55 protein-coding genes and 2 tRNA genes (2 of these 57 running past the window's edge) are annotated in these 57011 nt (G+C 58.9%); 33 read left to right on the plus strand and 24 right to left on the minus strand.

Translation table 11 applies throughout. The annotated features are described in order from the left end of the window. Positions 1–1319, minus strand: partial view of an ATP-binding cassette domain-containing protein gene (locus EAY64_RS12480; protein ID WP_103525081.1) — the 5' portion only. 598 nt of this gene lie to the left of the window's left edge; 1319 of the gene's 1917 nt are visible here — the first part of the coding sequence; it begins with the start codon at positions 1317–1319; its stop codon lies beyond the left edge, outside the window. A gap of 46 nt (positions 1320–1365) precedes the next feature. Further along, on the minus strand, positions 1366–2391 hold the full coding sequence (gene tsaD / locus EAY64_RS12485; RefSeq protein ID WP_103525129.1) for a tRNA (adenosine(37)-N6)-threonylcarbamoyltransferase complex transferase subunit TsaD: 1026 nt from the start codon (positions 2389–2391) through the stop codon (positions 1366–1368). Positions 2392–2513: 122 nt separating this feature from the next. On the opposite strand from tsaD, the gene EAY64_RS12490 reads away from it, so the two are divergent. The 12 genes from EAY64_RS12490 to flgL all read left to right on the plus strand — a co-directional run bounded on the left by EAY64_RS12490 (position 2514) and on the right by flgL (position 13332). Continuing rightward, positions 2514–2930, plus strand: coding sequence for an OsmC family protein (locus tag EAY64_RS12490; protein WP_103525082.1), 417 nt, complete (start codon positions 2514–2516; stop codon positions 2928–2930). 249 nt (positions 2931–3179) lie between these two features. After that, positions 3180–3590, plus strand: coding sequence for a flagellar basal body rod protein FlgB (gene flgB / locus EAY64_RS12495; protein ID WP_103525083.1), 411 nt, complete (start codon positions 3180–3182; stop codon positions 3588–3590). A gap of 2 nt (positions 3591–3592) precedes the next feature. Next, entirely contained in the window at positions 3593–4003 is a 411-nt protein-coding gene (gene flgC / locus EAY64_RS12500) for a flagellar basal body rod protein FlgC (protein ID WP_103525084.1), read from the plus strand. Between the two features lie 15 nt (positions 4004–4018). Beyond that, positions 4019–4723 (plus strand): flagellar hook assembly protein FlgD, encoded by a 705-nt coding sequence (locus EAY64_RS12505; protein WP_103525085.1) that lies wholly within the window; start codon positions 4019–4021, stop codon positions 4721–4723. 39 nt (positions 4724–4762) lie between these two features. Further along, positions 4763–6001, plus strand: coding sequence for a flagellar hook protein FlgE (gene flgE / locus EAY64_RS12510; protein ID WP_103525086.1), 1239 nt, complete (start codon positions 4763–4765; stop codon positions 5999–6001). A 39-nt stretch (positions 6002–6040) separates the two neighbouring features. Next, the gene (locus tag EAY64_RS12515; RefSeq protein WP_103525087.1) at positions 6041–6781 is read left to right on the plus strand and encodes a flagellar basal body rod protein FlgF; all 741 of its coding nucleotides are present in this window, start codon (positions 6041–6043) and stop codon (positions 6779–6781) included. A 54-nt stretch (positions 6782–6835) separates the two neighbouring features. Continuing rightward, on the plus strand, positions 6836–7618 hold the full coding sequence (gene flgG / locus EAY64_RS12520) for a flagellar basal-body rod protein FlgG (protein WP_103525088.1): 783 nt from the start codon (positions 6836–6838) through the stop codon (positions 7616–7618). Between the two features lie 80 nt (positions 7619–7698). After that, the gene (locus EAY64_RS12525) at positions 7699–8382 is read left to right on the plus strand and encodes a flagellar basal body L-ring protein FlgH (protein WP_103525089.1); all 684 of its coding nucleotides are present in this window, start codon (positions 7699–7701) and stop codon (positions 8380–8382) included. A 26-nt stretch (positions 8383–8408) separates the two neighbouring features. Beyond that, positions 8409–9506 (plus strand): flagellar basal body P-ring protein FlgI, encoded by a 1098-nt coding sequence (locus EAY64_RS12530; RefSeq protein WP_103525130.1) that lies wholly within the window; start codon positions 8409–8411, stop codon positions 9504–9506. Between the two features lie 90 nt (positions 9507–9596). Next, positions 9597–10556, plus strand: a complete 960-nt coding sequence (gene flgJ, locus EAY64_RS12535; protein ID WP_103525090.1) for a flagellar assembly peptidoglycan hydrolase FlgJ — start codon at positions 9597–9599, stop codon at positions 10554–10556. 46 nt (positions 10557–10602) lie between these two features. Further along, on the plus strand, positions 10603–12402 hold the full coding sequence (flgK, locus tag EAY64_RS12540; RefSeq protein ID WP_103525091.1) for a flagellar hook-associated protein FlgK: 1800 nt from the start codon (positions 10603–10605) through the stop codon (positions 12400–12402). A gap of 15 nt (positions 12403–12417) precedes the next feature. Next, complete coding sequence (gene flgL, locus EAY64_RS12545) at positions 12418–13332, plus strand: flagellar hook-associated protein FlgL (protein ID WP_103525092.1); 915 nt, start codon at positions 12418–12420, stop codon at positions 13330–13332. Between the two features lie 74 nt (positions 13333–13406). Here flgL and astE read toward each other — a convergent pair whose 3' ends face one another. The 3 genes from astE to EAY64_RS12560 all read right to left on the minus strand — a co-directional run bounded on the left by astE (position 13407) and on the right by EAY64_RS12560 (position 16141). After that, on the minus strand, positions 13407–14420 hold the full coding sequence (gene astE / locus EAY64_RS12550; protein WP_103525093.1) for a succinylglutamate desuccinylase: 1014 nt from the start codon (positions 14418–14420) through the stop codon (positions 13407–13409). A gap of 100 nt (positions 14421–14520) precedes the next feature. After that, a complete protein-coding gene (locus EAY64_RS12555) occupies positions 14521–15306 on the minus strand; it encodes an enoyl-CoA hydratase-related protein (protein ID WP_103525131.1) in 786 nt (261 codons plus the stop codon). A gap of 46 nt (positions 15307–15352) precedes the next feature. After that, complete coding sequence (locus EAY64_RS12560) at positions 15353–16141, minus strand: alpha/beta fold hydrolase (RefSeq protein ID WP_103525094.1); 789 nt, start codon at positions 16139–16141, stop codon at positions 15353–15355. A 198-nt stretch (positions 16142–16339) separates the two neighbouring features. Between EAY64_RS12560 and EAY64_RS12565 the strand changes: the two genes are divergently transcribed. From EAY64_RS12565 to speA, 6 genes are all read left to right on the plus strand, one after another. Continuing rightward, entirely contained in the window at positions 16340–18136 is a 1797-nt protein-coding gene (locus EAY64_RS12565; protein WP_103525132.1) for a GGDEF domain-containing protein, read from the plus strand. Between the two features lie 326 nt (positions 18137–18462). Then, positions 18463–18636 (plus strand): hypothetical protein, encoded by a 174-nt coding sequence (locus EAY64_RS20405; protein ID WP_158604691.1) that lies wholly within the window; start codon positions 18463–18465, stop codon positions 18634–18636. Positions 18637–18748: 112 nt separating this feature from the next. Next, positions 18749–19930 (plus strand): ABC transporter ATP-binding protein, encoded by a 1182-nt coding sequence (locus EAY64_RS12575; RefSeq protein WP_103525096.1) that lies wholly within the window; start codon positions 18749–18751, stop codon positions 19928–19930. A gap of 186 nt (positions 19931–20116) precedes the next feature. Then, positions 20117–21406, plus strand: coding sequence for an NAD(P)/FAD-dependent oxidoreductase (locus tag EAY64_RS12580; RefSeq protein ID WP_103525133.1), 1290 nt, complete (start codon positions 20117–20119; stop codon positions 21404–21406). Positions 21407–21488: 82 nt separating this feature from the next. After that, positions 21489–21881 carry a hypothetical protein gene (locus EAY64_RS20280; protein ID WP_147456221.1) on the plus strand — a complete coding sequence of 131 codons (393 nt, stop codon included), beginning with the start codon at positions 21489–21491 and terminating at the stop codon, positions 21879–21881. Positions 21882–21892: 11 nt separating this feature from the next. Continuing rightward, positions 21893–23773, plus strand: a complete 1881-nt coding sequence (speA, locus tag EAY64_RS12585; protein ID WP_103525097.1) for an arginine decarboxylase — start codon at positions 21893–21895, stop codon at positions 23771–23773. A 71-nt stretch (positions 23774–23844) separates the two neighbouring features. Here speA and EAY64_RS12590 read toward each other — a convergent pair whose 3' ends face one another. Continuing rightward, positions 23845–25179, minus strand: a complete 1335-nt coding sequence (locus EAY64_RS12590; protein WP_103525098.1) for an APC family permease — start codon at positions 25177–25179, stop codon at positions 23845–23847. Positions 25180–25309: 130 nt separating this feature from the next. Then, the gene (locus tag EAY64_RS12595) at positions 25310–26125 is read right to left on the minus strand and encodes a carbon-nitrogen hydrolase family protein (protein ID WP_103525099.1); all 816 of its coding nucleotides are present in this window, start codon (positions 26123–26125) and stop codon (positions 25310–25312) included. Positions 26126–26281: 156 nt separating this feature from the next. Here EAY64_RS12595 and EAY64_RS12600 point away from each other — a divergent pair, with 156 nt between their 5' ends. Further along, positions 26282–27082: a helix-turn-helix transcriptional regulator gene (locus EAY64_RS12600; RefSeq protein ID WP_226034162.1), complete on the plus strand. Its 801-nt coding sequence runs from the start codon at positions 26282–26284 to the stop codon at positions 27080–27082. 121 nt (positions 27083–27203) lie between these two features. Here EAY64_RS12600 and EAY64_RS12605 read toward each other — a convergent pair whose 3' ends face one another. The 4 genes from EAY64_RS12605 to EAY64_RS12620 form a co-directional block, all read right to left on the minus strand. Continuing rightward, positions 27204–27668, minus strand: coding sequence for a hypothetical protein (locus EAY64_RS12605; protein ID WP_103525101.1), 465 nt, complete (start codon positions 27666–27668; stop codon positions 27204–27206). A 153-nt stretch (positions 27669–27821) separates the two neighbouring features. Next, positions 27822–28898, minus strand: a complete 1077-nt coding sequence (gene mnmA / locus EAY64_RS12610) for a tRNA 2-thiouridine(34) synthase MnmA (protein WP_059286801.1) — start codon at positions 28896–28898, stop codon at positions 27822–27824. Continuing rightward, entirely contained in the window at positions 28895–29449 is a 555-nt protein-coding gene (locus tag EAY64_RS12615; RefSeq protein WP_103525102.1) for a hypothetical protein, read from the minus strand. Before EAY64_RS12615 ends, mnmA begins: the two co-directional genes overlap by 4 nt. A gap of 23 nt (positions 29450–29472) precedes the next feature. After that, a complete protein-coding gene (locus tag EAY64_RS12620) occupies positions 29473–29919 on the minus strand; it encodes an NUDIX hydrolase (protein ID WP_103525103.1) in 447 nt (148 codons plus the stop codon). Positions 29920–30000: 81 nt separating this feature from the next. Here EAY64_RS12620 and EAY64_RS12625 point away from each other — a divergent pair, with 81 nt between their 5' ends. After that, entirely contained in the window at positions 30001–30201 is a 201-nt protein-coding gene (locus EAY64_RS12625) for a bacterioferritin-associated ferredoxin (protein ID WP_103525104.1), read from the plus strand. Positions 30202–30292: 91 nt separating this feature from the next. On the opposite strand, the gene EAY64_RS12630 is transcribed toward EAY64_RS12625, so the two are convergent. Further along, positions 30293–31891 (minus strand): YdgA family protein, encoded by a 1599-nt coding sequence (locus tag EAY64_RS12630; RefSeq protein WP_103525105.1) that lies wholly within the window; start codon positions 31889–31891, stop codon positions 30293–30295. A gap of 161 nt (positions 31892–32052) precedes the next feature. Here EAY64_RS12630 and EAY64_RS12635 point away from each other — a divergent pair, with 161 nt between their 5' ends. Next, positions 32053–33210 carry a DesA family fatty acid desaturase gene (locus tag EAY64_RS12635; RefSeq protein ID WP_233566488.1) on the plus strand — a complete coding sequence of 386 codons (1158 nt, stop codon included), beginning with the start codon at positions 32053–32055 and terminating at the stop codon, positions 33208–33210. Positions 33211–33274: 64 nt separating this feature from the next. Here EAY64_RS12635 and EAY64_RS12640 read toward each other — a convergent pair whose 3' ends face one another. From EAY64_RS12640 to EAY64_RS20410, 3 genes are all read right to left on the minus strand, one after another. Continuing rightward, positions 33275–33979: an MgtC/SapB family protein gene (locus EAY64_RS12640; RefSeq protein WP_103525107.1), complete on the minus strand. Its 705-nt coding sequence runs from the start codon at positions 33977–33979 to the stop codon at positions 33275–33277. 118 nt (positions 33980–34097) lie between these two features. Then, entirely contained in the window at positions 34098–35738 is a 1641-nt protein-coding gene (locus EAY64_RS12645; RefSeq protein WP_103525108.1) for an NRAMP family divalent metal transporter, read from the minus strand. 326 nt (positions 35739–36064) lie between these two features. Next, positions 36065–36205, minus strand: coding sequence for a hypothetical protein (locus EAY64_RS20410; RefSeq protein WP_158604693.1), 141 nt, complete (start codon positions 36203–36205; stop codon positions 36065–36067). Positions 36206–36933: 728 nt separating this feature from the next. On the opposite strand from EAY64_RS20410, the gene EAY64_RS12650 reads away from it, so the two are divergent. Further along, the gene (locus EAY64_RS12650) at positions 36934–37281 is read left to right on the plus strand and encodes a RidA family protein (RefSeq protein WP_103525109.1); all 348 of its coding nucleotides are present in this window, start codon (positions 36934–36936) and stop codon (positions 37279–37281) included. 62 nt (positions 37282–37343) lie between these two features. Here EAY64_RS12650 and miaA read toward each other — a convergent pair whose 3' ends face one another. The 9 genes from miaA to tgt form a co-directional block, all read right to left on the minus strand. Continuing rightward, a complete protein-coding gene (gene miaA / locus EAY64_RS12655; RefSeq protein ID WP_103525110.1) occupies positions 37344–38321 on the minus strand; it encodes a tRNA (adenosine(37)-N6)-dimethylallyltransferase MiaA in 978 nt (325 codons plus the stop codon). A gap of 72 nt (positions 38322–38393) precedes the next feature. After that, positions 38394–39821, minus strand: a complete 1428-nt coding sequence (gene sbcB, locus EAY64_RS12660) for an exodeoxyribonuclease I (RefSeq protein ID WP_103525111.1) — start codon at positions 39819–39821, stop codon at positions 38394–38396. A gap of 81 nt (positions 39822–39902) precedes the next feature. Beyond that, the gene (locus EAY64_RS12665; protein WP_103525112.1) at positions 39903–40460 is read right to left on the minus strand and encodes a thymidine kinase; all 558 of its coding nucleotides are present in this window, start codon (positions 40458–40460) and stop codon (positions 39903–39905) included. 24 nt (positions 40461–40484) lie between these two features. Then, positions 40485–42410 (minus strand): DNA mismatch repair endonuclease MutL, encoded by a 1926-nt coding sequence (gene mutL / locus EAY64_RS12670; RefSeq protein ID WP_103525113.1) that lies wholly within the window; start codon positions 42408–42410, stop codon positions 40485–40487. 83 nt (positions 42411–42493) lie between these two features. After that, complete coding sequence (locus tag EAY64_RS12675) at positions 42494–43138, minus strand: DedA family protein (protein WP_103525114.1); 645 nt, start codon at positions 43136–43138, stop codon at positions 42494–42496. A gap of 86 nt (positions 43139–43224) precedes the next feature. After that, entirely contained in the window at positions 43225–44160 is a 936-nt protein-coding gene (secF, locus tag EAY64_RS12680) for a protein translocase subunit SecF (RefSeq protein ID WP_103525115.1), read from the minus strand. A gap of 14 nt (positions 44161–44174) precedes the next feature. After that, positions 44175–46016, minus strand: a complete 1842-nt coding sequence (gene secD / locus EAY64_RS12685) for a protein translocase subunit SecD (protein WP_103525116.1) — start codon at positions 46014–46016, stop codon at positions 44175–44177. A 67-nt stretch (positions 46017–46083) separates the two neighbouring features. Then, entirely contained in the window at positions 46084–46407 is a 324-nt protein-coding gene (gene yajC / locus EAY64_RS12690; RefSeq protein WP_103525117.1) for a preprotein translocase subunit YajC, read from the minus strand. A gap of 130 nt (positions 46408–46537) precedes the next feature. Next, entirely contained in the window at positions 46538–47653 is a 1116-nt protein-coding gene (tgt, locus tag EAY64_RS12695) for a tRNA guanosine(34) transglycosylase Tgt (RefSeq protein ID WP_103525118.1), read from the minus strand. 122 nt (positions 47654–47775) lie between these two features. Here tgt and EAY64_RS12700 point away from each other — a divergent pair. The 11 genes from EAY64_RS12700 to EAY64_RS12750 form a co-directional block, all read left to right on the plus strand. Beyond that, positions 47776–47852 (plus strand) — tRNA-Val (locus EAY64_RS12700). A 166-nt stretch (positions 47853–48018) separates the two neighbouring features. Next, positions 48019–49920 carry a threonine--tRNA ligase gene (gene thrS / locus EAY64_RS12705; RefSeq protein WP_103525119.1) on the plus strand — a complete coding sequence of 634 codons (1902 nt, stop codon included), beginning with the start codon at positions 48019–48021 and terminating at the stop codon, positions 49918–49920. A gap of 38 nt (positions 49921–49958) precedes the next feature. After that, positions 49959–50483: a translation initiation factor IF-3 gene (infC, locus tag EAY64_RS12710; protein ID WP_103525120.1), complete on the plus strand. Its 525-nt coding sequence runs from the start codon at positions 49959–49961 to the stop codon at positions 50481–50483. A 156-nt stretch (positions 50484–50639) separates the two neighbouring features. Beyond that, complete coding sequence (gene rpmI, locus EAY64_RS12715) at positions 50640–50837, plus strand: 50S ribosomal protein L35 (RefSeq protein ID WP_045845173.1); 198 nt, start codon at positions 50640–50642, stop codon at positions 50835–50837. A 12-nt stretch (positions 50838–50849) separates the two neighbouring features. Next, entirely contained in the window at positions 50850–51206 is a 357-nt protein-coding gene (gene rplT / locus EAY64_RS12720) for a 50S ribosomal protein L20 (protein WP_103525121.1), read from the plus strand. 210 nt (positions 51207–51416) lie between these two features. Further along, a complete protein-coding gene (gene pheS / locus EAY64_RS12725) occupies positions 51417–52400 on the plus strand; it encodes a phenylalanine--tRNA ligase subunit alpha (RefSeq protein WP_103525122.1) in 984 nt (327 codons plus the stop codon). A 20-nt stretch (positions 52401–52420) separates the two neighbouring features. Further along, entirely contained in the window at positions 52421–54793 is a 2373-nt protein-coding gene (pheT, locus tag EAY64_RS12730; protein WP_103525123.1) for a phenylalanine--tRNA ligase subunit beta, read from the plus strand. Between the two features lie 71 nt (positions 54794–54864). Continuing rightward, a complete protein-coding gene (locus EAY64_RS12735; RefSeq protein WP_045845169.1) occupies positions 54865–55167 on the plus strand; it encodes an integration host factor subunit alpha in 303 nt (100 codons plus the stop codon). Then, positions 55148–55501, plus strand: a complete 354-nt coding sequence (locus tag EAY64_RS12740; protein WP_103525124.1) for a MerR family transcriptional regulator — start codon at positions 55148–55150, stop codon at positions 55499–55501. Before EAY64_RS12735 ends, EAY64_RS12740 begins: the two co-directional genes overlap by 20 nt. A gap of 31 nt (positions 55502–55532) precedes the next feature. Further along, a tRNA-Pro gene (locus EAY64_RS12745) sits at positions 55533–55609 on the plus strand. Positions 55610–56082: 473 nt separating this feature from the next. Then, positions 56083–57011 carry part of the coding region annotated (locus EAY64_RS12750; RefSeq protein ID WP_103525125.1) for a methyl-accepting chemotaxis protein on the plus strand (this coding region is incomplete at its 3' end). 243 nt of the annotated region lie beyond the right edge of the window, so 929 of the 1172 annotated nt are shown.

Below are 57011 nucleotides of genomic sequence, written 5' to 3' on the forward strand. Positions count from 1 at the left end.
GCCAGCCTGGCCTTTTCGCCGCCGGACATCGGGCCGACCAGGTCGGTCGCGTTGTCACCACGGAAATTGAAGCCGCCCAGAAAGCTGCGCAGTTCCAGCTCGCGTGCGGTGGGGGCCAGTCGTTGCATATGCTGCAGCGGCGACTCGTCCACGCGCAGGGTTTCCAGCTGGTGCTGGGCAAAATAGCCAATCTTCAGCGTTTGCGCCTTGATAAGCTCGCCCGCCTGTTGCGGCAGGTCGCCCGCCAGCAGCTTCACCAGCGTGGATTTACCGGCACCATTCACCCCCAGCAGGCCAATGCGGCTGCCGGCTTCCACTGACAGCGACAAGCCTTGCAAGATGGTGGTGGCGCCGTAGCCGATATTCACCTTGTCCAGCCGCAATAGCGGGTTGGGCAGATTGTCCGGGCTGTCGAAGTGAAAATCGAAGGGCGATGCCACGTGAGCCGGAGCGATACGCTCCAGTTTTTCCAGTGCCTTGACCCGGCTTTGTGCCTGCTTGGCCTTGGTGGCCTTGGCCTTGAAGCGGGTGATGAAGGATTCCAGATGGGCAATCTGGCGTTGTTGCTTGTCGAATTCGCCCTGCTGGCGCGCCAGCTTTTCCGCACGCATGGTTTCAAACTGGCTGTAATTGCCGGTGTACAGCGTCAGGGTCTGGTTGGCTACTTCGGCAATATGGCTGCAGATACTGTCGAGGAAATCGCGATCATGCGAGATGATCAGCAAGGTGCCCGGATAGCTTTGCAGCCAGTCTTCCAGCCACAGCACGGTTTCCAGATCCAGGTGGTTGGTCGGTTCATCCAGCAGCAGCAGGTCGGAGCGGCACATCAGCGCCTGCGCCAGGTTCAGCCGCATGCGCCAGCCGCCGGAGAAGCTTTTGACTGCGCGCTGGTGGGCTTCGGTGGCGAAGCCCAGGCCGGTCAGCAGCTTGGCGGCGCGGGCCGGGGCGGAGTAGGCCTCGATGCGCGCCAGTTCACCGTGCAGATGACCAATGGCGCTGCCATCGTCGCGCGCTTCGGCAGCGGCGAGTTCAGCCTCCAGCTGGCGTAGCTCGTGGTCGCCATCCAGCACGTAATCGATGGCCGCGGTATCCAGTGCTGGCGTTTCCTGTGCGACATGGGCCATCACCCATTGCTTGGGGATGTCAGCATCACCGCCATCGGCATGTAATTCGCCCTTGAGCAGGGCAAACAGGCTGGATTTGCCTACGCCATTGGCCCCGACCAGGCCGGTTTTGTAACCGGGGTTCAGGGTCAGGCTGGCGTTGACCAGTAATTCTTTCAGGCCGCGACGCAGGCTGAGGTTTTTCAGTTGGATCATGATCGGGTTGTCAGGCCGACGCAGCAGGCTGCGCCGGCGGGGTGATTTAGGCAGCGGGCAGGCCGGACAAGTCCCAGCGTGGTTTGATTGAATAGCTGCCGGGTGCAATGGCGTATTTCAGTCGCATGGCGCCGGCAAAGGCAATCATGGCGCCGTTGTCGGTGCACAGGGCCAGAGGCGGGTAGAACACCTCCAGCTTGCGCCGGGCAGCAGCCTGATCCAGTGCGGCGCGCAGCTGCTTGTTGGCACCCACGCCACCGGCCACCACCAGCTTTTTCATGCCGGTCTGTTTCAGGGCTTTCAGCGATTTGCTCACCAGCACTTCGACGATGGCATCCTGAAAGGCGCGGCAGATATCTTTGCGCGTCTGTTCGTCGATCTGGCCATGCTCGGCTTCCACCTGCTTGCTCAATGTCAGCACGGCAGTCTTGAGGCCGGAGAAACTCATGTCCAGGTTGTCGCTGTGCAGCATGGGGCGTGGCAGATTGAAGCGGGTCGGATCTCCCTCTTCGGCGAGACGCGACAGCAGCGGGCCGCCGGGATAGGGCAGCCCCAGCAGTTTTGCCGTCTTGTCGAAGGCTTCGCCGGCTGCATCGTCCAGCGTTTCGCCCAGCACCTCGTACTGGCCGATGCCGCGTACGGCCATCAGCTGGGTGTGGCCGCCGGAAACCAAGAGGGCGATGAAGGGAAAGTCCGGTCGCGGCTCTGCCAGTAATGGCGATAGCAAGTGGCCTTCCAGATGATGGACGCCGATCACCGGAATGTTCAGGCCAAAGGCCAGCGCATTGGCCACGCTGGCCCCTACCAGCAGGGCACCGCCCAGGCCAGGGCCCTGGGTGTAGGCAATGGCATCCACATCGGCCAGGGTCTTGCCAACTTCAGCCAGGCAGGCTTCGGTGAGCGGGATGACCCGGCGGATGTGGTCGCGGCTGGCCAGTTCAGGCACCACGCCACCGTATTCGGCGTGCATGGCCATTTGCGTATGTAGTTGGTGGGCAATGAGGCCCGCCTTCAGGTCGTACAGTGCAACGCCGGTTTCGTCGCACGATGATTCGATTCCAAGTACCAGCATGATGGCTTTATAACAGGTCAATCTTTCCATTTTACCGGTGAATCTTTGTCTGCCCAAATCGGGAATGATAGTCTGTGGCGATTAAGCGGATTTGCGCTGAACCAAAGCGGAAGGATGGAGCAGTGAAAGCAAGACTCAAATGGGTGGATGGCGTGTGCTTCATGGGCGAGAGCGGTAGCGGCCATGCGGTGGTGATGGATGGTGCGCCGGAAGGCGGTGGGCGCAATCTGGGGCCGCGTCCGATGGAGTTGCTGCTGCTGGGTACCGCCGGCTGTACCAGTTATGACGTGATTTCCATCCTGAAAAAATCCCGCCAGCAGGTGACTGATTGCTGGGTGGAGATGGAAGCCGAGCGCGCCGAGACCGAGCCCAAGGTATTCACCAAGATCCATTTTCATTTTGTCGTGACCGGACGGGATCTCAAGCCCGAGGTGGTGGAGCGGGCCATCAAACTGTCGGCCGAAAAATACTGCTCGGCCTCCATCATGCTGGGCAAGACGGCTGACATCAGCCACGATTTCGAGCTGCGCGCAGACTAGCAGCTGTTTGCCGGCTGTTTTTCAAGGCCGAATCAAAACCGCCGACGCCCTGGGCCGTCGGCGGTTTTGTTTTGGCGGCAGCGGCAGCGGGGTGCAGATGGCGGCAAAACTTGCCGCTTCTGCCGGTCCGGGCAGGCCGCCCGATGCCTGATGGGGGCGCTGAGCCCAATAAAATCAATGGTCTGAATGGATTGTTTTGCCTGGCACGGTTCCTGCTAATGATGGGGACGTATTCAAGGAGGTAAGGTCATGTTGGACAAGATTGGCAAGGAATTCGATTTTCAGCAGCGAGCGCTCAATCTGCGCGCCTATCGCCAGGAAGTCATTGCCAGCAATGTGGCCAACGCCGATACCCCCAATTACAAAGCAGTCGATTTTGATTTCAAGCAGGCTTTGCAATCGGCACAGGATGGACAGGGCAAGCTGGCGATGAATGTGACCGATACACGCCATCTGGCTGGTACGGGTGCTGGCAGTGCTGGCAAACCCGCTGTGCAGTATCGCAATGCAGTACAGCAAAGCCTGGACGGTAACACGGTGGATATGGATGTGGAGCGTGCTGCTTTTGCCGATAACGCCTTGCAATACCAGACCACGCTCACCTTCCTCAGCAAGCGTATTTCCAGTCTGAATACCGCCATTACCGGTGGAGGCCAGTAACCATGTCGCTCGCTAATATTTTCGCCATTTCCGGTTCGGCGCTGACGGCCCAGTCCATGCGTCTGAACGTGGTGGCCAGCAATATCGCCAACGCGGAAAGTGCCACCAGCTCTACCGGTCAGCCTTACAAGGGCCGCCACGTGGTGTTTACCGCCTTGCCGGTATCCGCTGATCAACCGCAAGTGGCTGGTGTGCGGGTGACTTCCATCGTGGAAGACCAGACCCCGCCGCGGCTGAAGTACGACCCCAGCAACCCTCTGGCGGACGAAAAGGGCTATGTCAACATGCCCAATGTCAATCCGGTCGAGGAAATGTCCGACATGATTTCCGCCTCGCGCTCGTATCAGACCAATGTGGAAATGATGAATACCGCCAAAACCCTGCTGCAGAAGACCCTGCAGCTTGGACAGTGATGAAAGGCAGCAGCCATGACCAGCTCGGTTAATTCCTCGGCCAATCCGTATGCGATGCTGAACGGCAGTTCCAGCACATCTGGCAGCAGTACCAGCTCGACCAATGCCAATACCGATACCAGTGCACAGGGTATCCAGGATCGCTTTCTCAAGCTCTTGGTGACGCAGTTGCAGGCGCAGGACCCGATGAACCCGATGGATAACAGCCAGATCACCAGCCAGATGGCACAGATCAGCCAGGTATCCGGCATGCAGACGCTCAATACTGCCATGCAGAGCCTGGTGCAGTCGCAGGCTGCCAATCAGTCGCTGATGGCTGCCACCATGATCGGCAAGCAAGCACTTGTGCCGGGCAATGCGCTGAGCCTGACCAGCGGTTCCAATGTGCAAGGTGCAGTCAATCTGAGTGGCGCTGCCACCGACTACACCGTCAGCATTGCCGACGCCAATGGCAATGTGGTGGATACCCTGACGGTGAAGAGCCCCAGCAGCGGTCTGAATTCCTTTAACTGGGATGGCAAGGATGCCAATGGTAAGCAGTTGCCCAGCGGCAATTACACCTTCAGTGCCAAGGCCACCAGCGCCAGCACTACTGCGGTAACGGCCACGCCGTATGCCAACCAGGCGGTAACTGCCGTCAGCTGGGCTAGCGGCTCGCCGCAACTGATCATGAAAGACGGGACCAGCGTGGGTCTGGCTAACGTTGCACAGCTGTCTTAATCAAGTCATTAGCGCAAACAGGTTTCGGGGAGTAATAACATGGGTTTTCAACAAGGTTTGAGCGGTCTGAATTCGGCGTCCTCGCAGCTGGATACCATTGGCAACAACGTATCCAATGCCAGCACCGTCGGCTTCAAGAGTTCGCGCACCGAGTTTGGCGATCTGTTCTCCACCAGCTTTTATGGCGTGGCCAATACCAGTGCCGGCATCGGCTCGCAGGTGAGTGCGGTCACCCAGTCTTTCAGTGCTGGTAACATCACCCCGACCGGCCGCAGCCTCGACCTTGCCATCAACAACAACGGCTTTTTCATTGTGCGGCAGAATCCGACTTCTACCACCGGTTCGCTGGCCTATACCCGCAATGGACAATTCCAGGTGGACAAGGATGGTTACATCGTCAATGGCAACGACCGCCTGCAAGGCTGGATGGCCAATAATGGCGTGGTGACCCAGGGCCCGGTAACCGACCTGAAACTGCAAACCAATCTGATTTCGCCGGCTGTGACGACCAAGGTCACCATGGGGGTGAACGTGGATTCGCGCTTGTCGCCGCCGACAGTCACGCCGTTGGATCCGACCAATACCAATAGCTTCAACTGGTCGAATGCCGCACAGGTGTATGACAGTCTGGGTAATCAGCACAACCTGACCCTGTATTACGTCAAGGGCACGGCTACCACCACCGGTACGCCGTGGACGGTAACTGCCTATGTCGATGGCAGCCCGGCTAGCGGTACCAATACCTACACCATGAATTACGACACCAAGGGTAATCTGACCAATACCACGCCGTTCAGTGTCACTTTCTCTCCGACCCCGGTAAATGGCTCTTCGGCGCCTGTTACCTTTACCGTCGATTACACCGGCTCCACCCAGGTGGCACAGGCATCTGGTACACCTACGGAAACGGTAGATGGTTATGCCCCGGGTACGCTGAGCAGCATGAATATCGATACCCATGGCAATATCATGGCCAGTTTCTCCAATGGTCAGAACAAAGTCATCGGTCAGGTGGCCCTGGCGACTTTTACCAACTCGCAAGGTCTGCAAAACGAAGGCGGCAACCGCTGGCAGCAAACGCTGGCTTCCGGTGTGCCAGCCTACAATGCGCCGGGCTCGGGCAATGCCGGCACCGTGCAGTCGCAAGCACTGGAGGACTCCAATGTGGACCTGACCTCCGAGCTGGTGAACATGATTACCGCGCAGCGCTTTTACCAGGCTAATGCCCAGACCATCAAGACCGAAGACACCTTGATGCAGACCATCATCAATCTGTGATTGATGTCAGCCAGATCAGCCTAAGGAAGCGGGGAAACAATGGATAAGATGCTGTACCTGGCCATGACCGGTGCCAAACACATCGATTTGCAGCAAGCCACCACGGCCAACAATCTGTCCAATGCCAATACCAATGCCTTCAAGGCCGATCTGGCCTCCTTCCGTGCGCTGCCGGTGGTTGGTCCTGGCGCACCGACCCGTACTTATGTGGTGGACAACACCATTGGCCATGACATGAGCCAGGGCAGCCTGATGCATACCGGGAGCCCCAGTGATTTCGCCCTGGGTTCACCCGGTTTCTTTGCGGTGCAGGCTGCGGATGGTAGCGAAGCCTATACCCGCGATGGCGGCTATGTGCTGGACGCCAACGGCATGATGCGCACCCGCAGTGGCCTGCCCATCACCGGTGATGGTGGCCCGATTACCGTACCTACCGGCTATCAGGTGCAGCTGGGACAGGATGGCTCGGTGGTGGGCGTGCCGCAGAATGGCAAAGACCGCACCCCGCAACTGCTGGGGCAGATCAAGTTGGTGAATCCCGCGGTGAAGGATGTGTACAAAGGCCCTGATGGTTTGTTCCGCATGAATAGTGGCGATACCGCCACTGCCGATACCTCGGTCAAGCTGGTGCCGGAAACGCTGGAAGCCAGCAATGTCAATGCGGTGGAAAGCCTGGTGCAGATGATCTCGCATGGTCGCCAGTACGACATGAATATCAAGCTGATGACCAATGCTGATCAGAATGATCAGAAAGCCACTCAGCTGCTGGCCATCAGCTAAGACCTGGCCACCCCCATACTGATAACAAATCAAGAATTCTGAGGAAATACCGCCATGATGCGTGCGCTTTATGTTGCCAAGACCGGGATGGACTCCAGCCAGTTCAATCTGGATGTCATTTCCAACAACCTGGCCAACGTCAACACCGTAGGTTTCAAGCGCGGGCGCGCTATTTTCGAAGATCTTTACTATCAGACCCTGCGTCAGCCAGGCGCGCAGCTGGCAGATGGCAGCACCACCCCCACCGGTTTGCAAGTAGGTACCGGTGCCACGGCAGTGGCCACCGCCAAGAACTTCACCCAGGGCAATATGACGCAGAGCAGTCAGCCGCTGGACTGGGCGATTACCGGTGACGGATTTTTCCGCATCCTGCGCCCGGATGGCACCACTGCTTACACCCGTGATGGGGAATTCAAGCGCAACTCCAGTGGCGACATCGTTACTTCTGATGGCTATCAGCTGAACCCCAATATCAATATCCCCAGCACGGCTTCGCAAATTACCGTTTCTACCGCTGGTGTAGTGCAGTACTTCCTGCCCAATAATCCGGCACCGCAAACCGCTGGCACCATCCAGCTGACGACTTTCATCAATCCGCAAGGTCTGGAAAGCGTTGGTAATAATCTGTACTTGCAGAGTGCTTCTTCGGGCGATCCGCAGGATGGTGATCCGGGTACGGATAGTCGTGGATTGGTCATGCAGGGTTTCCTGGAAGGTTCCAACGTCAATGTGACGGAAGAGCTGGTCAACATGATTACCGCGCAGCGTTCGTTTGAAATGAACTCCAAGGCAATCACCACGGCTGACCAAATGCTGCAAAAGCTGACACAGATGTAAGCTGCCGGTTCTGCTGGTGGTATTTAAACGCTAAAATCAGGTTTTGCTTGATGGCCGGCAGGCGGTGCGAGGAGGGCGGGATGAAAATGCTGAAATGGATGATACCGGGTGTGCTGGCCTTGCTGCTTGCCGGCTGTGCAGCGCAGGAACCGCCGCTGGTGACGCTGCCGATGACTGCCCGGCCGCAACCGCAAGCCAGTACAATGCCGGCTAATGGTTCCATCTTCCAGACAGGCAGTTACCGCGCCATGTTCGAAGACAAGATGCCGGCGCTGGTGGGCGATACCTTGACCATCTCGATTCAGGAAAAGTCCTCGACCTCGCAGTCGGAACAAACCACAGCCACCCGCTCTTCCGCGCTTAATGAAAGCCTGACCAGTGGCATCCAGCTGCCCTTTGTGCCCAGCGGCCTGGGCAAGGGCATGGGCGCTTCCATTACTGGCAGTGGCTCGGCCAACAATACCGGCAAGGGCACCAACCAGGTAGCCACCACCTTTGTCAGCTCCATTACCGTTACCGTGATCGAAGTGCTGGCCAATGGCAACTTGGTGGTCAGCGGTGAAAAAGTGGTCCGCATCAATGGCGATACCGAATCCATCCGCCTGTCCGGTGTGGTCAATCCGCGTGATATCGCGGCCGACCGCTCGGTGTCCTCGCTCAAGGTGGCCGATGCCCGCATCGAGCAGGAAACCAAGGGTAATAACCGTCTATACAATGAACCGGGCTGGCTGGCCAAATTTTTCCTGAGCATCATCCCCATCTAATGATGCGGCTCGGGCTGGATGACATCATGAACAAACTGTTGCTGGCAGCGCTGCTGCTGATGCTGGGGGGGCAGGCGCTGGCGGCCGACCGGCTCAAGGACATTACCAATATCGCCGGCGTGCGTTCCAACCAATTGCTGGGTTATGGTCTGGTGGTGGGGCTGGATGGCAGCGGCGACAAGGTGACTTCATCGCCGTTTACCGGTCAGTCGCTATCGAACATGCTGACCCAGTTGGGCGTGCAGATTCCGCCGGGTACCAAGGTCGATCCCAAGAACGTGGCGGCGGTCAGCCTGACCGCCACCTTGCCGGCTTTTGCGCGCAAAGGCCAGGCGCTGGATGTCACCGTCTCCTCGATTGGCGATGCCAAGAGTCTGCGCGGCGGTACCCTGCTGCTGTCACCACTCAAGGGTGCTGATGGACAGATTTACGGCATGGCCCAGGGCAATGTGCTGGTGGGTGGCGCGGGAGCGGCTGCCGGAGGTAGTAAAGCCCAGGTCAACCAGCTTAGCGTGGGGCGGATTGCCGGTGGTGCCACGGTGGAGCGTGAAGTGCCCACGGCGCTGGGTAGTGGCGAATTCATCAATCTGGAATTGCAGGAAGCCAATTTCACCACGGCCAACCGTGTAGTACAGGCCATCAACAAGGCATTTGGCAGTGGCACTGCCCGCGCGGTGGATGGCGGCATGGTGGAAGTACGCGCACCTTTCGATTCCAACCAGCGGGTACAGTTTCTGTCGCGGATGGAAAATCTTGCCGTCGACCCGGCAGAAGTTTCCCCTCTGGTCATCATCAATGCCCGTACCGGTTCTATCGTGATGAATCAGGCAGTACAGCTGGAGCCATGCGCTGTGGCACACGGTAACCTGACGGTGACCATCAGCAATACACCGCAGGTGAGTCAGCCACCGGCCTTGTCCGGTGGGCAGACGGTGGCCACCAATCAGGCCAATGTCAGCGTGACCAGCGATGGCGGCAAGGTGCTGAAAGTGGCCAAGAGCGCCAATCTCAACCAGGTTGTCTCGGCACTGAATGCACTGGGTGCCACGCCGCAAGACCTGATTTCCATCCTGCAGGCAATGAAGGCCGCCGGATCGCTCAAGGCGGATTTGCAGATCATCTGACGCTTGTTTTGCTTGCTGTCAAAGGCCCCGGTTACGGGGCCTTTTTCTATTGGCCCGCTTCTTGCTTTTAGCCGGGTGGAGGAGTGAAGAATGACGACGCAGTTTTCCAGTACCTATACAGCAAACGATGCCCTGAACCAGCAGCTGGCGGTGGATCCCACCCAGATGTCCAGCCTGCGTTCGCGCATGGCCAAGGACCCCAAGGGAGCGGCCAAGGAAGCGGCGTCGCAGTTTGAAGCCCTGCTGATGGGAACCATGCTGAAAACCATGCGCGAAACCAAGTTTGACGACGAGGGCGACTCGGCCATGGACACTTACCGTGGCATGCTCGACCAGCAGATGGTGCAGTCGCTGAGTCGTGCCGGCGGCATGGGCATTGCCGATCTGGTGTACAAGCAGATCGCCAAGCAATCCGGCTTTGATGCGGGTAGCGATGCCAGCAAATTGCGTTCGTCGGCCACCAGCCCGGTACTGCCCACCCGCTTTACGCAGTCGAGTGGGGTGAAGGCCTATCAGGCAGCGCAGAGCGAGGCAGCCAGCGCTGGTCTGGCCACGGCGCAGGTAGACAGCACCGGAAGCAGCGATGGCAAGAGCTTTATCCAGGGCATGCTGCCACATGCACGCAATGCAGCTGCTCAGCTTGGTGTGGCGCCAGAGTTTGTGGTGGCGCACGCTGCGCTGGAAAGCGGCTGGGGTAAGCGGTCCATTCGCAATGCGGATGGCAGCAACTCGCACAATCTGTTCGGCATCAAGGCCACGGGTGACTGGCAAGGCAAGTCCACCAGCATTACCACCACCGAATATGTGAACGGTAGTGCGCAAAAGAAAGTGGAGAAATTCCGTTCTTATGATTCGTATGCCGATGCGTTTAGTGATTACGCCAGCATGTTGAAGAATGCTCCGCGCTATCAGGCTGCATTGAATCAGGGGCGCAATGTGCAGGGTTTCGCCCAAGGCTTGCAAAACGGCGGCTATGCCACCGATCCGCGCTATGCGCGCAAACTGGTGGATGTGGCCGCTTCGCTGGCACAGCAAGCGGTGCGCTCTTGATTAAAGTTTCAGCAGTTGCGGTCGATAAAACAGCAGAGAGGCGATAATGGGCTCAAACATTTTTTCCATTGGCGTTAGCGGCCTGAATGCAGCACAAACTGCGCTTTCTGTTGTCGGCCAGAACATTTCCAATGCCAATACCCCAGGCTATAACCGCCAGGTGATGAGCCAGGCAGCGCGTATGCCGCAACAGGAAGGCTTCGGCTATCTGGGGCAGGGGGTGGACATTACCGGTGTCAGCCGCACCTATGACAAGTATCTGGACTCGCAGGTATTGAGTGCCCAGGCCGGCAGTAACTACTACTCCAGCCAGCTGTCGCAGCTGAACCAGATCAATAATCTGCTGGCTGATCCGACCGTGGGGCTGAACAATTCTTTCCAGAGTTTTTACAGCAGCCTGCAGACCTTGTCGCAAGATCCGTCGTCTATTCCCAGCCGGCAAACCGTGGTCAATATGTCGCAGGCGCTGGTGTCCAACTTCACCGCCATCGGCAACAATCTGTCCCAGATGCAAGCGGGTGCCAATTCGCAGATTACCAGTACCGTCAACAGCATCAATGCACTGGCTCAGAATATTGCAGACCTGAACAACCAGATCGCTGCTGCCGCCGCCAGCAATAGCCAGCAACAGCCCAACGACCTGATGGATCAACGCGATCAGGCCATGGAGCAGTTGAACAAGCTGGTGAGTGCCAAGTCGGTGGCACAGTCGGATGGTACTTACAGCGTGTTCATCGGCAATGGTCAGGCGCTGGTCATGGGCAATCAGGTCAACAAGCTGGGTACGCAGGCTGATCCTGCCAACCCGCAGAATGTGCAAGTGACCTATCCCAATCCCAACGGCACCGCCACGGTGATTCCCAGCTCGGCACTGTCGGGTGGGCAATTGGCCGGTTATATGTCTTTCCGCGACGGCACCCTGCTGACTACCCAGCAAAAGCTCGGCACCCTGGCCATCGACTTCACCACAGCGATGAATTATCAGAATCAGCTGGGGCGTGACCTGTCAGGCAACCAGGGCGGGCAGATCTTTGCCGACATGAGCAGCTATGCCACCCACCCACAGGATGCCGTGGCCAATATGCAGTTGCTGCTGGCGGACCCGTCCAAGCTCGCGGCTTCTTCGTCCTTGCAGCTGGGCGCTGGTGGCATTACTCCTGCCGGCACCGGTGTGACTTTGTCCGGCGTCTGGGCCAGCATGCCCGGTACTTATGGCTGGAGCAGTACCACAACGCCGCCTTCAACGACGACGCACCCGGTTACCGGCCTGACCGGCATGACCATCAATGCCACTTCCGCCACCAGCATCAGCGCTACGCTGACCGGTGGCCCGGATAATGGCCAAACCTTCAACGTGGTGCCGGACCCTACGGTTTCCAATGGCTACAAACTGGTGGACAGTGCTACGCCGGCCAATGATCTGGGTATCAAGTTCCAGCTATCTGGCCAGATGCAGGCGGGTATGACCATCAATGTTTCACCGGTGCCGGTCGGTACAGCTGTCATTGGTAATGGTAATAATCTGGGCGAGATGATGGGGTTGCAAACCCGCAAGATTGTTGATGAAAACAAGAACGGCACCAATAGCGGTTTGCAATCTTTCCAGACTTATTACTCCACCACGGTGAGTTATGTTGGTAATGCAACTAATACGGTGAGCCTGGCCTCATCATCGCAGACCACCTTGCTGCAACAGGCCACGACCTCGCGTTCGAATGTCAGTGGCGTGAACATGGATCAGGAAGCAGCTGACCTGATCAAGTATCAACAGGCTTATCAGGCATCTGGCAAGGTGCTGCAGATAGCGCAGACGCTATTCCAGCAAATCCTGCAAATGGGCGGCTGAGGCGAGGGTTGAATCATGAGAATCAGTACTGCAACATCCTATATGACCGGCACCTACGACATGCAATCGCTGCAGTCGCAGTTGCAATCGTTACAGATGCAACTGGATACCCAGAAGCGGGTGGTGACACCTGCTGATGATCCGGTTGCGGCGGCGCGCATTCTGCAGCTGAACCAGTCCGATGGCATGAATAGCCAGTATGTCACCAATACCAAGGCAGTCGAATCTACCTTGTCGCTGGCCGAATCCCAGTTGACCAATGCCACCAACCTGCTGACCAGCATCAAGGCGGTTGCCATCCAGGCGGGTAATACCGTGCTGTCCTCCGATCAGTTACTGATGATTCAGAAACAGGTACAGGAAGGTATTGCCGAGATGACCGGTTATGCCAATGCTACCGATGGCAAGGGCAATTATCTGTTTAGCGGCAACAAGGTGGATACTCCGCCCTATGTGCTGGATGCCACTTACACCGCCACATATCAAGGCGATACAGGCCAGCGCAATGTGCCTATCAGTGCCTCACGCAGCATGCAGATTTCCGATGCCGGCAGTAATGTGTTTGGTAATGCCAGCAGTGCGACTGCGGTGTTTGATGCACTCAAATCCTTGAATGATCTGTTGGCGCAGAATCCCAAGCCGGCCAATTACAGCACTTCAATGGGTGCCATCGTAACGTCGCTGGATACCGCACAGAAAAACCTGTCCACCAATATCGCTTCTATTGGTGCGCGCCGGCAGGAAAACCAGAGCGTGCAGGACATGGGCACCCAGCTCGGGCTGCAGTACAAGTCCGGCATCAGTGATTTGCAGGACCTGGACATGCCCAGTGCCATTACCAGTTTCACCCAGACTCAGACCTCATTGAAGTACAGCCAGCTGGTGTACAACAAGGTCACCAGCCTGTCGCTGTTCAACTATATGTCCTGAGTCTTCTCGCATTGCTTACCAAGAAAATGGCCGCCCTTTGGGCGGCTATTTTCATTGCGGGAGCGAGAACACCATCAGGCGTTGAGCATGGCCGGCTCGACCACAATGCCAGCACGCAATCCCGGTTTTACCGTGGGGTTGGGAAATAGGATGCGTTCCTCGCCACCGTTGGCGACGTAGCGCTGCGTGCCATCCTCGGCAATCAGCATGCCGTCTGGCAGGGCTGTAAAATTCTCCACGCTGGCGGCCAGATGCAGGCGGAAAGCTTCGCTGTGCTTGATCAGATCGTACTTGGCGCGAAATAAGGGGTAGTCGCCATCGCGATAGTCGGGCAGGGCGGGTGTGCTGTCGTCCAGCAGTTGGCGCAGGGCGTGATCGATGCCAGCAAAGCGGCTAAGGTCGTTCTCGCCAAAGGGCCTTGCCTTGCCCAGCTCCAGGGTGAAGGCATCAGCCTGATGCTGCTGGCTGGTGTAATAGCTGAAGGTGTTGGCCGGCTTGCTGTGCAGCAGCACGGCTTCGATGCCGCAATGCTTCAGCCAGGCCAGTTGGCTGCGTCGGTGCGTGCGCTCATGCAAGAAGGGGTAGATGGCAAATTTTTCGTAGACCGAACCGCGAATGGCGGTGTGCAGGTCGTAATGCAATTTGGGGTTGTTTGGGCCTGCCTGAGCAAAAAAGCGGCTGGCGTGTTGTTCCAGCAGCGCGGCGCGTTCGGCTTCACATAGCCCGGCATGTTGCTGATGGGCGCCATTGAATAGGCGGTTGAGATCGTAATCCAGATAGCGTTCACCGCAACGCATGGCTTGCGGATTGCCGAACAGCACCAGCAAGGGGTGGTGCAAGCGCAGCTGGCCGCTGGCGATATCGGTCAGGATGCCATCCACTACTTCGACGGGCGCGGTTTCGTTACCGTGAATGCCGCAGGACAGCAGGATGTAGCTGCAGGTGGCAGCCGGCGTGGCCGGGCGCAGTTCGACGGCGCTGTCATCATGCCAGTGGGCGGTGACGCCGTGTGCCAGTGTCCAGCGGGTTTCCGCCAGCGCTGCCGGCTGCAACACATGCTGCAGAAAACGAGAATGCGAGGTGGTCATGGGCTATCCGTGCAAAGGGAAGGGCTGATTGTAACCATTCCCTCATGGCTTGCAGCCGGCATGCCGCGCATTTGAACGCGGATGCCGTATATGGGCAAACTCAGTCTATCCAGCCGGGTTTGCGCATTTCCAGAAAAGCCTTGACCCCTTCCTGGCCTTCTTCGCTGCGCCGCAGGGCGACGATGCGATCCACTGTCAGCGCGATGACTTCCGGGCCGATATCGCGGTGTTCGATGTCACGGATCAGCTGTTTGGCGGCAATCATGGCATGCGGGCCGTTCAGTAGCAGTTGGCGGCACATGTGATCGACGGCATCGTCCAGTTCGTCGTTTTCCACGGTCTGGTGGATGAGCCCCAGCCGGCGGGCCTTGCCAGCATTGATGCGCTCGGCGCTAACAAAATAGCGGCGCGCGGCGCGCGGGCCGATGGCGCGCACGATATAGGGTGCGGCCAGGGCTGGAATGATGCCCAGCTTGACGTCAGAAAAGCAGAACAGGGCCTCGGCGACGCTGATGGACACATCGCAGCAAGCGATGAGCGCCGCGCCAATGCCGAAGGCCGAGCCTTGCACCCGGGCGATGGTGGGTTTGGGCAGGTGGTCCAGTGTCTCCAGCAGGGTGGACAGGCGCTGGGCATCACGCCGCAGCTGCGCTTCGTCGTAGTCGGTCAGGCGGCGCATCCAGGCGCTGTCGTGGCCGGCGGAAAAACTGATGCCTTCGCCGGTCAGGATCACGGCGCGGATGCTGTCGTCTTCAGCCAGGGTTTGCAGGGTGGCGGTCAGCAATTCCACCATCTTGTCATCCAGTGCATTGTGCAATTCGCCACGATTCAGGGTAACGGTCGCAATGCCCTGCGGGCTGACCTTGAGCAGTACGGCTTCTTCCATCAGGTTCTCCTCGGTATTCATCTTGTTGTTGTGGCGCAGGGCCGGTCTAGGGCTGGCAAAAACGGAAAATGCTGCGCACAAAGGCTTCGGCCGCTTCGATATGCAGCACGTGGGCAGCGTGCGGCAGCAGCTCCAGCGTGGCACCACTGATGCGTTCTTGCAGCAGCCGCGCCTGGTAAAGCGGCGTCAGGCGGTCTTCTTCGCCCAGCAGGATGTGGCAGGGCAGCTTGATCTGTTGCAGCCAGTTGCGCGCATCGTGCTCCTTGACGCCATTGATCAGCCGGATGACGGCATCCCAGTCCACCATGCCGGCCATTTCCTTCATGTCGTCCAGCATGCTGGCATTGGCTGCCAGAAAACGACTGGAAAACAGCCAGGGCACGCTGGCGCTGTAACGCAAATCCAGGCCGCCGATGGCATTGGATTCGATCCAGCTCTGGCTGATGCGGTTGTTGACCTCGTCCGACCAGGCCAGGGTGGAGGCCAGCAGCAACTTGTGCAGGCGCTGGCCATGGCGGTGGGCGAAATGCTGCGCCACCATGCCGCCATAGGACAGGCCCACCAGATAGACTTTTTCCAGCTGCAGAGCGTCCAGCAAGGCGGCGGCCAGGTCGGCCTGCTCGGTCAGTGCGTACTTTTCTGCCTCCGGCTTGTCGCTCTGGCCCTGGCCGAGAAAATCCAGCCGCAACAGCCGATACTGGCTTTCCAGTGCTGGTGTCATCAAGGTCCAGCCCGGGGTCGACATGGTGATGCCATTGAACAGCAACAGGGTGTGCTGGCCTTGTCCGGTCAGTTCGTAGAACAGCGAATGTCCATTGAGCGTGATGTGTGGCATGGGCGGCTCCCGCTGGCGTGAGTGCGGCCGGATGGCGGCAACTCTGCTTTATTCTAGGCTGCATTACGTCTGGCAGGCCAGTTAGCGGGGTTATTTTGCCCCGGGGCCGGCAGTCTGGGTAACCAGACTGTCATTTCCAACGTTTAAAGTGCAGGCTGGCCTAATGGCGGGATAGCTTGATAATCGGGTATGAACTGTATGTCTCAGACGGAAGTGGCGGAGCTGGAGCAATTTGCCTCCCGCTGTCAGGAACTGGAGCTGATCATCAATGAACGGCGTTTGCAGCCGGTGTTTCAGCCCATTGTTGATCTGGAAAGCGGCATCATCCTCGGTTACGAGGGCTTGATCCGTGGCCCTTCCAACAGCCCGCTGCATGCCCCCGTCAGCCTGTTTGACCAGGCCGAGCGCTGCAATATGACCGTGATGCTGGACCGCACCTGCCGCCAGGTCACCATGGAGCGCTTTGTCGAGCTGGCGCTGTCCGGTTTGCTGTTCCTGAATATCTGCCCGGCCACGCTGCTGGCTCCCGAGCATCGCCATGGCGAAACGCTGGCCTTTCTGGAAAAAATCGGGCTGGCGGCCGAGCGCATCATCATCGAAGTTACCGAAACCACCCCCAGTGGCTGCTATACCGCCCTGCGCTGTGCTACCGAGCATTATCGCGATCATGGCTTCCGTATCGCGCTGGATGACCTGGGCGAGGGCTTTTCCAATCTGCGGCTGTGGTCGGAACTGCGGCCGGATTTCGTCAAGCTGGACAAGCACTTTGTGCAGCAGCTGCATCTGGACCCGCTCAAGGAGCAGTTTGTCCGCTCCATGGTGGATATTGCCCGCCAGTCTGGCGCCCTGCTGGTGGCCGAGGGCATAGAAACCGTGGCCGAGCTGCGCACCCTGCAGCGGCTGGGCGTACGTTACGGCCAAGGCTATCTGCTGGCCCGTCCCAGCGCTGCACCGGCTTTGGATCTGCAAGTTCATGTCAAGGGCGTGGCGTGGTCGGGCAGCCGGCCACGGCTGCCGTGGCAAGTACCTGCCGTGGCGCGAGACCTGCTGCAAGAGGTGCCCTATCTGGAACCCAAGCTGCCCAATGAGGCGGCTTACCGGATTTTTGCCAGCGACCCGGCCCGCTTTGCCATTCCGGTGGTGGAGAATGGCGTGCCCATCGGCCTGCTGCGCCGCCATCATCTGCTGGAAAGTTTTGCCAAGCCTTTCAATCGTGAGCTGTACGGTAAAAAGCCCTGCACCATGATGATGGACAAGCAGCCGCTGATTGTCAGTGCCGACATCAATGTGCATGAGCTGTCGGCGCTGGTGGTGGCTTCCGAGCAGCGCTATCTGGTGGATGGCTTCATCATTACCGAAAACGGGCGTTATCTGGGCATGGGCACCGGTTTTGCCCTGATGCGCAAAATGACCGAGCTGCAGATTTCCGCCGCCCGCTATGCCAACCCCCTGACCGGCCTGCCCGGCAATGTGCCGCTATCCGAGGCCATCGACCGCCTGCTGGAAGCCCGCTTGCCTTTCGTGGTGGCGTACGCTGATCTGGACAATTTCAAGCCTTTCAATGACCTGTACGGTTATGCGGCTGGTGATGAAATGATTCAGCTGGTGGGGCGTTTGCTGGTGGAGTGTGCCGACCCGGACCGCGATTTTGTCGGCCATGTTGGTGGCGATGATTTTGCCCTGTTATTCCAGTCGGCAGACTGGCAAGACAAATTGCAGGGCATGCTGCGGGAGTTCGATCGCAGTGTGCGCAGTTTTTTTGATCCGTCGCACCTGGCCGCCGGGGGCTTTGAAATGAGCGGTCGCAACGGCGAGCCGATGCGTTTTCCGCTCACCAGCCTGTCGGTGGGGGTGGTGCGGGTGAGCCCCGGCCAGTACCCCACGCACTATGAAGTGGGTTCGGCCACTGCCGAGGCCAAGAAACAGGCCAAAAAGCAGGCGGGCAGCTCCTTGTTCGTCGAGCGGCGCCACCTGCTGCCTGCCCGGAACGGCTAGGGGCAACAGGGGCGTTTGATGAATTAAACAAGCAGCAGAATTTCGCCTGTTTTGTATCAAATATTTTTCGTGGCGATGGGTTTTTTATCAAAACAAAGGCGCTGTGAGGCTGGGAAGCCACATTGCAGAGCCACTTTTGATCAAGTTTCGTTTTGAGGCTTGTCAAATTTATTAAACGTAAGCTAGGCTTCTCTCCAGCAAAAGAGCAGCGATAAAGACTGCTCTGGGTGGTGGTGCAGGCATTCCTGCAAGGCGCATGCGATTAGCCCCTTGTCTGGAGGCGCTGTCAGCACCACCACGTACGGGAGAGTAGGGGAGGAGCCAGCATGAAATACGCGACACCAGATATTGCCGTCCATGACGACAGCACAGGCCACGCCTGTTTCTGCCAGCCTCCTCGAAATGTTATCGTTTCCGATTTGATCGTTTTTCCCGCTTTTTTCCTTGCTGGCCACTGCCCATTCGGGTTGGGTGCTGGTATTGTTTTGAAAGCGGATTAGGTGCGAGTGGAAGGGGCCGCCTGGCTGCCCTTTCTGGAAGCTGACCCGATAATCAGGTCGCGAACACGCGAAATCAGCCGCCAAGGCTGGAATAGTTGGAGGGAGCAAAATCATGACGGATGCTGTAGCGGCCAATAAGCCGGTTCAATCAGTTGCGGGCGCACAGGCTGCCAAGCAGGTTCAGAGCGTGCAAGCCAATGACAAACCCTATCTGCGTATCAGCGGAGTGGTGAAGAAGTTTGGCGACAACGTTGCCGTTGACCATGTCGATCTGGATATTCGACAGCACGAAATTTTCGCCCTGCTGGGTAGCTCCGGCTGCGGCAAGTCCACCCTGCTGCGCATGCTGGCGGGTATGGACTCCCCGACCTCGGGCAAGATCGTTCTGGATGGCGAAGACATCATCGGTCTGGAGCCGTACGAGCGCCCGGTCAACATGATGTTCCAGAGCTATGCGCTGTTCCCGCACATGACCGTGGCCGAGAACGTGGCTTTCGGCCTGAAGCAGGACAAGCTGCCCAAGGGTGAGATCAGTGCCCGTGTCGATGAAATGCTCGATCTGGTACAGATGCGCAAGTATGCCAACCGCAAGCCGCACCAGCTCTCCGGTGGTCAGCAGCAGCGTGTGGCACTGGCGCGCAGTCTGGCCAAGCGTCCGAAACTGTTGCTGCTGGATGAACCGCTGGGCGCACTGGACAAGAAGCTGCGTCAGCAAACCCAGCTGGAACTGGCCAACACCATCGAAAAAGTGGGCGTGACCTGCATCATGGTGACCCATGACCAGGAAGAAGCCATGACCATGGCCGACCGTATCGGCATCATGAGCGAAGGCAAGCTGCTGCAAGTGGGCACCCCGACCGAAATCTACGACTACCCGAACTGTCGTTTCACTGCCGAATTCATCGGTGAAACCAATATGTTCGAAGGCGCAGTGACGGTGGATGAGGCCGACCGCGTGGAGATCACCTCGCAGGAACTGGGTGGCGTGGTGCGTATCGACCACGGCATTACCGGCCCCAAGGGCATGCATGTCTGGGCCAGTGTGCGTCCGGAAGATGTACGGCTGGACCGCAAACCGGTAGCCGCCGGCCCTAATATGGCCGCCGGTGTGGTGGAAAACATTGCCTACATGGGCAGTTATTCCATCTTCCACATCAAGCTGACCAGCGGCAAGATCGTCAAGACCGTGGTGCCGTCGTCACGCTGGTACGATGCCGACGAAACCGCCCCGACCTGGGGTGATCCGGTGTTTGTCAGCTGGCGTGCTGATGTGCCGGTGGTACTGACCCAGTAAATATCCACAACAAAACCGGGTAGCTGCACCGCGGCTACCGGGGTGTTGTGAGTGGGGCGCAGTCTGTCCCGCACAGACCAGGAGCGGATAACTCGCAAGAGTGTCCGCTCTTTTTTCGTCCGCATGGGCGGCCATCAGGCCGATGGCCGCCAGATTCATCCTGCTTACATTGCTCGCGAGGTTTTTATGCTCCGCTTTGCCCGACAGCCGCACGCACCTTCCTACTATTGCGCCAGCGCCCATGCCTGGCAGGCCTGTCCCGAGCTGCAAGGCTCGGCCAGCGTTGATGTCTGTGTGGTGGGTGGCGGGCTGGCCGGCTTGTCGGCCGCGCTCAATCTGGCCGAGCGCGGCTTGTCGGTAGCGCTGCTGGAGGGCTCGGCCGTGGGCTTTGGGGCTTCTGGCCGCAATGGCGGCCAGGTGATTGCCGGCTATGCCTGTGGCATCGATACCCTGCGCGAACAGCTGGGGGCGGAACTGGCGCGGGTGATGTGGGATATGTCGGTGGAGGCGGTCGATATCATCGATGAGCGTGTCAAACGGCATGCCATCGCCTGTGACTGGACGCGCGGCTTTTGCAATGCCGCGCTCAAGCCGCGTCACATGCAGGAGCTGGCAGAGTGGCAGCAGGAAGCCGAGGAAGAATACGGTTATGGCGGCATGGAGCTGTGGGACAAGGCAAGGCTGGCGCAGCAACTGGGCAGCGAGCGTTATCTGGGTGGCTTGTATGATCCGCGTTCCGGCCATTTGCACCCGCTGAATTATGCCTTGGGCTTGGCCGGTGCGGCGCTGGCGGCCGGTGTCCGGATTTACGAGCAGACACCGGTCGTGCGGCTGGAGCAGGGTAGCCGCCCCAAGGTGCATGCCGAGCACGGTACCATCAGCTGCGACCACGTGGTGCTGGCCTGCAATGCCTACATCGGGCAGCTGGTGCCGCAGCTGGAACGCAAGATCATGCCGGCCGGAACCTATGTCATTGCCACCGAACCGCTGGGGCGCGAGCGTGCGGCTAGTCTGATCGCCAACAATATGGCGGTGTGTGATACCAATTTCGTGCTCGATTACTATCGCCTGTCGGCCGATCACCGTTTGTTGTTCGGTGGCAAGGTCAGTTATTCCGGCAAGCAGCCGCACAATCTGGCCGCTGCCATGCGTCAGGACATGCTGCGCGTGTTTCCGCAGCTGGCCGATGTGAAGGTGGATTATGCCTGGGGCGGCTTCTGCGACATCACCGTCAACCGCGCACCGGACCTGGGCCGGCTGGATGGCAATATCTACTATATGCAGGGTTTTTCCGGCCACGGTATCAATGTCACCGGCATCGCTGGCAAGGTAGTGGCCGAGGCCATTGCCGGCACGGCCGGGCGGCTCGACCTGTTTGCCCGACTGCAGCACCGGGATTTCCCGGGCGGCAAGCTGCTGCGTACCCCGGCGCTGGTGTTGGGCATGGCCTATTACCGCATGCTGGATGCGCTGTAAGAAGCTGTTCACACCCTTGCGCCTGGTCTGGCCCCTGGTTCGCGCTAGCGTGAACACATCCTGACAAGCGGTGCAAGGCGGCTTGCTTGTCAGTCTGCTGACGCATATTGCCCTGTCTGGCAAGGCTGCGCGGCAGGGGGTGGATGTTGAAAATCTTGCACAGTGCCGCTGCGGGCCGCCTGCTGCGGCAGAATGGAAGATATGCCATCGCCGCAGCCTGTCAGCAGCACATCTGCCATTTATTGACGGCCAGAAAAGGCGGTCATGCCATGTGCCTTGTCCAAAAAAATGGACGTCAGGCCGCGTCATCAAACTTTTACTTGTCAAGCTGCGTGATGTTGTTAAAATCCGCGCTCGTTTTGCAATGCAAAACACCGACAATATATTGTTTCGCTCCGACATCCCAGGCCCACATAAAAGCTTTGTAGCCCGAAAGCCGCGCACTAAGGAGCGGGGTTATCCATCGAATCATTGAGGGAAAATCTCATGGCTTGGACTGTGGCTGATAGCCGGAGCCTGTATGGCATCCGGCATTGGGGGGCGGGTTATTTTGACGTGGGCGACAATGGCTGCATTCAGGTGCAACCCAATGTGCGCCACGACACGCGTATCGATTTGCACGAATTAAGCCGCCAGCTGGGCGCCAAGGGACTGGACCTGCCGCTGTTGGTGCGCTTCCCCGACATCCTGCAGGACCGCGTGACACGCCTGTGCCGCGCTTTCGACACCGCGATTGCCGCGCAGAATTATGGCAACCGCTACACCGCCATCTATCCGATCAAGGTCAACCAGCAAGAAGCGGTGGTGAAAAGCATCATCGCCACGCGCGAGGTGTCCATCGGTCTGGAAGCCGGCTCCAAGCCGGAACTGATGGCCGTACTGGCGCTGGCGCCCAAGGGTGGCACCATCATCTGCAATGGCTACAAGGACCGCGAATTCGTGCGGCTGGCGCTGATTGGCCAGAAGCTGGGCCATCAGGTGTTCATCGTCATCGAAAAAGAATCCGAAGTTGACCTAGCGATTGAAGAAAGCAAGAAGCTGGGCGTGCGCCCGATGCTGGGCATGCGCGTGCGCCTGTCCTCGCTGGCCAGCAGCAAGTGGGCAGATACCGGCGGTGACAAGGGCAAGTTTGGCCTGTCCGCTGCCCAGCTGATTTCTGCTGCCGACAAGCTGGCTGCTGCCGGCATGTCCGACTGCGTGCGGCTGATGCACTTCCACATGGGTTCGCAAATCGCCAATATCGGCGACTACCGTGCCGGTTTCCGCGAAGCGGTGCGTTATTTTGCCGAGCTGCGTGCGCTGGGCCTGCCCATCGATCACGTCGATGTCGGCGGTGGCCTGGGTGTGGACTACGACGGCACCCATTCGCGCAATGCCAGCTCCATCAACTACGACATGGACGAATACGCCCAGGTCATCGTGTCGATGCTGGCCGAGTTCTGCGACGAAAACGGCATTCCGCATCCGCGCATCCTGTCCGAATCCGGCCGCGCCATGACTGCTCACCACGCTGTGCTGATCATGAACGTGACCGATGTGGAACGCCTGCCGGAAAGCGTGCCGGAAGTGGCCGATCTGTCGGTACTGGCCAAGCCGGTGCGCAAGCTGTTCGAGCTGATGGAGCTGACCGACGAAGAGATGGTGACGGAAATCTACTACCGCGCCAGCCATTACGCCTCTGACGTGTCCGACCTCTACTCCGCCGGCCGCATTTCGCTCAAGGAAAAGGCCATGGCCGAAGACGTGCACGCCACGCTGTGCCGTCGTCTGCATCGCCAGCTGCAAGCCAGCCAGCGTTCGCAGCGCCAGGTTTACGACGAACTGACCGACAAGCTGGCCGACAAGTATTTCTGCAATTTCTCGGTGTTCCAGAGCCTGCCGGATACCTGGGCCATCGACCAGATCCTGCCCATCATGCCGGTACACCGGCTGGACGAGCAGCCCACCCGCCGCGCCGTGCTGCAGGATTTGACCTGCGATTCGGACGGCAAGGTGAAGCAGTATGTCGACCAGCAAAGTATCGAATCCAGCATGTCGGTTCATGATGTTGAACCCGGCAAGGAATACCTGATCGCCGTGTTCATGGTAGGTGCCTACCAGGAAATTCTGGGCGACATGCACAATCTGTTCGGCGATACCGACTCGGTCAACGTCTATGTGCGCGACAACGGCCAGCTGGAATTTGCCGGTGTCGAGGAGCATGACACCATCGAAGACATGCTGCGCTATGTGCACCTGTCGCCAGAGGAAATCCTCAACCGCTACGAGGAAAAAGCCCGTGCGGCCGACCTGTCCAGCGACGAGCGCAATGTATTCTTTGCCGAGTTCTGCCGTGGTCTGAAGCAGTCGTCCTATCTGTCGGTGTAAGCCGGGTAGGTCTGGTGCAAAAGAAAAAGCCCTGAGAAATCAGGGCTTTTTTGCGTGTGTTGCTCAGAGAATCAACCTTCGGCTTCGACAAAATCCAGTTCCGGCGGCTCGCGGCGGAAGAAGCCGGTGAGCTTGGCCAGATAGGCAATCCCCAGCGCCAGCCAGACCAGGCCCAGCATGATGGCGCGGCTATCCAGGCTGACCAGCAGCCACAGGTCGGCCAGCATGCCGATCAGCGGAAACAGCAGGAACAGGAAGAAGTCACGCGGCGCACGGCGGCGCTGGCGTACGTAGTAGTGGGCAATCACCGACAAGTTAACGAAGCTGAACGCCAGGAAAGCACCAAAGTTGATGAAGGAGGTGGAGGTGGTGACATCCAGCTTCAGCGCCAGCAAGGCCACCATGCCGCAGATCAGCAGATTGTTGACCGGGGTGCGAAAGCGCGCATGCAGCTTGCCGAAGATGGACGGCGGCAGCACCGCGTCGCGGCCCATGGCGTACAGCAGGCGCGAGGCGCTGGCCTGCGCCGACAGGCCGGAAGCAAACTGGCCGACGATCAGGCCAATCAGGAAGATGCTGGCAAACAGGTCGCCGCCGATATTCTTGGCAATCTCGAACGCCGCATCATCCACGCTCTTGAACTGGCTGGACGGGTGGGCCAGCTGCACAAAGTACGATGTCACCACGAAAATCAGCCCGCCGATGATGGTAATCCACATGATGGCGCGCGGAATGGTGCGGCGGGCATCGCGGGTTTCTTCGGTGAGGGTGCTGACCGCGTCAAAACCCAGAAAGGAATAGCAGGCCACGGCGGCACCGGCCATGATCATCGGCAGCTTCATGTCACCACGGAAGAAGGGCGCCAGATTCCACAAGGGCTTGCTGGCATCGCCCGCCACATAGTGGATGCACAGCGCGACAAAGGCCAGCAGCACCAGGAACTGCAGCAGCATCATCAGGTAATTGACGGTATTGGCCATCTTCAGCCCGACGATGTTGATCAGCGTGGTGAATACGATGAAGGCAATCACCCACACTGCCATGGGGATGCCGGGAAAGGCCGAAGCCAGATAGGCCGCGCCGATCAGCCAGATGGCCATCGGCAAAAACAGATAATCCAGCAGTACTGCCCAGCCCACCAGAAAGCCCAGTTTGGCGTGAATGGATTTGCGGGTGTAGGTATAGGCCGAGCCGGCGACCGGAAAGGCCGCTGCCATGCGGCCATAGCTGTAGGCGGTAAACAGCATGGCTACCAGCGCCACCAGATAGGAGGCCGGCACCATGCCATCGGTCATTTGCGCCAGGATGCCAAAAGTACCCAGCACGATGATGGGCGTCATGTAGGCCAGGCCAAACAGCACCACGGAGCCCAGCGTCAGCGAGCGCTCCAGTTGTTTCGTTTCCATTGTTTCTCCTTGCTTGCTCATGTTTGTGTTTGTTGTCATGAGCCGGTCTCTTTTGTATGCACTTCACCTTACGACGGGCTGCAGCTCCGGGCGGACGTGGCGCGTCCGGCTGCCGGAGGCGACCCTCTGCCTAATGTTTGATATGGAAACTGCGCTGGCCGTGTTCTCCTGTGCTGATGTCGCCGGCCAGAGCAATGCGCCGGTCGTGCAGATAGCGGTAGTCGCGGCGGCTGGCTGCCAGCTGGCCAAGGTCCAGCGCCACGCGCAGTTGTTGCGGGTCGCGGCCGCAGCTGGCCACCACTTGGCCAAAGGGGTTGATCACCGCGCTTTCACCGGCAAATTGCAGGCCGTCGCCGCTGCCGCAGCGGTTGGTCATCACCGCAAACAGCTGGTTTTCCATGGCGCGGGCGGTAATCGCGGTGCGATGTACCGGGCCGTAAGGGTCCATATTGCCGTTGGTGACGATCAGTAGGTCCACCTCTTGCTGGGCCAGGGCGCGGGCGGTTTCCGGGAATTCGATGTCGTAACAGATGAGGATGCCCACGCGCAGGCCCTCCCACTCGCAGCTCACCAGTGCATCGCCGGGGGTGAAGATGCCGTGGTCGGAAGCCCACAAATGGGTTTTGCGGTAAGCCAGTGCCACACCCTGCGGAGTAAGCAGGGCGGTGGTGTTGTAAAAGCGGCCCGCATGTACTTCGGCGAAGCCGATGGCCACGCTGATGTTCTTTTCGCGTGCGGCCTGCTGGATGGTGCTGATGGCCGGGCCGGCTATGGGCTGGGCCAGCGCAGCGATATTGTCAGCGGTGGGAAAGCCGCTGAGAGTGGTTTCCGGGAATACCAGCAGCCGGGTATCCGGCCCGCAGCGGGCGATGGCGTCCAGGGCGCTGGCAGTGTTGGCCGGGATGTCGCCATCCACGCCAGGCAGTTGGGCCAGTTCTACAATCATGCTGTCTCCTTGTTTGCTTGTTGTCAGACTACATCGCCGGCACAGCCCTGTTGTTGGCAGGGAGGCTGTTGGAGAGTCTGGAAGCGTGCTAGCTTGAGAGGCTGTCAGCGCAGGGCTCAGTATCGGCTGCTGTTAAGCGTATGAAAATTACATCAAGTGGGTAACCAGATTGGGGTAGTCGTGGCATTGCAATTACAGGATATTGCCTGGCACCGCACGGTGGGGCGCTTGATCGATCAGCTGGACAAGCCGGTATTCTGGCCGGCACTGCTCGGTGTGCTGGCGGATTATGTGGCGTTTGACAGCTGGGTGGTACTGCTGTTTTTTCCCGAGCGGCCACCACTGGTGCTGGCCGAGCAGGCCATGGCGGATGGCGGGGTGGATACGCTGTTTCAGGATTATCTGCAGGGCCTGTACCGGCTGGACCCGTTTTATGTGGCCAGCCTGGAGCACCGCCACGCCGGGCTGTTACGGCTGGACGAGGTGGCGCCGGACCGCTTTCCCTTTACCGATTACTACCAGCGCTATTTCAGCCTGAACATTGTCGCGGATGAAGTGCAGTTCAATCTGCCGCGCGAAGATGGCAGCACGCTGTGCCTGTCGCTGGGGGCTGGCCAGCGCTTTGCACCGCAACAGATGGCCACCTTGAGCCTGCTGCAACCTTGGGTGGTGGCACTGATGCGCCAGCGCCTGCATTTCGAGCAATTGGCAGCCAGCAAGCCTGCGGTGGTCGCCCCGCAGTTAGCCCCGGTCGGGCTGGAAGGGCAGGGCCTGACCCTGCGCGAGAACGAAGTAGCCCAGCTGATGCTGGGCGGCCATTCCAGCAAGGCGATTGCCCAGCGCCTGCAGATATCGGTGGAAACCGTGCGCGTGCACAAGAAACATCTGTACAGCAAGCTGGGCATCAATTCGCAATCCGAGCTGTTTTCGGTGTTTCTGCGTGCCAGCCGGGCATGAAAAAGCCTGCGCGTGGCAGGCTTGGTGTGACGCCGGGCTTGCTTACTGGATGATGCCGCCACCCAGGCAGATATCGCACTGGCTTATTAAGGTCTTGTATTGATCATTTTGCCGGTGTCTATTACTGTTTCCATTCCCTGACATAGTCGGCAAATTTCAAAGGGAGCCCGCCACTATTATCGGTGCCTTCGGCAAATTCTCTGAGTAAGGAACGGGTGCAGAAATAGTCATCCTTGAAATGGTAGTTTTGTGGGAAATGAATCGGTGCGATTTGTTTGCTGGCTGCATATTTGAAAGCGGCAATGGCCTGTTCTGTTTGTTCCGGACCAACTTCAAGAAGCAGATTTTTGCGGATGATCTGCTGCAATTCCTGTTGATATACACCATGTTTCGCTTGCCATTGTGCATAAGCGTCTTGCAAGGGGGCTACGCTGGCCGGGGAGATGTCGGCGCAGGATTGCAGCGTATTCGGGAGTAAACCTTGTACATCCAGGAAGGCAGTCGCGAAGATTTGCGTCTTACTGGCATTGGCAGCGAAAACTGGAGTAGACAGGGTTGCAAACAGTACTACGGCTATTCTAAGCATACCGCCTCCATTGTGATGATCGGGCCATGTCACTATGAATTGTGATGGCCAATTGAATCAGCGATTTTCAGCAATGATTGAAGCGATATGCAATGACCTAAATAGCGATTGCACATTTCCGCGATGACTAGTACCGATGAAGCGGCAGGCGATTTACTGGATGATGCCGCCACCCAGGCAGATATCACCGTCGTACAGCACGGCCGACTGGCCGGGGGTGACCGCCCACTGTTTTTCGCGGAAGGTGAGGGTGGCCTGGCCATCCACCACCGGCGACAGCGAACAGGCGGCATCGGCCATGCGGTAGCGATTCTTGGCGGCGTATTCGCCGGCAGCCGGCGCGCCATTCAGCGTCCACGACAGGTCGCTCATCGCCAGCGTGGGCTTGAGCAGCAGCGGGTGGTCGTGTCCTTGCACCACAATCAGCTTGTTGCCCGGAATATCCTTGCCGGCGACAAACCACGGCTCGCCACTGCCATCCTTGCTGCCGCCGATGGTCAGGCCCTTGCGCTGGCCCAGCGTGTAATACATCAGGCCCATGTGCTCGCCCACCACCTTGCCATCCGGCAAGATCATCTGGCCGGGCTGGGTGGGCAGATAGCGCTGCAGGAACTCGCGGAAGGGGCGTTCGCCGATAAAGCAGATGCCGGTGGAGTCCTTCTTGGCGGCGGTAGGCAGCCCGGCTTCCTCGGCCAGCTTGCGCACTTCGGTTTTGCGGATGTCGCCCAGCGGGAACATTGCCTTGGCCAGCTGGTGTTGCTGCAGGCGATACAGGAAGTAGCTCTGGTCCTTGGTGTGGTCCACTGCCTTCATCAGGTAGTGCAGGCCGTCCTTTTCCATCTTGCGTGCATAGTGGCCGGTGGCGATGCAGTCGGCTCCCAGTTCCAGCGCGTAGTCCAGAAAGGCCTTGAACTTGATTTCGGCATTGCACAGCACGTCCGGATTGGGCGTGCGGCCGGCCGAGTATTCCTTGAGGAAGTACGAGAACACGCGGTCCTTGTATTCCTTGGCGAAATTGACGATTTCCATGTCGATGCCGACGATGTCGGCCACGCTCATGGCATCCAGCGCATCCTGCTTGATGGAGCAGTATTCGTCGTCGTTGTCGTCTTCCCAGTTCTGCATGAATACGCCGATGACTTCATGGCCTTGTTGCTTCAGCAGCCAGGCGGTTACCGATGAATCCACACCGCCGGACATGCCGACGACAATACGTTTCTTACCCGTCACGGGGAAAATCCTTCTTTCCAGAGAGCCAAGGGCACCACGACCGGTGGTTCCCCGAATGAATTGAACCAGCTGTCCACCACCCATTCCTGGCCGGTGTCCTGCTCGGTGATATGGCTGGCAAAATGTTGTGCCACCAGATAGCGGGTGCGGCGCACGATGTCGTCGACCCGGTGATAATGCAGCCAGCCCTGAGCAGCCAGATAGTGCAGAAAGGCCGAGTCGTTATGGCTGTGGTCGATGCAGTCCATGCGGCCATCCGCATCGTTGTCGAAACGGTCGGCCCCCTTGTCGTGCCAGAGCGGGCTGTCCTGGGCTGCCAGCAGATACAGTGCCTGTACCGCGTGCTGGATCTGGCTGCGTTCGATGGTGGCGTCATGCAGGTCGTCAAACAGTCCGGCCAGCCAGTCGCGGGCCTCGCTGGAGATTTCCATTTCCAGCTGTTTGGCGCAGCCGTAATCATAACAGAGCTGCAAAGGCTCCGCATGCGCGGCCCCGGCGGTCGTTACCGACAGCATCAGCACGAACAGGAAGCGACAAAGCAGATGGCGCAAGGGTTTCTCCCTTGCCGCCCGTTTCAGGGTTGATGGTGGATGACATCCAGAGCAAAACGTTTACCCAGCCGGTAGTCATCCAGGCAGTGCATGACTACCGGGCTGCGGTGTTGCAATGCACAGGCGGCGATCTCATCGTAAGTAAGCCAGTGCGCGCTGACAATGCCTGTATCGAGTTTTTCTGCCGGATGATGGCGCAGCGCACGCGCGGCAAAGGCAAAGCGCAGCCAGGTAATGTCGCTGTCCGGCTTGTCCACCATGTAGATGCCGACCAGGTGTTGTAATTCCACCTCCCAGCCGGTTTCTTCGCGGGCTTCGCGGATGGCTGCGGCAAACAGGCTTTCGCCATGTTCCAGATGGCCGGCCGGCTGGTTGAAGCGCAGGCCGTATTCGGTTTCTTCTTCCACCATCAGATAGCGGCCCTCATGTTCGATCAGGGTGGCTACCGTGGTATTGGGCTTCCATTGCATGGGATGTCCTTTAATGTAATTGACAATCGTTATTGTTTAAAAATAAGATATCGATAATTATTCTCATTTCAGGTTGCTGCCATGTATGTCTGCTTGTGCAATGCCGTCACCGACAGCCAGATCCGCCGCGCGGTGGAAGAGGGCGCTACCCGCATGTGCGATCTGCGCGCCGAGCTGGGCGTGGCAGCCGATTGCGGCAAATGTGCCTGCTGTGCCAACCAGTTGCGCAAGGAAACCCTGCAGCAGCTGGGGGCTGGCCATCCGGCCCGCGAAGCGGCCTGATGAGGCTTGTTGAAGTACTGGCAGCGCCGGCGCGGCGTTAGCAGCAATGAAAAAGGGGGCCGCAGCCCCCTTTTTCACGTCTGCCGTCCACCTATTTGGCGGCACTGGCTGCCTTGGCCGCAGGGGCTGAGGCGGTCGGTGCCGGGTCTTCCTGCTCTTCCCACGGCAGGTTGACCTTCTTGCTGTTGATGGCCAGGTTGCCACCCTTGTAGTTGAGCTGGGTGGAAATCTGCCCCTTGTCTTCGTTGATAAACTTTTCGTCCTTCCACTGCGCCAGCTGGCTGTCCAGCAGGCTGCGGGCCAGGTCTTCCACTTCACTCATGTTCGGCTGCACTTCGGCACTCTGATCCACCATGAACAGGGTACGCGCCTGGGCTACCACCAGGTTTTCCAGCGTCTTGCGCGGCAGGCTGAGCTTGGCTTCCACTTCAAAGCGCTTGAGGAAGGCGGTGGAGTTGTTCAGGTCTGCTTCTTGCAGGCCATTCAGCCCCAGGCTGCCTTGCAGCGTGGTTTCGCCACTGGGCATCTTCAGGTAGAAGTCGTTGATCACCAGCTTGGGGTTGTTGGTGAGCAGCGGAATGCCGGTGTGTTTGATGGTGTCGATGTACTGCTTGCGCAATACCGCCGGGTCCACGCCTTCGAACGGAATCTGGCTGATTGCCTGATCCAGCTTCAGCAAGGTGGGGCCGTGCAGGTGATTGGCCGACACATCCAGCCGCATCGGACCATAGCGCTGGTCGTTGTAGTTGAATTCGGCAAAATCCAGCTTGCCACGGGTATTGATGAATTCATCCTGTTCGCTGCTGACGATCTGGTAGCGGAAGTTCTTCAGCGACACGGCCGACGGCTTGAACTCGCCGGACGGGTTGATGAATTCGCCCACGCGCATGCGCGTCATCAGGTAGACCAGTTCGTTCAGCTTGATGCTGTAGGGAACGCTGTCCTTCCAGTTGAGCTGCACATTACCCACGGTCAGTTCGCTGGTGCCCAGCTTGATGCCGGTCACGCCAGGGCGGATGTCGGACACATAGCGCACACCATCAAACGCCACACTGCCCTTGCTGGAGGCTTCCAGCAGGAAGCCCGGCGAATTGGCTTCGGTCTTGTATTCCTTGTAGCCGGAGGCGTAGTCCAGCTTCAGGTCAAAGCCTTTCCATTTCATCTTGACGCCGGACAGGGCTTCTTCGTAATCGAAGGACGGAACGTTGACATTCAGTTCGCCGCCGCCGCCAAAGCCCAGCCGGTTGGTGACGGTAATTGGGTCCTTGTCGCCAAAAAAGGTCTTGAGCGTCTTGCGGGTGGCATCGCTCATGGCAAATTCCGTGGTGACCAGCGCGCGTGCAGGACGGAAGTCCAGGCTGGACAGGCCGGGGAAGGGGCCATGCTTGATGTGGTGGGTGAACTTGATGGTGGAGTTCAGCAGCGGCTTGAAGTTGTCCGGCAGCATGTTTTCATACGGCCCGGACAGGCGGCGGTTGAACTCCAGCTCGGTGGTTTCGGTGGAGGAGAACCAGCCACGGTCATAGCTGTGGGATTTCACCTTGAACAGCGGCAGGCTGGCCAGCATCTTGTGCTGTTCCTCCAGCGTGTCCTCGGCTTTCATGCCAGCCCAGAAGGCGGCGGCCCCATTGAACACCAACAGGCCACCCAGAGTGGCTCCCGCAATAATCAGACGTCGTTTTGGCAACACAAGCGTTTTTCTGAAGGGTGTGTGGAATAAGGCCCTATGGTACACCAAGCGCGCCACAAGTCGAACCGTAGAAAACAGTCTGACACTGTCGGATCAATTGGTTAAAATGGAGGATTGTCCAAATTACAAGGTTGCCGGCCCTCATGCATTGGCTTAACGGTTTGCTTGATCTCCCGTGGTGGGGATATATCGTTGCTGCACTGATCCTGACGCATATCACTATTGTGTCGGTCACCATCTTCCTGCATCGCCATCAGGCGCACCGCGCGCTGGACCTGCATCCGCTTGCCAGCCACTTTTTCCGCTTCTGGCTGTGGCTGACCACCGGCATGGTCACCAAGCAGTGGGCGGCCATTCACCGCAAACACCATGCCAAGTGCGAAACGGCAGAAGACCCGCACAGCCCGCAGATTCTCGGCATCAAGAAAGTGCTGTGGGAAGGGGTGGAGCTGTACCGCGCCGCCTGCAAGGACCAGTCCATCATGGACAAGTTTGGCCATGGCACCCCGGACGACTGGCTGGAGCGCAAGCTGTATGCGCCGCATTTCGGCAAGGGCATCATCTTGATGCTGGCCATCGACCTGTTGCTGTTCGGGCCGGCGGGTTTGTCGATCTGGGCGGTGCAGATGCTGTGGATTCCGTTCTGGGCCGCTGGTGTCATCAATGGCCTGGGCCACTGGTGGGGTTATCGCAACTTCGAAAACGAGGATGCCTCTACCAACCTGATTCCCTGGGGCATCATCGTGGGCGGCGAAGAGCTGCACAACAACCATCACACTTTTGGCACCTCGGCCAAGCTGTCCTATAAGTGGTACGAGTTTGACATCGGCTGGATGTATATCCGCCTGCTGGAAATCTGCCATCTGGCCAAGGTGCGCCGCGTGGCGCCGCGCCTGGCGCAGGATGCCAGCCGGACGCAGCTGGATCTGGAACATCTGCAGGCCATCATCTCCAACCGCTACGCCATTGCCTCGCGTTATGCCCGTGAGCTGAAAGAGGTGTATCGCAGCGAGCTGGAAAAGATCAGCCTGCCGGACATGGATGACATGACGCGCAAGATGAAGGTATGGCTGAAGCAGGATGCCAAGGACACGCCGTCTTGCGACAAGGCGCAACTGGCTGTGGTGCTGCAACATAGCGAAACCTTGCATACCGTCTACACCATGCGTCAGGAGCTGTGCCGCTTGTGGGAGCGTTCCTCGCTGAGCCGCGAGCAGTTGCTGCATGAGCTGCAGGATTGGTGCCAGCGCGCCGAGCAGTCCGGCATTGCCGCACTGGAGCGTTTTGCCCAGAGCCTGCGCATGACCGCAGTGGCTTGAGCAGCCGCTTTGCCACACACAGAAAATCCCGCCGCTGGCGGGATTTTTCATGGGCAGGGCAGTATTACTCGGTAATGCTCTGGTTCCAGTAGGCCTGCTTGATATAGGGCTTGGCGGCCAGCTGGGCGGCAATCTGTTCCAGCACGGCCGAATCGGCCGATGTCGACAGCAGGGTGGCGGTGATTTCCACATCGTCATCACCAAACGGCTCGACATTCATATCGCCCAGCGGGTACTGTGCCTGCTCCAGCAACTGGTCAATCAGGGTGAAGGCCAGCTTCTGCTGTTCGTCTTCGCTGATCACACATAGCTGGTAGGTGACTTCGCTGTGCTCGTCGTCGAGCGGGGTACGGTTGATGGAGTTCACCACCGGCCGCAGCAGGGTGTTGGCCGCCAGTACGAACACGGCGTCCAGCAGGGCTGCATCCAGCAAGCCGGCCCCGGCACAGGCACCGGCCGCGGCCGAACCCCACAAGGTGGCGGCAGTATTCAGGCCGCGTACATTCAGCCCTTCCTTCATGATGGTGCCGGCGCCCAGAAAGCCCACACCGGATACGACATAGGCCACCACATGGGTGGCACCGTCATTGCCACCCAGCCGCATGGCCAGATCAACAAATGCGGCCGCGCCCACGGCGACCAGGGCATTGGTGCGCAGGCCGGCGGTACGCTGGCGCACCTGGCGCTCGTAGCCAATGGCCGAGCCGAGCAGGAAAGCCGTCACCAGGGCGATGAAGGAGTGGGTAAAGATAGAAAAATCGAAGTGCATGCAGCCCTCCTGTTGTTATGGTCTGGTGCAGGCATATGTGTAACAGCTGGCGATTGCAATCTGACGAAACCGCCAGCTGTCATGCGGGATGGCAGGACCGTGGCGTCCTGCCCGTGTGTTACAGCATGGAAGCCACGACCTTATAAACCACCATCCCCATGGCGATCAGCAGATAGCCGCGCAGTACGGCCATCCACAGCTTGTTGCGCTGTGACAGCACCAGCGGCGGCAACTTCTCCAGTGCCGGCATGCGCCAGGTATGCAGGTGATGCAGATCGACTTTGCGCGCCTTGTGCTGCGGAACCTGGCCCTTTTCCATTTCTTCACGGGCATGCAGCACGTTCACCACGATGGCAATGATCAGGCCGATCACGCTGCCACCGATCAGGATATTGCTGATGGTTTCGCCCGACATATCGGGGAAGACCACTGCCGCAGTCAGGATGATGGACAGCAACACCAGGACGGCCACGATGATGGCAGACAGGATGTTGATGAAGCGGCCATTCACCCAGGGGCCCAGCACATCCTTGTCATTGCACAGCAGCAGCAGGAATACCGTAGCGCTGGGCAGCAGCACCCCGGCCAGGGTCTGCACGGCGTTGGTCAGCAGGCCGAGCGGCACTCCCGGCAGCAGCACCAGTGCCGCCGCCAGCACGATCAGGCCGCAGTACATGGCATAAAAACCCTTGGCGTCGCCCGGCTTGCGGTGCAGCGAGTGCTTCAGGCTCAGTACATCCCCCAGCGCATAAGCAGTGGACAGCGATACCGCCATGGCGCCGATGATGCTGGCGTCAATCAGGGCAATGGCAAACAGCGTGCCCGGCAGGCGGCCATAATATTTGGCCAGACCGCTGGCTACCGCCCCGGCATCCTGGAAATTGCCGAATTCCGGATGGCCCATGAACACCTTGGCGGTAAAGGCAATCATCGCCACGGCACCAATCACCACCAGCGCAATGCCCAGCCACAGATCAGCCCGCTCATAGGAGATGAAGCGCGGGGTGATGCGCTTGTCGATGATGTAGCTTTGCTGGAAGAACAGCTGCCAGGGGGCCACCGTGGTGCCGACAATGCCGATGATCAGCAGCATCACGTCGGCCAGTTTGCCACCGGCCGGCATCTGCGGGATCAGAAAGTCATGGGTCACCTGGGTCATGGGCGGATGCACCATCACCAGGATGGGAATCAGCAGCAGGCTGCCGGCCACCAGGATCAGCGAAAAGCGTTCGAAGCGGCGGAAGTCCCCGGTGCTGGCTGCCAGCATGATGAAGACTGCTGCCAGACCGACACCAACCACCTTGGGCACGCCCAGGAAGCTCATGCCCAGGCTGATACCGATGAATTCAGTGACGATGGTCAGTGCATTGAGCAGGAACAGGTCGATGGCGCTGAATGCTCCCCAGAATTTGCCAAAGCGTTCCAGAATCAGCCGCGCATGGCCAACACCGGTGACTGCGCCCAGACGCAGCACCATTTCCTGGTTCACATAAAGCACGGGAATCAGCAGCGCCAGTGTCCACAACAGGCTGGTGCCGTAGTTTTGTCCGGCCTGGGCATAGGTGCTGAAGGCGCCAGCGTCGTTATCGCCGACCATCACGATGAGGCCGGGGCCCAGGATGGCCAGCAGGGTTTTGAACTTGGCCAGCCAGCCCTTGCGGGCGTCGGTGTCGTTATGGCGGATGGTGCCGAGCGCGCCGCGGATATCGCCGATGTGGGCGCTATCGAGCACGGCGGCCTGGTTTTCGTTTTTGGACATGCAATACTCCCTGGGTATGCTTTTGCAAGCATTAGGCAGCAGAAGCCGGCAGTTCTGAGCGCATAGATGTGTTTTCTTGCGGGCAGGCAAGAGAAGATATCTAGGCATCCTGAAACAGGGCAATCGCTGCAAGATCGATATGGTGTGGCCGGGAAGGCCGGCGTGCGGGGAGGTCGCACTGGGGGAAGGGAGGCGGACAGGGGGAGGAGGTCGGTGGCTAGTGCATCCTCAACCGCCCTGGCGGCGCCTTGCCGCTCAGTACGACCGCGCTACTGGGGTAGGGGTCCATGTTTGTCCTTTCTTTGCCGCAGGCTGGGCAATTTCAATCAAAAAAACTTCAGTTTCAGTGCCTGTAGCTTGCCGGCGAGGCAGGCCCACAGGCTTTCGTCTTCCTGGTACAGCTTGAAGTTGTCCGGCAGGGTGACTTCGCGCTCCTGGCTGGAGGAAAGCAGCATGGCGTAGTGCATGATCAGACTCCTGGAATGTTCCGGGTAGTGCTTGATCGCGATCATCTCAGGCGATGGTGGCACTTCCCGTTTGGCAAAATGGCGTAACGGTACGGCAATCACATCGGCAACTGTCTGATGGCATGGCGGCTCCTTTCCGTCGCGTGGACGTGGCTGGGTAAGGCAGTGTTGCCCGGGGCTGCGGTCAGTCAGCCCGGATGCAGGTCCTGGCTGGTGGGGTGCGTCGTGAGCAACAGCTGCGCAATGGCACGGGCAAGCGGGCGCTTGAGGCAGATCAGCCGGCGATACGATATCGGGCCGAAATATGCCGTCACTGCGGCTAGGCAAAAAGCCATGGGCCTGCATGCCGGGCTGGGCGCAAGACTGTACTACTGGTTTTTAGGGGGTGTGCTGCAAGAAAACTGGAAGCGCACCGGCCTGCTTATTCGGCAGAGCGGCGGCGAAGGAATACGACGCGTGTCTTACCGAGTAAACTGAAAACGTTGTTGACGACTCTGGCAGTCCAAGGCAGTAAACCTGAGAAATTGGATAGGCCGGATTCTATTCCCATGCTTTTTGCCATGTCAACGCTGCTTTTATGTTTTTTTGTGCTTTCGCCAAAATAGCGCGCGGCAAGCCGGCTGGAAGGGCGATTGATGCCGCTGTGCTATTGCAAACTGGCTTTCAGAACGCGGTATTCTCGGTAAAATCGCGCTTTTACCCACCATCCGTAGCAAGAGGGAAGCAGCATGAGCATCTATCGTCACAAGCAGGGCGCACGTCTGGCCGAGGCGGCCGTTTGCAATGGCATGATTTTCCTGGCGGGCCAAGTGCCGGAAAACACCGAGGCCGATGCCCAGGCGCAGACCGCCAATGTGCTGGCCCAGATCGACAGCCTGTTGGCCGAGCTGGGCTCGGACAAGAGCAAGATTCTGGATGTGACCATTTTCCTGGCCAGCCTGGCTGACTACGACGCCATGAACGCCGCCTGGGATGCCTGGGTGCCGGCGGGCAATGTGCCGGCGCGTGCCACGGTGGAGGCCAAGCTGGCCAACCCGGCGTGGAAAGTGGAAATCAAACTGGTGGCTGCCAGCTGATTCTGTGCACTGGCTCAAAAAAACCCGCTACGGCGGGTTTTTTCTTGTGGGTCGCTGCTTGCTCAAAAGCTGCCCTGATAAGGCAGGCGGTCTGCCGGCGGCTTGCCGGCGATGAAATCACGACAGGCCTGCAGCACGCTATCAGTCAGGTCGGCGCGCTGCGCGCTGACCGGCAGCACCGGCAGACTGCGCATCCAGGTCAGCTGGCGCTTGCACAACTGGCGGGTGGCGGCTATGCCGCGCTCGATGAATTCGGCTTCGCTACACTCGCCATCCAGATATTCCCAGGCCTGGCGATAGCCGACGCAGCGCATCGAGGGCAGGTCGGGGGTGAGTGCCGGGTAGTCCTGGCGCAGACGGCGTACTTCGCCAAGAAAATCCTGCTGCAGCATCAAGTCGAAGCGCTGGGCAATGCGCTGGTGCAGCCAGCTGCGTTCTTCCGGCACCAGTGCCAGCGGCAAGCAGTTAAAGTCGGCCGCGGCTTCCTTGCCCCGGGCAATCAGGCTGGACATGGTCTGGCCGCTGAGCAGGCAGATTTCCAGTGCACGGTGAATGCGCTGCGCATCGTTGGGATTGAGGCGGGCGGCGGTGTCCGGGTCCAGCATGGCCAGCCGGGCATGCATGGCTGGCCAGCCAATGCGGCTGGCTTCGGCATCCAGTTGGGCGCGCAGCGCGGCGTCGGCTTGCGGCAGATCGGACAAGCCTTCCAGCAAGGCCTTGTAATACAGCATGGTGCCGCCCACCAGTAGCGGCATATTGCCACGGCCACGGATTTCGCTGATCAGCCGGTTGGCATCGGCATGAAACTGGGCGGCGGAATAAGTCTCCAGCGGGCTGATGATGTCGATCAGGTGGTGCGGGCAGGCGGCCATTTCCTCAGCGCTGGGTTTGGCGCTGCCGATGTCCATGCCGCGATACACCAGGGCCGAATCCACGCTGATGATTTCCACTGGGAAATGGCGGGCCAGCTCCAGCGCAAGGCCGGTCTTGCCGGAGGCGGTGGGGCCCATCAACAGGATGGCATCAGGTGTCTGTGACATGGCGTGGTCTTGAGTGCTGGCAGGGTCCGGGGCGGGATTGTCGCATAGGCAGGGTCGTCCTGGAACCGCTTTTTAGTTGCCCGGTGCCAGCAGGCTGGCGGCGTAGCTGTCCAGTTGCTGCAGGATGGCCTGCTGGGCTGGCGTCAGTTCGCGCTCGCGCACGGCTGCCATTTCCTGCTGGAACTGCGCCAGACTGCGGCCACCCAGCCCTTCATCCAGCTTGTGCCGGCACCATTGCTGCCAGCGCTGGCTCTCCTCGCCCGACAGGCTGCCAGGGAAGTTGCGTGCCCGGTAGCGGAACAGCAGGTCGCCCAACTGGGCATCTTCAAAAAAGGCCATTTCGCTGGTGAGCTGGGCGGCAGATTTCAGCCGCAGCTTGTTCAGCACCTTGCGGTCGTTATTGCTGACAAAGCCGCCATACAGGTTTTCGTCCACATCACGCGCCTCGCCGGCTTCGCGGCGGTAGACCTGGCGCCAGATGGGCGTGAGGTCGGGCAGGGTGGCGGCGCTGGCGGCATGGGTCTCGATCACTGCCATGTCCATGCCCCAGTGGCGGGCGCGATCCTCGCCCAGTACCTTGAGATTGGCCACGACAAAGGGCGACTTGTTGATGTGGATGGTCTTGAGCGGCAGCCGTGTCATGCCTTCCGGCAGATCTTCCGTGCGGGTATAGATGCGCTGGCGGATGCTGTCGGCGCTCATGCCGCGCAGCATGGCCGGATCAAATGCCAGGTCCCACACGATGACCTCATTGCCGTTGGTTGGGTGCTGGGCCAGCGGCCAGACCATGGCCATATTGCCGCGCTCCACACCATACATGCCGGACACATGCAGCAGCGGGCGCGGCTGGTGCAGGTTCAGCTGCGCCTTGACCGCGTCTTTCTTGCGCAGGGTGAGGTAGTAGTCGAACAGCTTGGGCTGCTTTTGCTTGATCAGCCGCGCCAGCGCAATGGTGGCGCGCACATCGGACAGCGCGTCGTGCGCGGCTTCGTGTGCCAGACCGTTGGCGGCGGACAGGTGTTCCAGCTTGAAGCTGGGGCGGCCATCTTCGTGCTGAGGCCATTCAATACCTTCCGGGCGCAGGGCATAGGTGGCACGCACCAGGTCCAGAATGTCCCAGCGGCCACACTGGTTCTGCCATTCACGCGCATAGGGGTCGATCAGGTTGCGCCAGAACAGAAAGCGGCTGACCTCGTCATCAAAGCGCAGCGAGTTGTAACCCACGCCGATGGTGCCGGGGGCGGCCAGCTCGCGTTCGATCACCCCGGCGAATTCGTGCTCGGCCACGCCATGAGCCAGACAGTGCTGCGGGGTGATGCCAGTGAGCAGGCAGGCCTCCGGCGCGGGCAGGTAATCGGGGGCCGGCTGGCAGTACAGCATCACCGGTTCGCCGATTTCGTTCAGCTCGGCATCGGTACGTATCCCGGCAAACTGCGAAGGGCGATCCTGGCGCGGCACGGCGCCAAAGGTTTCATAGTCGTGCCAGAAAAAAGTATGCATGGAGGCTGTCACTTGGTGGGTGGCCGGGCCTTGAGTGTGGCAGCGATGTGCGCACGGGCCAAGGCGCGGCGGTGGGCGGCTTCAGTCTGCCTGATGAAAACAGCGGCCGCAGACGGCGCGATAGCGCGCTTCGCCGCCAATCTCCACTTGCGGGCCCTCTACCACCCGGCTGCCATCGGCAGCGATGCGGATATGCATGGTGGCCTTTTTGCCGCAGGTGCAGATGGTCTTGATTTCTTCAATCTCCTCGGCCCGGGTCAGCAGCCAGGTGGAGCCGGGGAAGGGGTGGCCCTGAAAGTCCACCCGCAGGCCAAAGCAGATCACCGGGATATTGCGGGTATGCGCCAGCCGGTGCAGCTGGCATACCTGCTGCGGGCTGAGAAATTGCGCTTCGTCCAGCAGGATGCAACTGATGCCGGCCAGGTCTACGCTGAGGAAATCGGTATCACCGGCGAAGGTGTGAGCCTGGCGCTGGATGCCCAGCCGCGAGGAAATCATGCCCACACCAAAGCGGTCGTCGATGGCGGCGGTATATAGCGCCACCTGCTTGCCCATGCTCTCGTAATTATTGGCGATTTGCAGCAGCTGGGTGCTCTTGCCGCTGTTCATGGCGGCGTAGCGGAAAAACAGTTTGGCCATACGTCTGTTTCAGATAAAAGTGGTTCAGCGCCCGCGCATGAACAGATTGTCGAGGTCTTTCATACCCAGCCGTGACCAGGTGGGGCGGCCGTGATTGCACTGGTTGGAGCGTTCGGTGTTTTCCATGTCACGCAGCAGGGCGTTCATTTCGGTCAGCGTCAGCTGGCGGTTGGCACGTACCGCGCCGTGGCAGGCCATGGTAGCCAGCAGTTCGTTGCGGCGTTCGGTCAGCACCTGGCTGAGGCCGAATTCACGCACGTCTTTCAGCACGGCGCGGGCCAGATCCACCGGATTGCCATCCTGCAGCCATACCGGCACACCGCGCACGGCAATCTGGGTGGGGGAGAGCGGAGCCAGCTCCACGCCCAGCTGTTTCATCTGCTCGCCATGCTCGTGCACCGTGGCCACCTCCATGCGGTCGGCGGCAAAGGATACCGGCAGCAGCAAGGGTTGCATGGGGATGGTGTCGGCTTCCAGCGCGGTTTTCAGCCGTTCGTAGACAATGCGCTCGTGCGCGGCATGCATGTCGACCACGATCAGCCCGTCTTCGCACTGGCTCAGGATATAGACCCCGTGCAACTGGGCCAGGGCAAAGCCCAGCGGTGGAATGCCCTCGCTAGCCTGTGGCAATGCCTGCAGCTGGGCCGGCGACAGCATGGCTGGCAGCTGGTCGAGCACCGGCGTATTGGCGGGCAGTGCATGGCGGCTTTCTTCTTCGCGCAGGCCGGAGAACATCTTGTCGTAAGTGCCGATGGCCTCGCGCGCCACATGCAGCGGGATGCTCTGCTGCTGATAGCTGAAGGGGCGCACCGGCGTATGGCCGCTGGCACTGCTGCCGGACGTTGCGGTCGACAGCGGGGCGCGTGGCGGAAACAGGGCGGCTTGCGGCGCGGCGGCGTTGCTGCTGGTTGGCGCGTTCTGATTGATCTCACCCTGGGCCGGCACCGGGGCGCTGCTGCCGGCGGTAGTGGCGGCGAGTGCCTTGTTGATGCTGTGGAACAGAAACTGGTGGATGGCCTGGCTTTCGCGAAAGCGCACCTCGATCTTGGTGGGGTGCACATTCACATCCACCCCGGCCGGGTCCATCGACAGGAATAGTGCATACACCGGGTGGCGGTCGTGATGCAGCACATCGCGATAGGCCTGGCGCAGCGCGTGCTGGGCGGTTTTATCACGCACGAAGCGGCCATTGACATAGAAATACTGGGCGTCGCGACTGGCCTTGGAATAGGTGGGCGAGCCAATAAAGCCGCTCAGCGTCATGCTGCCGGCGGAGGTTTCCACCGCAATGGCTTCGCTGATGAAATCCTTGCCCAGCAAGGCAGCAACGCGGTCGGCCAGGTCTTGCGCCGGCAAGCGCCAGATCACCTTGCCATTGTGGCGTAGTAAAAATTCGACCTGCGGGTGCGCCAGGGCAATGCGTTCGAAAGTGGCTTCGCAGTGGGCGTATTCAGTGTTTTCGCTCTTGAGGAATTTGCGCCGCGCCGGGGTGTTGAAGTACAGGTCCACCACTTCGACGCTGGTGCCCGTCGCATGGGCTGCCGGCTCCACTGGGTGCAGCTGGCCATCGATGGCGATGATCTGGTAGGCGTGGCTGCTGTCGGCCGGGCGGCTGGTCAGGGTCAGCCGCGATACCGAGGCCACGCTGGCCAGCCCCTCGCCACGAAAGCCCAGGGTGCCCACCTGTTCCAGGTCGTCCAGTGAAGCGATCTTGCTGGTGGCGTGGCGGTCCAGTGCCAGCGGCAGATCATCTGCAGTAATGCCGCTGCCGTTGTCGGTGACGCGAATCAGCTTGATGCCGCCCTGCGCCAGATCGACGGTGATCTTGCTGGCACCGGAGTCCAGGCTGTTTTCCAGCATTTCCTTGAGGGCGGAGGCGGGGCGTTCCACCACTTCGCCAGCAGCGATCTGGTTGACGAGGTGATCTGGGAGCTTGTGAATGCGTTTCATATGCAGGCCATGATAGTGCCGGACTGGCTGAAAGGGTAGGGCAATGGCCCCGGCATGGGGCCGGGGCGTTCAGCTGATCTCGATCAGCCGCGACGTGCAGCGCGCTTGTGGCGCCATACTTCGATGATGGCCGGCAGGAAGGAGACGAAGATGATGCCGAAAATCAGGTATTCCAGATTCTTGCGAATGAAGGGCAGATTGCCGAAAAAATAACCGGCATAGCAGAAGCCAGCCACCCACAGTACGGCCCCGGTCACGTTGTACACGGTGAACTGGCGATAACCCATGCTGCCAATGCCGGCCACAAAGGGCGCAAAGGTGCGGATGATGGGCACGAAGCGGGTAAAGATGATGGTCTTGCCGCCGTGCCTGTCGTAGAAAGCATGGGTCTTGGCCAGGTATTCCGGCTTGATCAGCCGGGGAAAGCGTTGCAGCAGACGCGCGCCCAGATGCCGGCCGATGGCGTAGTTGACGCTATTGCCCAGAATGGCGGCCAGTGTCAGCAACAGGACCAGCAGGTGGGCATCCATCTTGCCCATGGCCGCCAGTGCGCCGGCAACGAACAGCAGCGAATCGCCCGGCAGGAAGGGCGTGACCACCAGCCCGGTCTCACAAAAGATGATGAGAAACAGGATGGCGTAGATCCATACCCCGTACTGAGCGACCAGCTGGGTCAGGTGGACATCGATGTGCAGGATGAAGTCGAGCAGGAAAGTGATGGCTTCCATGAGTCACCGTGGTGGTTGGCTGTAAGCGGATAAAAAACCGGCCGGACAAGCCGGCCAGTGTGCGTTGCTACAGGGCGTGCTCTGGCTCAGACCACGGCTTCCTCTTTCGGTTTGACCGGCTTGACCATGTGCTCGCGGCTGACACCCAGCCACAGCGCGATCGGGCTGGCAACCAGTACCGAAGAGTAAATGCCGAAGATGATGCCGATGGTCAGCGCCATGGCAAAACCATGCAGTGCCGGGCCGCCGAATACCAGCATCGACACCACCATCATCTCGGTGGAGAAGTGGGTGATGATGGTACGGCTCATGGTGGCGGTAATGGCGTTGTCGATGATGCTGGCGGTGGTCTTGCCACGCAGGCCCGGCTTGCGGAAGTTCTCGCGGATACGGTCGAACACCACTACCGATTCATTCACCGAATAGCCCAGCACCGCCAGTACGCCGGCCAGTACGGTCAGTGAGAATTCCCAGCGGAAGAAGGCAAAGCAGCCCAGGATGATCACCACGTCGTGCATGTTGGCGATAATGGCCGACACGGCGAAGCGCCATTCGAAGCGGATGGCCAGGTAGGCCATGATGCCCAGACACACCAGGATGGCGGCAGTCAGGCCATGGGTCACCAGCTCCTCACCCACGCTGGGGCCGACAAAATCGACCTTGCGCAGTTGCACGGTGCTGTCCTTGGCCTTGAGCAGGCTCATCACCTTGTCCGATAGCTGGGCCGAGGTTGTACCCGGCTTGTTCGGCAGGCGAATCATCACATCACTGCTGCTGCCCAGGCTTTGCACGGTGGCTTCGCCCAGCTTCAGGCTGTCGACCGAATCGCGGATCAGGTTCAGGTCGGCCGACTGTTGGTATTGCACTTCCAATACCGTACCGCCGGTGAATTCGACACTGTAGTTAAGACCGCGCGTGGCCAGGAAGAACACGGCAAGAATGAAGGTGACCAGCGAAATTGCCGTGGTCAGCCTGCCGTAGCTCATGAACGGGATGTCCCGTTTGATGCGGAAAAGCTCCATGATCTGTCCTGTCCTTATTTCTCAGGTTTCCACACCTGGCCAATGGCCAGCGAGGTCAGTTTGCGACGGCGACCGTACCACAGGTTCACCAGGCCGCGCGAAACCAGCACTGCCGAGAACATCGAGGTCAGAATGCCGATGCAGTGCACCACGGCAAAGCCGCGTACCGGGCCGGTGCCGAAAATCAGCAAGGCCAGGCCGGCGATCAGGGTGGTGACGTTGGAGTCCAGAATCGTGGCCCAGGCGTGGCCGTAACCGGCCTGGATGGCCGAGTGCGGCGGTACGCCATTGCGCAGTTCTTCGCGGATGCGCTCGTTGATCAGCACGTTGGCGTCAATCGCCATACCCAGTGCCAGCGCGATGGCGGCAATGCCGGGCAAGGTCAGCGTGGCCTGCAGAATGGACAGGATGGCCAGCAGCAGGAATACGTTGACAGCCAGCGAGATGGCCGAGAACACACCGAACACGCCGTAGTAGATCACCATGAACACCGCGATGGCAGCAAAGCCCCACAGGGTGGAGTGGAAGCCCTTCTCGATGTTTTCCTTGCCCAGACTCGGGCCGACGGTGCGTTCTTCGATGATGTTCATCGGTGCGGCCAGCGAGCCGGCACGCAGCAGCAGGGCGGTGTCATTGGCTTCTGCCGGGTTCATGCTGCCGGAGATTTGCACGCGGCCACCACCGATTTCCGAGCGGATAACCGGAGCAGTCACCACTTCGGCACGGCCTTTTTCCACCAGGATCATCGCCATGCGCTTGCCGATGTTTTCCGCAGTCACCTGACGGAAGATGGAAGCGCCGGTGGAGTCCAGGTTGATGTGTACTGCCGGAGCGCCGTTTTCATCAAAGCCGGCTTGCGCGTTGTTGATGTTGTCGCCGGTCAGCTCGACATCTTTCTTCACCAGAATCTTGCTGTCGCCATGCGAGGTGGCTTCGTCCAGCAGGTCGTAGCCAGCCGGAATATTGCCAGCCAGTGCGTCGCTGACCTTGCCTTGGTCATCTTCCACCATGCGTACTTCCAGCGTGGCAGTACGGCCGATGATGTCCTTGGCACGGGCGGTATCCTGGATGCCAGGCAGTTCCACCACGATGCGGTTGGGGCCGGCCTGCTGGATGATGGGTTCGGAAGTGCCCAGTTCATTCACCCGGTTGTGCAGGGTGGAGATGTTCTGTTTGACGGCATCACCCTGAATCTTGGTGACTTCTTCGGGTTTTAGCGTGGCGGTCAGCTTGTAGGCGGCATCATCGCTGCTCACTACCAGGGTAGGCAGGGTGCGGCTGACCACATTTTGCGCGGCCTTCAGGGTGTCGGCATCACGCAGCTGCACTTCCAGCACATTACCGTTGCGCTTGATGCTGCCGTAGCGCACTTGCTTGTTCTTCAGCTCGCGGCGGATATCGCCGGCGTAGCGTTCCATGGTCTTGTCGATGGCAGCCTGCATGTCCACCTGCAGCAGGAAGTGCACGCCACCGCGCAAATCCAGACCCAGGAACATGGGGTAGGCTTTCAGGTCGGCCAGCCACTGCGGCGAGGCCGGCAGCAGGTTGAGCGCGATGATGTAGCTGTCGCCCAAGGCGTGCTGGATGGCATCGCGTGCCTTGATCTGGGTATCGGCATCCTTGAAGCGGATCTTCAGGCTGCTGCCGTCCAGGTACAGACCGTCCGGGCTGATGTTCTGGGCTTTCAGTGCCTCTTCCACGCGGCCCATCAGGGCAGTGTCCACGGTGATGGACTGGCGGGTGCTGGAGACCTGTACCGCAGGAGTCTCGCCGTAGAAGTTGGGTAGCGTGTAGATCGTGGCAATGATCAGGGCTACCGCAATGACGAGGTATTTCCAGAGAGGATAGCGGTTCATGAGTGATATCGGAGGTAGGAAACGAAACTGACCGCCCGGCTTGCGGGCCGGGCGGCCGTCCTGGGGATTACAGGGACTTCAGCGTGCCCTTTTCCACCTTGCCGGTAACGGCCGGGCGCTGCACATTGATTTCCACGCCATTGGCGATTTCTACAGTCAGGAACTGCTCACCGGTCTTGACGACGCGGCCCAGAATGCCACCCTGGGTAACAACTTCATCGCCCTTCTGGATTTCCGACAGCATCTTCTGATGCTCTTTCATTTTCTTCTGCTGCGGACGAACCATCAGGAACCAGAACAGTACGAAAATGACGATCATCGGCAGGAAAGACATGATGTCAAAACCGCCCGGTGCGGCGCCAGCGGCGAAAGCCTTGTCAATAAAGGGCATGGATTTGCTCCCTTGTTATAGTGTTGATGGTGAAACAAACGGGCCATTGTAGCCACGCTGCGTGTCTTTTCCAACCTTCCGGCCTGAACGCAGGCTCAGACCGGTCGGTGAAGGGGCAGGTTCCCGCGCTTTACGACACGCCGCGTGCGCGCTTGTCGGCGAACTCCAGGCGGAAGTCTTCGAAGCGATCTTCCTCGATGGCCTTGCGCATTTCGCGCATCAGCTCCTGGTAGTAGTGCAGGTTATGAATGGTGTTCAGGCGTGCGCCCAGAATCTCGCCCACGCGATGCAGGTGATGCAGATAGGCGCGGCTGAAGTTGCGGCAGGCATAGCAGGCGCACTCTTCGTCCAGCGGCTTCTTGTCATCCTTGTAACGGGCATTCTTGATCTTGATGTCGCCGTGCTGGGTGAAAATCCAGCCGTTGCGGGCATTGCGGGTGGGCATCACGCAGTCGAACATGTCGATACCGTTGGCCACGCCGTGCACCAGGTCTTCCGGAGTGCCCACGCCCATCAGGTAGTGCGGCTTGTCGGCCGGCAGCATGCCGTTCAGCTCGTTCAGCATGCGGTACATTTCCGGCTTAGGTTCGCCCACCGACAGGCCACCAATGGCATAGCCGTCAAAACCCACCTGTAGCAGGCCTTCCAGCGATTCCTGACGCAAGTCGGTGTACAGATTGCCCTGCACGATACCGAACAGGGCATTGGGGTTTTTCAAGTCGTCAAAGGCACGGCGCGAGCGCTCGGCCCAGCGCAGACTCATCTGCAGTGATTTTTGCGCTGTTGCATGATCCACCTGGCCCGGCGTGCATTCATCCAGCTGCATCACGATGTCGGAGTTGAGCACGGTCTGGATTTTCATCGAGATTTCCGGGCTCAAAAACAGCTTGTCGCCATTGATGGGACTTTGGAAGGTGCAGCCTTCCTCGGTTAGCTTGCGCATGTCGGACAGGCTGAATACCTGGAAGCCGCCCGAGTCGGTCAGGATAGGTTTGTCCCAGCCGATGAAATCATGCAGGCCGCCGAACTGTTCGATCACTTCCAGGCCAGGGCGCAGCCACAGGTGAAACGTATTGCCCAGAATGATCTGCGCGCCGATATCGTTCAGCTCCACCGGGCTCATGGCCTTGACCGAGCCATAAGTGCCCACCGGCTGGAAAACCGGGGTTTCCACAGAGCCGTGGTTGAGTTCCAGAGTCCCGCGGCGTGCGCCGCCAGACGTTTTGTGTACGGTAAACTTCAGCATATGGTGTATTTGTTATGCAAAATCAGCGGGCTAGTATACAGGAAGCAGGCGGCTACGGTGTTTTTGCTAAAAATGGCCTTGCTTTTTTTGGGGGGCGTCGCTAATATTGCCAACTCGACGACAGGCACGTAGCTCAGCTGGTTAGAGCACCACCTTGACATGGTGGGGGTCGTTGGTTCGAGTCCAATCGTGCCTACCAACACTTAGCATGGAGTTATCCCAGGTGAAACACTGGCGAACTACCACAACCCGATATTCTCACGCTAGCTGAGCCCTGCGGGTTGTACCATGCAAAAAAAGAGCGGCTCAGGCCGCTCTTTTTTTTTTACCCTTCGCAATGATATTTCGCCCTGTTTGGAGTTGACATGCCTGACATTCGCCTGCCTGACGGCTCGGTTCGATCCTTCGATAAGCCGGTAACGGTCCATGAAGTGGCTGCGTCCATCGGTACCGGTCTGGCGCGCGCCGCGCTGGCGGGTCGCGTTGATGGCGTGCTGGTGGATACCTCGTACAGCATCGACCGCAATGTCGATCTGGCCATCGTGACCGACAAGGATGCCGATGGCCTTGGCATCATCCGTCACTCTACCGCTCACTTGCTGGCCTATGCAGTGAAGGAATTGTTCCCGGAGGCTCAGGTCACCATCGGACCGGAAATCGAAAACGGTTTCTACTACGACTTCGCTTACAAGCGCCCGTTTACCCCGGAAGATCTGGTTGCCATCGAAAAGAAGATGAGCGAACTGGCTAAGAAAGACATCCCGGTCGAGCGTTACGAGCTGTCGCGTGACGAGGCTGTGGCTTACTTCAAGAGCATTGGCGAGGCCTATAAGGCCGAGATCATCGAGTCCATTCCTGCTGATCAGGTGCTGAGCCTGTATCGTGAGGGTGAATTCACCGACCTGTGCCGTGGCCCGCACGTGCCGTCCACCGGCAAGCTCAAGGTATTCAAGCTGATGAAGGTGGCTGGTGCCTACTGGCGCGGCGACAGCAAGAATGAAATGCTGCAGCGTATTTACGGTACGGCCTGGGCCAAGAAGGAAGACCTGGAAGCCTACCTCTACATGCTGGAAGAGGCGGAAAAGCGCGACCACCGCAAGCTGGGCGTGCAACTGGACCTGTTCCACCTGCAGGATGAGGCACCGGGCATGGTGTTCTGGCATCCCAAGGGCTGGCAGCTGTGGCAGAACGTCGAGCAGTACATGCGCGGCAAGTTGGTGAAAGAGGGCTATCAGGAAGTCCGCACACCGATGATGATGGATGTGGAGTTGTGGAAGAAGTCGGGTCACTGGCAGAACTACAAGGAAAACATGTTCATCACCGAATCGGAAAAGCGCGATTACGCCGTCAAGCCGATGAACTGCCCGGGTCATATCCAGATTTTCAACAGCGGTCTGCGTTCTTATCGTGATCTGCCGCTGCGTTATGCCGAATTTGGTTCCTGTCACCGCAACGAGCCGGGCGGCGCACTGCACGGCATCATGCGCGTGCGCGGTTTTGTGCAGGATGATGGCCATATTTTCTGCACCGAAGACCAGATCAATCAGGAAGCCAAGGCTTTCCATCGTCTGGTGATGGAAGTATACGAGCGCTTCGGTTTTGACAAGGTGTCGATCAAGCTGGCACTGCGTCCGGAAAAGCGTCTGGGTGCGGAAGAAACCTGGGACAAGGCCGAGCAGGGCATGCGCGAGGCGCTGCAGGCTTGTGGTGTGGCCTGGGAGGAATTGCCGGGCGAGGGGGCTTTTTACGGTCCCAAGATCGAATACCACGTCAAGGATGCGCTGGGTCGCTCCTGGCAATGTGGTACCCTGCAACTCGACTTCATGTTGCCGGAGAGTCTGGATGCCGAATATGTGGCCGATGACAACAGCCGCAAGCGCCCGGTCATGCTGCACCGTGCAGCGCTGGGTTCGCTGGAACGCTTCCTCGGTATTCTGATTGAAAACCACGCCGGGGCCTTCCCGCTGTGGCTGGCGCCGGTGCAGATGGTGGTGATGAATATCACCGAAGCACAGGCCGATTATGCTGCGGAAATTGCAGGAGCATTGCAGAAACAAGGCTTCCGCGTTGATCTTGACTTGAGAAACGAGAAGATCGGCTATAAAATCCGCGAGCACAGCCTGCAAAAGCTGCCGTACCAGATTATTGTGGGCGACAAGGAAAAAGCAGGCGAACTGGTTGCCGTGCGCGCCCGGGGTGAAGATCTCGGTCAGCTCACGCTGGATGCATTCATTGCCCGCCTCAAGGCTGAGATGCCAGAGGCCTGATCCGGCAACGGCAGGCATTTGATAGATTAATAGGAGATTTGGCTATAGCTCAGGAACGCGAAGCACGGATCAACGGCGAGATTACCGCTCGCGAGATTCGTCTGGTAGGCATGGAAGGTGAGCAGATCGGTGTTGTTGGTCTGCGTGAGGCAATGGCTCTGGCCGAGGAAAATGATGTCGATCTGGTGGAAATCTCGCCGACCGCTCAGCCCCCGGTGTGCAAGCTGATGGACTACGGCAAGTTCAAGTACGAACAGTCGAAGAAACGTCACGAAGCCAAGCAGAAGCAGAAGCAGGTCCAGATCAAGGAAATCAAGTTCCGTCCGGGCACTGATGATGGCGATTACAACGTCAAGCTGCGTAATCTGACCCGCTTCCTCAATGATGGCGACAAGGCCAAAATCACCCTGCGTTTCCGTGGTCGTGAAATGGCTCACCAGGACATCGGCCTGGCTCTGCTCAAGCGTGTCGAGGCCGATCTGGCTGAAATTGCGACAGTCGAGCAGTTCCCCAAGCTGGAAGGTCGCCAAATGGTGATGATGATTGCCCCGAAAAAGAAATAATCGGGTATAATCGTCTCCTCAATACGGCAGGGTCATCCCTGCCGTGTTGATTTTGTGGGGTGGCAACGCCCCGCGTAAAAGCGTGACGCAGCGGTATCAAGTACCTTCGGGTCACCCTGTGTCTAATCTAACTCAGAAATTCTGCAGGAGTTTTCCATGCCGAAAATGAAGACCAAGTCGAGCGCGAAAAAGCGTCTCAACGTGCTGGGCAATGGCGGTGTAAAGCGCTCTTATGCGTTCAAGCGTCACATCCTGACCAAGAAAACCACCAAGAACAAGCGCCAGTTGCGCGGTACCACCATGGTACACGCTACCAACATGGCTTCTGTTCGCGCCATGATGCCCTACGCATAAGGAGACTGAATAATGCCACGCGTTAAACGCGGTGTAACCGCACGTGCTCGTCACAAGAAAATCCTTGCCCTGGCGAAAGGCTATCGCGGCCGTCGCAAGAACGTCTATCGCATCGCCAAACAGGCGGTGATGAAAGCCGGTCAATATGCATACCGCGACCGTCGTCAGAAAAAGCGTCAGTTCCGCCAGCTGTGGATTGCCCGTATCAACGCCGCTGCGCGTGAAAACGGTCTGCCGTACAGCAAGTTCATGAACGGTCTGAAGAAAGCCGCTATCGAAATCGACCGTAAGGTCCTGGCCGATCTGGCCGTGTTCGACAAGCCGGTTTTCGCTCAGCTCGTTGAAAAGGCGAAAGCTAGCCTCGCTTAATAGCAAGACTGTAAAAGGGGAGGCTGATGCCTCCCTTTTTTTTCATTTGCCTGGGGTAGTGAAGTAGCAAGAGCGCTGACCAGACTGCCATGAGTGTGGTCAGCCTTTTTGTTTCGGCCAGCCGGTCGATGCAGAGTGCCGATGTTGTCATGCAGCGGCCATCGCATCGCTTGCCGGGTGGCCGGAAAGACGCATACGGTGTGAGACCCAATGACTAACGTTGACGCGATTCTCCAAGCTGGTCTGGCTGCCATCGAGGCTGCTGCTGACCTGATCGAACTGGAGCAGGTCAAGGCGCGCTATCTCGGCAAGAGTGGCGAACTGACCGAACTCCTCAAGCAACTGGGCAAGCTCCCGCCCGAGGAGCGCAAGGCTGCCGGTGCCACCATCAATGTGGCCAAGCAAGCTTTTGAAGCCGCCCATAACGCCCGCCGTGACCTGATCAATGCCCAGAAGCTGGAAGCCCAGCTGGCAGCCGAATCGCTGGATGTCACCCTGCCGGGCCGTGGCCTGTCCACTGGTGGCCTGCATCCGGTAGCGCTGACGCTGGAACGCATCGCCACCTTGTTCCGTTCCATGGGTTTTCAGGTAGCGGATGGTCCGGAAATCGAAACCGATTTCCATAATTTCCAGGCGCTCAATATCCCGGAAAACCACCCGGCGCGTGCCATGGCCGACACCTTCTATGTGGAAGGTGGCGATGTGCTGCGTACCCATACCAGCCCGATCCAGGTGCGCTACATGCTGAACAACGAGCCGCCGATCAAGATCGTGGCGCCGGGTCGCGTGTACCGTGTGGACTCTGATGCCACCCATTCGCCGATGTTCCACCAGATGGAAGGCCTGTGGGTGGAAGAGGGCGTGTCCTTTGCCGACCTCAAGGCAGTGGTGACCGACTTCCTGCGTCGCTTCTTCGAACGCGACGATCTGCAAGTGCGTTTCCGTCCGTCCTTCTTCCCCTTCACCGAGCCATCCGCCGAAATCGACGTACTGGGCGAGCGTGGTTGGCTGGAAGTAGGAGGCTGCGGCATGGTGCATCCGAATGTGCTGCGCAATGTGAATATCGATCCGGAAAAGTACAGCGGCTTTGCTTTTGGTATTGGTCTGGACCGTTTTGCCATGCTGCGCTATGGCGTGAATGACCTGCGACTGTTCTTCGAGAACGATCTCAATTTCCTCAAACAGTTCAATTGATCGCAGGCAGGGGATAAGCAATGCAATTTTCCGAACAGTGGCTGAGAAGCTGGGTTAATCCTTCCCTTTCCAGCGATGAGTTGTCCAATCTGCTGACCATGGCAGGTCTGGAAGTAGAAGAAACCACCGCGGCCGCACCGGCCTTTACTGGTGTGGTGATCGGTGAGGTCAAGGAATGCGTCAAGCACGAAAACGCCGACCGCCTGCGCGTGACCAAGGTGGATGTAGGTACGGGCGAGCTGGTGCAGATCGTTTGTGGCGCACCGAATGTAGCTGTGGGCGTGCGCGTGCCGTGCGCGCTGCCGGGCGCGGTGCTGCCGGGTGATTTCAAGATCAAGCCCACCAAGATGCGTGGTGTGGAGTCGGGCGGCATGCTGTGCTCCGGCAAGGAGCTGGGCGTACCGGAAGATGTCGACGGCCTGATGCTGTTGCCGGCTGATGCGCCAGTTGGCCAGAATATCCGTGACTATCTGGGCCTGGATGATCAGCTGTTTACACTGAAAATCACTCCCAATCGTGCTGACTGTCTGTCGATCAAGGGTATTGCCCGTGAAGTGGCCGCGCTGACTGGTGCTGCGCTGCAGCCGCAAGCCATTACCGCCATTGCGCCGCAAATCGACGATGTGGTAGCGGTTGCTATTCAGGCAGGTCAAGCTTGCGGTCGCTACATTGGCCGTGTGATTCGTAATGTCAATGCGGCTGCGCCGACCCCGGACTGGATGAAACGTCGTCTGGAGCGTTCCGGTCTGCGCTCCATCTCGGCCATCGTTGATGTCACCAATTATGTGCTGCTGGAGCAAGGGCAGCCGATGCATGCCTTTGATCTGGCCAAGCTGGATGGTGGCATCACCGTGCGCATGGCCAAGGCAGGCGAGCAGCTGCTGTGCCTGAATGAAAAAACCGTCACCCTCAGCGACGAGCATCTGGTGATTGCCGATGATGCCAAGGTACTGGCCATCGCCGGCATCATGGGCGGTGAAGAAAGCGGTGTCACTACTGCCAGCACCGACATCATGCTGGAAAGCGCCTTTTTCGCTCCGGCAGCGATTGCCGGCAAGGCCCGTGCCTGGGGCTTCGGCTCTGACTCTTCCTTCCGCTTTGAGCGCGGGGTGGATTTCCAGCTGCAAACCGAAGCCATGGAGCGTGCTACCGAGTTGGTGCTGTCCATCTGTGGTGGCGAGGCGGGCCCGCTGAACGAAAAAGTGGCTGAACTGCCAGCGCGCGGTGGTGTCAAGCTGCGTACCGCCCGTGTCGCACGTCTGTTGGGCATCAGCCTGACCGCCGAGCAGATTGCTACCATCCTCAGCCGTCTGGGCCTGTCCTTCGACACGCTGGAAGATGGCTTCCTGGTACATGCGCCGTCCTTCCGCTACGACATCGAAATCGAAGAAGACCTGATCGAAGAAGTGGCGCGCGTGCATGGCTACGATGCCATCCCATACGCCGCACCGGCTGCGCGCCTGCGCATGCTGGCGCTGCCGGAAGAGCGTCGCCCGCGTGAAGATATCCGCCACTTCCTGGCGGGACGCGACTATCAGGAAGTGGTCAGCTACGCCTTTGTCGAAGAAGCCTGGGAGCGTGACTTTGCCGGCAATGCCGACCCGGTGCGCCTGATCAATCCGATCGCTTCGCAGATGAGCGTAATGCGTTCGTCGCTGATTGGCGGTCTGGTTAACGTGTTGCAAGGTAACCTCAACCGCAAGCAGCCGCGCGTGCGGGTGTTTGAAGTGGCCCGCGTATTCGGCAAGAATGCAGCCGGCAAAGCCGACGAAAGCACCCAGCCGGAAAAAGTGGCAGGTCTCGCCTGGGGGCCGCGTGTGGCCGAGCAGTGGGGGCAGAAAGCCGAGCGTGTCGACTTCTTCGATGTGAAGGCTGATGTCGAAGCGCTATTGCTGCCGGCTCGTGCCAGCTTTGCCAAGGCAGTGCACCCGGCTTTCCATCCCGGTCGTTGTGCCGAGATCAGCCTGGATGGCAAGGTCATTGGTGTGATGGGCGAACTGCATCCGCGCTGGACGCAAGAATACGGCCTGCCGACAGCACCGGTATTGTTCGAGCTGGATCTGGCTGCGGTTGCAGCACGCTCTGCCATCAAGGCAGAACCGGTAAGCAAACTGCAGCCGGTGCGCCGCGATCTGGCGCTGGTGGTTGACGAAGAGGTAACGGTTGCTGCTATGCTGGATACTTTCCGTCAGCATGCGTCCGCACTGGTCAAGGAAGTGGCCCTGTTTGATGTCTATCGTGGCAAAGGCGTTGAAGAAGGCAAGAAGAGCCTGGCTTTCCGTGTGGTGTTGCAGGATGATGCCCGCACGCTGACCGACGAGGATGTTGAACCGGCCATCCAGAAACTGCTGGATGCCGTGGCTGCCAGCCATGCGGCCCAGTTGCGTCTGTAAGCCATTATTGCCGGAAGGCGTGGCATAATGTCCGCCTTCCATATTTGCATTCAAGAAGTTAAGGGGTAGTCATGACTTTGACCAAGGCTGAGTTGGCCGACCTGTTGTTTGACCAGGTAGGTCTGAACAAGCGTGAAGCCAAGGACATGGTTGAAACGTTTTTCGAGGAAATCCGTATCGCGCTGGAAGCGGGCGATTCGGTAAAGCTGTCCGGTTTCGGCAATTTCCAGCTGCGTGACAAACCGCAACGTCCGGGGCGCAATCCCAAGACCGGGGAAGAAATTCCCATCACGGCCCGCCGGGTTGTCACCTTCCATGCCAGTCAGAAACTCAAAGGAATGGTTGAGCAATACCATGCTAACAAGCAAGGCTGATCTGCCGGCAATCCCGTCCAAGCGCTACTTCACCATCAGCGAAGTCAGCGAGCTGACCGGGGTCAAGCCGCATGTGCTGCGTTACTGGGAGCAGGAATTCTCCCAGCTGCGCCTGGTCAAGCGCCGTGGCAACCGCCGCTATTACCAGCACCACGAAGTGCTGCTGGTGCGGCGTATTCGCGGTCTGCTGTACGACGATGGTTTCACCATCCATGGCGCACGCCAGCGTCTGGGCGCCGGCGGCGAGATGGAGCGTCCGATTACTGCGCAGGAAGTGCGCGCAGAACTGGAAACAATTCTGTCTTGGCTGGATGCAGGTATTGGCAAATCCTAAATAAACAGTTACAATGCGTTTCTCTTGAAGTCGGGGTGTAGCGCAGCCTGGTAGCGCACCTGCATGGGGTGCAGGGGGTCGGAAGTTCGAATCTTCTCACCCCGACCACAAGACCACAGCAATACCAACATTTAAGCCATCCAACCGGATGGCTTTTTTGTTTTCTGCCTATTCACTTACTGGTTCTGACGCGGTTTTATTCTAAGCAATCCGCAGTTTGGCCTATCTGCAAGTTTCTGTTTTTCATACTAGCGGTTATTGCGTGTTTTGCTGTATTGCACTGCGCATACTGTAATGTCTGTTCACTTGTTTCCATATGGTCTTCCGCCTATCTGGTTTTTGCAGTAAAGCAATCATCAAGTTTTGCTTAAGTGCAAAAACCATACAGTTATTATTGTTTTTATCTTGAACCAGTGCTCCGGCAATATTGCTCCGGTTTAATCAGCTTATGATTTGCCTGTGTCCAATTAAAAGCGGACTGGGTCGCCATCGTGCCAGAAAGCAAACAGGGTAGTCAGTAGACCTCCATCCTGCTTGCGGCACGATGTTTTTCTGATAAACACCAAATAAAACAAAAAGATATGCGAAATAATCAGCCAATCAACCAGCAGGAAACCATCGTGCCGGATGGTGTATTCATTTATTCGCGTACTGATACCCAGGGCAATATTGTCGAGGCTAATAAAGCCTTTGCCCAGATCAGTGGCTTCGAGCAAGAGGAGATGGTTGGCCAGCCGCACAATATCATCCGGCATCCGGATATGCCGGCAGAGGCATTTGCCGATATGTGGCGCAATCTGAAGGAGGGGCGGCCCTGGCGTGGGCTGGTGAAGAACCGGCGTAAGGATGGTGGTTTTTATTGGGTACGGGCCAATGCCTCGCCGGTGCGTGAACAGGGGAAGATTGTCGGTTACCAGTCGGTGCGTACCCCGCCCGGACGTGACGAAGTGGCCGCCGCTGAACTGTTGTATGGCCGCATTCGCCAGGGCGACCGTTCCTTGTCCATTGAAAATGGCCGTGTGGTGAAAACACGCTCGCAACTGGTACAAGCGGTGAGTGGTTTTGTTGTTCAGCTCTATGCCGTGCAGGTGCTTGCCGCACTGGCTTTGCTGCTGGGTTTGCTGGCCAGCAGCCAGAGCAGCTTCATGCCCTGGTTCCAGGGGGCGGCGGTACTGGCTCTGCTGTCCTGTCTGTTGGCGGTAGTGTTTATCCTGCCGGGGGTTGTCGGTGGGCTGACCCGTATTCACCAGTTTTTGCAGGATCTGCTTAAAACGGGCAATCTGCGGGCCAATCTGCAGCCCACCCGCACTGATCTGATCAGCAAGATTGCGGCGGAGCTGGATAATCAGACTGCTGCTGTCAGCGCCACCATTCAGGTAATGCTGAATTCTGCCCGCAATGTGCAGGATACCTCGGGCAATCTCAACCAGAGCGTGGTGTCGCTGGTTTCGTCGGCATCCTTGCAAACCGAAAAGACCACGGCTTCGGCGGCCACCATCGAGCAGCTGGC

The sequence above is a fragment of the Aquitalea palustris genome (genome assembly GCF_003693445.1).
GTDB lineage: Bacteria > Pseudomonadota > Gammaproteobacteria > Burkholderiales > Chromobacteriaceae > Aquitalea > Aquitalea palustris.

What these genes read in the sequence shown, in the direction of transcription:
- tsaD (WP_103525129.1), bottom strand. Translation starts at nt 2,391, where the DNA reads ATGCTGGTACTTGGAATCGAATCATCGTGCGACGAAACCGGCGTTGCA.
- flgB (WP_103525083.1), top strand. Translation starts at nt 3,180, where the DNA reads ATGTTGGACAAGATTGGCAAGGAATTCGATTTTCAGCAGCGAGCGCTC.
- flgC (WP_103525084.1), top strand. Translation starts at nt 3,593, where the DNA reads ATGTCGCTCGCTAATATTTTCGCCATTTCCGGTTCGGCGCTGACGGCC.
- EAY64_RS12505 (WP_103525085.1), top strand. Translation starts at nt 4,019, where the DNA reads ATGACCAGCTCGGTTAATTCCTCGGCCAATCCGTATGCGATGCTGAAC.
- flgE (WP_103525086.1), top strand. Translation starts at nt 4,763, where the DNA reads ATGGGTTTTCAACAAGGTTTGAGCGGTCTGAATTCGGCGTCCTCGCAG.
- EAY64_RS12515 (WP_103525087.1), top strand. Translation starts at nt 6,041, where the DNA reads ATGGATAAGATGCTGTACCTGGCCATGACCGGTGCCAAACACATCGAT.
- flgG (WP_103525088.1), top strand. Translation starts at nt 6,836, where the DNA reads ATGATGCGTGCGCTTTATGTTGCCAAGACCGGGATGGACTCCAGCCAG.
- EAY64_RS12525 (WP_103525089.1), top strand. Translation starts at nt 7,699, where the DNA reads ATGAAAATGCTGAAATGGATGATACCGGGTGTGCTGGCCTTGCTGCTT.
- EAY64_RS12530 (WP_103525130.1), top strand. Translation starts at nt 8,409, where the DNA reads ATGAACAAACTGTTGCTGGCAGCGCTGCTGCTGATGCTGGGGGGGCAG.
- flgJ (WP_103525090.1), top strand. Translation starts at nt 9,597, where the DNA reads ATGACGACGCAGTTTTCCAGTACCTATACAGCAAACGATGCCCTGAAC.
- flgK (WP_103525091.1), top strand. Translation starts at nt 10,603, where the DNA reads ATGGGCTCAAACATTTTTTCCATTGGCGTTAGCGGCCTGAATGCAGCA.
- flgL (WP_103525092.1), top strand. Translation starts at nt 12,418, where the DNA reads ATGAGAATCAGTACTGCAACATCCTATATGACCGGCACCTACGACATG.
- astE (WP_103525093.1), bottom strand. Translation starts at nt 14,420, where the DNA reads ATGACCACCTCGCATTCTCGTTTTCTGCAGCATGTGTTGCAGCCGGCA.
- EAY64_RS12555 (WP_103525131.1), bottom strand. Translation starts at nt 15,306, where the DNA reads ATGGAAGAAGCCGTACTGCTCAAGGTCAGCCCGCAGGGCATTGCGACC.
- EAY64_RS12560 (WP_103525094.1), bottom strand. Translation starts at nt 16,141, where the DNA reads ATGCCACACATCACGCTCAATGGACATTCGCTGTTCTACGAACTGACC.
- EAY64_RS12565 (WP_103525132.1), top strand. Translation starts at nt 16,340, where the DNA reads ATGTCTCAGACGGAAGTGGCGGAGCTGGAGCAATTTGCCTCCCGCTGT.
- EAY64_RS20405 (WP_158604691.1), top strand. Translation starts at nt 18,463, where the DNA reads ATGAAATACGCGACACCAGATATTGCCGTCCATGACGACAGCACAGGC.
- EAY64_RS12575 (WP_103525096.1), top strand. Translation starts at nt 18,749, where the DNA reads ATGACGGATGCTGTAGCGGCCAATAAGCCGGTTCAATCAGTTGCGGGC.
- EAY64_RS12580 (WP_103525133.1), top strand. Translation starts at nt 20,117, where the DNA reads ATGCTCCGCTTTGCCCGACAGCCGCACGCACCTTCCTACTATTGCGCC.
- speA (WP_103525097.1), top strand. Translation starts at nt 21,893, where the DNA reads ATGGCTTGGACTGTGGCTGATAGCCGGAGCCTGTATGGCATCCGGCAT.
- EAY64_RS12590 (WP_103525098.1), bottom strand. Translation starts at nt 25,179, where the DNA reads ATGGAAACGAAACAACTGGAGCGCTCGCTGACGCTGGGCTCCGTGGTG.
- EAY64_RS12595 (WP_103525099.1), bottom strand. Translation starts at nt 26,125, where the DNA reads ATGATTGTAGAACTGGCCCAACTGCCTGGCGTGGATGGCGACATCCCG.
- EAY64_RS12605 (WP_103525101.1), bottom strand. Translation starts at nt 27,668, where the DNA reads ATGCTTAGAATAGCCGTAGTACTGTTTGCAACCCTGTCTACTCCAGTT.
- EAY64_RS12620 (WP_103525103.1), bottom strand. Translation starts at nt 29,919, where the DNA reads ATGCAATGGAAGCCCAATACCACGGTAGCCACCCTGATCGAACATGAG.
- EAY64_RS12625 (WP_103525104.1), top strand. Translation starts at nt 30,001, where the DNA reads ATGTATGTCTGCTTGTGCAATGCCGTCACCGACAGCCAGATCCGCCGC.
- EAY64_RS12640 (WP_103525107.1), bottom strand. Translation starts at nt 33,979, where the DNA reads ATGCACTTCGATTTTTCTATCTTTACCCACTCCTTCATCGCCCTGGTG.
- EAY64_RS12645 (WP_103525108.1), bottom strand. Translation starts at nt 35,738, where the DNA reads ATGTCCAAAAACGAAAACCAGGCCGCCGTGCTCGATAGCGCCCACATC.
- EAY64_RS20410 (WP_158604693.1), bottom strand. Translation starts at nt 36,205, where the DNA reads ATGCACTACGCCATGCTGCTTTCCTCCAGCCAGGAGCGCGAAGTCACC.
- EAY64_RS12650 (WP_103525109.1), top strand. Translation starts at nt 36,934, where the DNA reads ATGAGCATCTATCGTCACAAGCAGGGCGCACGTCTGGCCGAGGCGGCC.
- miaA (WP_103525110.1), bottom strand. Translation starts at nt 38,321, where the DNA reads ATGTCACAGACACCTGATGCCATCCTGTTGATGGGCCCCACCGCCTCC.
- sbcB (WP_103525111.1), bottom strand. Translation starts at nt 39,821, where the DNA reads ATGCATACTTTTTTCTGGCACGACTATGAAACCTTTGGCGCCGTGCCG.
- EAY64_RS12665 (WP_103525112.1), bottom strand. Translation starts at nt 40,460, where the DNA reads ATGGCCAAACTGTTTTTCCGCTACGCCGCCATGAACAGCGGCAAGAGC.
- mutL (WP_103525113.1), bottom strand. Translation starts at nt 42,410, where the DNA reads ATGAAACGCATTCACAAGCTCCCAGATCACCTCGTCAACCAGATCGCT.
- EAY64_RS12675 (WP_103525114.1), bottom strand. Translation starts at nt 43,138, where the DNA reads ATGGAAGCCATCACTTTCCTGCTCGACTTCATCCTGCACATCGATGTC.
- secF (WP_103525115.1), bottom strand. Translation starts at nt 44,160, where the DNA reads ATGGAGCTTTTCCGCATCAAACGGGACATCCCGTTCATGAGCTACGGC.
- secD (WP_103525116.1), bottom strand. Translation starts at nt 46,016, where the DNA reads ATGAACCGCTATCCTCTCTGGAAATACCTCGTCATTGCGGTAGCCCTG.
- yajC (WP_103525117.1), bottom strand. Translation starts at nt 46,407, where the DNA reads ATGCCCTTTATTGACAAGGCTTTCGCCGCTGGCGCCGCACCGGGCGGT.
- tgt (WP_103525118.1), bottom strand. Translation starts at nt 47,653, where the DNA reads ATGCTGAAGTTTACCGTACACAAAACGTCTGGCGGCGCACGCCGCGGG.
- thrS (WP_103525119.1), top strand. Translation starts at nt 48,019, where the DNA reads ATGCCTGACATTCGCCTGCCTGACGGCTCGGTTCGATCCTTCGATAAG.
- rpmI (WP_045845173.1), top strand. Translation starts at nt 50,640, where the DNA reads ATGCCGAAAATGAAGACCAAGTCGAGCGCGAAAAAGCGTCTCAACGTG.
- rplT (WP_103525121.1), top strand. Translation starts at nt 50,850, where the DNA reads ATGCCACGCGTTAAACGCGGTGTAACCGCACGTGCTCGTCACAAGAAA.
- pheS (WP_103525122.1), top strand. Translation starts at nt 51,417, where the DNA reads ATGACTAACGTTGACGCGATTCTCCAAGCTGGTCTGGCTGCCATCGAG.
- pheT (WP_103525123.1), top strand. Translation starts at nt 52,421, where the DNA reads ATGCAATTTTCCGAACAGTGGCTGAGAAGCTGGGTTAATCCTTCCCTT.
- EAY64_RS12735 (WP_045845169.1), top strand. Translation starts at nt 54,865, where the DNA reads ATGACTTTGACCAAGGCTGAGTTGGCCGACCTGTTGTTTGACCAGGTA.
- EAY64_RS12740 (WP_103525124.1), top strand. Translation starts at nt 55,148, where the DNA reads ATGCTAACAAGCAAGGCTGATCTGCCGGCAATCCCGTCCAAGCGCTAC.